This window comes from Kitasatospora sp. MAP5-34 (genome assembly GCF_029894335.1).
In the GTDB taxonomy this organism is placed as follows: Bacteria; Actinomycetota; Actinomycetes; order Streptomycetales; family Streptomycetaceae; genus Kitasatospora.
This window is the reverse complement of the sequence record NZ_JARXZC010000048.1, coordinates 1-44,495: the sequence shown is the minus strand read 5'-3', so window position 1 is coordinate 44,495 and position 44,495 is coordinate 1. Positions and strand designations below refer to the sequence as shown.

Below are 44,495 nucleotides of genomic sequence, written 5' to 3'. Positions count from 1 at the left end.
CCTGCACGCCCTCACCCTGCTCCCCGGCGCACTGCGCCACCGCAACCACGACGGCGCCCGCCAACTCGCCAAACACGCCTTCACCCAGTCCTGACCTGGTAGGTGTGGCACTCGATCAGCCACAGACAGGGGTGCGAGGTTCTGTTGATCGACTGCGTGCGCGAAATCGGAAGGTACGGCGCCGTCACTTCCGGTCTCGCGCAGTTCTGCTCCTAGGCCGTCCGGGTGGATCCCCGCATCCTCCCCGCGGCCCGGTCGTTGCGCAGGCCGCAGTGCCCGTAGGACTGCCCGGCGCCGCCCCGGCGGGTCCCGGTTCCCCTCCGACGGAAGCCGACCAGCATGCCGGATGCGGACACCGCAGCCCCCGCAGACCCCGATCTCCGCCCCGGCCGCCCATCCGGCGGCCGCCGCTGGTGGGCCCCGGCGCTGGCCGTCGTCCTGCTCGGCGCGCCGCCGCTGTTCCACGCGGTCGGCGCGGACTTGGTCACCCTCGCCCTGCTCTGGGGTGCCACCGCGCTCCAGTTCCGCTCCCGGCTCACCGTGCTGGACCGGCTGGTGCTCGCCGCCGGGCTGCTCACCGGCTGGTGCTGCCTGCTCGGCGTACTCGCCTCGTACTGGCCGTGGGGCCTGCGACCGGTCGCCCTCGGTGAGGCGACGGCACTGCCGCTCGCACTTCTGCTGCTGACGGTCAACCGGCAGCTGGCCGTCCGGCCCGACCTCCGGCGCCGGCTCCGACTGCCGCTCGGCGACTGCCTGTTGCTGCTGGTGCTGGCCGCCGCCGGGTGGTTCTACCTCCGCCCGCTGCTCACCGTGGGCGTCACGGGCCGGCTCGCCGCGCTCTACCACGGTGAGGACCTGGCCCGGCACTTCGCCCTGTACGACAGCGTGCTGCGGTTCGGCGGCTACCTCACCGTCCACCGCGCGCAGGCTGCCGTCACCCTGCAGGACGGCTTCCAGAGCTACCCGCAGGGCAGCCATCTGACCCTCGCGGTACTGACCGAGTTCGCCGACTCCGGTGCGGTGCCGCCGGATTCGCTGACCGCGCTCGGGACGTTCACCGTGTTGGCGGCCGGGGTGCTCACCGCCTTCGTCGGCGCGGTGCTCTGGGCCGTCCGCCGGGCCGCCGGGCCCGCCCTCGGCGAGTGGGCCGTGCTGCCGCTCTGCGTGGCGGTCGGCGGGTACCTCGTCCTGGTCGAGGCCACCCCGCTGCTGCTGGTCGGGTTCGAGAGCGAGCTGTTCGGGCTGGCGCTGTTCGTCCTGCTTGTCGCCCTGGTCTGCCGCCCGGTCGGCCGGGCGGGTGAACAGCTGCTGTTGCTCGGCTCGTTGACGGTCGGGATCGCCTTCTCGTACTACCTGCTGCTCGCCGCCGCCGGGCCGCTGCTGCTGGTCTGGGCGCTGGTGCACCGGCGCCGCTGGCGGCGGCTGTGGCCCGCTGCGGCGGTGACCGTCGTGCTGACGGGCGCCGCCGCAGCGCTGCCCGTGCTGGCGAACTGGAAGCAGGCCGGCTCGGCGGCGGTGCTGGTGCAGCCGGGCGGCGTCCTGCCGGTCAGCAGGCACCTGCTGTTGCCGCTGATCGCGCTGGCCGTCCTCGGCCTGCTCACCGGAGCGGCCCGGCGCAATGCCGTCCGGCGGGCCGCGCTCGGCGGGGTGGCGGTGGTCGGCGCCGTAGCGGTGGCGCTGATGCGGTACCAGGTGGCAGCCGCCGGGCGGACCTCGTACTACTACGAGAAGCTGCTGCACCCGCTCTTCGTGGTCACGCTGGTCGCGCTCGGCGCGGCCGCCGTGCCGCTGTGCGGAGCGCTCGGCCGCCGCCGGCTCCGGTGGCCGGGCCGGGCGGCATGGGCCGTCGCAGTCTCGGCCGCGCTCTTCCTCTCGCTGGCACTCAACGCCAAGCCGGACCACGGCGGGCCGACCAGCGCCGACGTCTACCGGCACGGCAAGCGCGCCGCCCCCGCCAGCGCGACCCTGGTCACCGCCGTGTACGCGACCCGCCCGGTGCCCGACCCCCGGATCGGCGTCCTGCTGGTCGATCCGCACGGCGGGGAGGACCCGCGCTTCGCCGAGGGCAACCTCTGGCTGGGTGTGCTGGCCCGCGACAACGGGCTCTCCTGGCGGGCCTGGATCTGGGGCCGCTGGCGCCGCTCGGCGCAGGAGATCGTCGACTTCGCGGACGCCTCGCCGGTGCCGCTGCGGGTCTACCTCGACGACCCCGCGCTGGCGGCCCAGACCGTCGGCCTGGCCGGGCCCGGGCGCCTGGGCAGGCTCGACGTGGCGCTGATCCGGTACGACGCGCAGGACCGTCCGGTCGTCGTTGACCCGTTCGAGGGAACTCCGTCCCAGCAGGAGTGACCCGTCCGGCGGGCCGTCGTTACGCCGGATGCAGTGCCGGAGGACTGCCCGGCGCAGCCCCGGCGCGTACGGGAGGACGTCCGGTTCACCTCCCGACGGAAGCGGACACCATGCCGGACGTGGCCATCGAGGCCCCCGACGAACCCCAGGCCCTCCCCGCCGATGCCCATGTCGATGCCGATCCGGACCCGGCCACCGGTTCGCCCCCGGCGCGCCGCCACCCCCGCACGCTGCTCGCGCCCCTCGGCGAGGCGGTCGTCGCGCTCGCCGTCGGGGTCGGGTTCATGGTCTGGGCCCGGAACATCAGCGTCGACCCGCTGATCCGGATCGGGCAGGTCAGCGGCCTCGCCAAACTCCAGTTCCGGGCCGCCCTGGTGGCCCTCCCGGTGCTCGCCGTCGTCCTGTACGCCGCGCACCGGGCCGACCGGCGGCACTATCGCCTGCTGCTCCGCCTGGGCTGCGCGGCCGTCGCCGGTCTGGGTACCGGCATCGTGGCGGGCGGCATCGCCGTCGCGCTGCGCGGCACCCCGTGGGGCCTCGGCGGGCAGGACGGCGACCCGGGCACCCTCCAGTCCTACGCCGAGTCGTTCCTGCGCGGCGAGGGGCTGCCCGACATCTACCCGCCCGGGTTCATCGTGCTGCTCGCGGAGTGGGCCAGGTACCTGCGGCACGGCCAGGTCGGCTTCGCCCTCAAGGACGTCCAACTCCTGCTCAGCGCCGTCTTCGGCCCGATCAGCTACCTGGCCTGGCGCAGCCTGCTCCGCCCGGCCTGGGCGCTCGCGGTGGCCCTGCCCGCGTCGATCCTCTTCCTCGACCCGATCCGCCCCTACAGCCACCTGGTGATGGTCGCGCTGGTGCCGGTGCTCGGCAGGCTGCTCACCGAGCTGACCCGGGTGCGCGGCCGGTCGGTCCGCTCCGCGCTGCTGCGCGGCGCGGCGATCGGGGTGGTGCTGGGGGTGCTCTTCCTCACCTACTCGGGCTGGTTCGTCTGGTCCGTGCCCGGCGTGCTGGTGGTGACGCTCGCGCTCGTCCCCTGGCGGCACGGCCGCGCCGCGCTGGTCCGGGCCGCCGCGCTGCTCGGGGCGGCCGGTGTCACCGCCGGGTTGGTCGGCGCGTCGCTGCTGCTGCGGATGGTCGCGAACGGCGCGAACGCCGTCGACCGGTACGCGTACTTCGACGTCTACGTCGACCCGGGGTACGTGATGGGCTGGCGCTCCGACCGCTCCGGCTGGCCCGCCTCCTGGGCCTGGCCGCCGCCCGGCGGGCTGGCCGGCCAGGACGCCGTCACGCTGCTCGTCCTGGCCGGGCTGGCGCTGGCGCTGGCGCTCGGGCTGCGCCGCCCGCCGGTGATCGCCGCGCTCGGCTGCCTGGCCAGTGCCTGGGTGCTGCGCTTCTGGTTCGCCGGGCACATGCAGCGGGACCAGGCGGTGATGCTCTATCCGCGCACCACCTGGTTGATCCTCTACTGCCTGCTCACCCTCACCGTGCTCGCCGCGATGCTGGTGGCCGGTGGCGTCGGCGGGGCCTGGCGCCGACTGACGGTCCGTCAGCAGGTGCGCCTGCCACGCTTCCTCGGCCGGCGGCTGGCGGCCGGTTCGCTCTGCGGTCTCGCGCTGTTCGGCGCGATGGCCGCCTCCTGGTCCGCCAACCGCTACATGCCGACCGACCCCGAGCAGCACACTATGGGCCTGGATGCCTGGCGCTCCCACACCCTGGAGCGCGCCGACGGCAGCTGCCCGCTCTACGCCCCCGGCCACACCTGCGCGCCCCCGCACGCGCTCGGGCGCCCGCAGGACAGCAAGGACACCCGGCTCTGGTGCGGCGGGGTCTCCTTCCAGAACTGGACGGCCTACTGCGGCGGCCGGCCCCCGAGCGGGTGACCCCGGTCAATCCCGCATCGCCGCCTTAGCCCGGCGGCGTCGCTACCTGGCGGGACCCGGCTCGTTCAGCACGGCGGACCGTCCCCTCACGGTCCGCCGTTTCAGTGAAGGAGCAGCTCGCATGACCGGAACCGGTCTGACCGCCGAAGCCCCCAAGCCCGTCGAACCGGCCGTGCTGGGCGATGTCCCTGGCTGGTTCTGGGACCTCGACCGGCACGCCTTCGACTGGTTCCTCGACCGTCAGGAGATCACCGGCCTGACCGGTGACCTGCTGGAGCTGGGCGCCTACCTCGGCCGCAGCGCCATCGTGCTGGGCCGTCACCTGCGGGACGGCGAGAAGTTCACGGTCTGCGACCTCTTCGACTCGGACGCGCCCGACGAGGAGAACGCCGCCGAGATGGTGATGTCCTACCGGCGGACCCTCACCCGGGAGGCGTTCGAGACCAACTACCTGGCCTTCCACGACGAACTCCCGACCCTGATCCAGGCCCCGACCTCGGTGCTCGCCGACGGGCGGATCAAGGCGGGCAGCTGCCGCTTCGTCCACGTCGACGCCTCGCACCTGTACGAGCACGTGGCGGGCGACATCCAGGTGGCCCGCGCCGCGCTCAAGCCCCAGGGGGTGCTGGTGCTGGACGACTACCGCTCCGCGCACACCCCCGGGGTCGCCGCCGCGACCTGGGAGGCGGTGTTCAACCACGGGCTGCGGCCGATCTGCCTCACCGAGTGCAAGTTCTACGGCACCTGGGGCGACCCGGAGCCGCTCCAGCGCGAACTGCTCCGGTCCTCCGGCGGCGCCGACGGCTGCCACGTCAGCACGGACACCATCGCCGGGCAGCGGGTGCTCCGGCTCGGTGGCGGGCCGAACCGCAGCCCCGACTTCCCGGTCTCCCGGCACCACGACCGGATCGCCGAGCAAGCCGAGCTGCTCGCGGCCGAGGACGCGGCCGAGCGGGCCGCCCAGGATCTCGCCGACCGCCGGGCCGCCGCTGCCGCCGCCCGCAGGCCCGCCACGGTGGCCAGGAAGGCCGCGCTGGATCTCCTCCCGCCGGTGTTCGTCGGCGCCCTCCGCCGGGCGCGCCGTCAGGACTGAGGCCGCTTTCCGTGGGATATACAGGTGGAATTGTCTCGTTCGTCGCCTACGGCTCGGTCGCCTACGGGCGCTTCGGCAGGGCAGGAGCGCCCGTGGAATTCCTGACCCGGCTGCCGCTGATCGGCCCCCTCGCCGCCAGGCTGCTCCGCAGCCGGCCCTATCTGGCGTACGCCCACTTCACCGACGCCAAGGGCAACCGGCTCGCCGGAGCGGTCACCTTCTTCGGCTTCCTCGCGCTCTTCCCGCTGCTCACCGTCGCCCTGGCGGTCGCCGTGGCCGTCCTGAACGACTCCCAGATCCACCAGCTGCAGAACAAGATCTCCGAGCAGGTCCCCGGCCTCTCCAGCTCCCTCGACCTGCCGGGCCTGGTCGCCAACGCCGGGACGATCGGGCTGGTCAGCGGCGTGCTGCTGCTGCTCTCCGGGCTCGGCTGGGTGAATACCATGCGCGGCAGCATCCGCGACATCTGGCAGCTGCCTGAGGAGCCGGGCAACATGCTGCTGCACAAGATCTGGGACTGCCTGGTGCTGCTCGGCCTCGGCCTGGTCACGGCGGTCTCGCTGGGCGCCTCCGCCGTCGCGGTCACGCTGGCCAGGCGCAGCGCGGGCTGGCTCGGACTGGGCGGCGCCGCCGGTCAGTACCTGCTCGGCGGCGCCGGCTTCCTGATCGCGGTCGGCGCCGGCACGGTGCTGTTCGCCTACCTGCTCGCGCCCTTCCCGAGGATCCCCGGCCAGCAGCGCCGGGACGTGCTCCAGGCGGCACTGATCGGTGCGGTGGGGTTCGAGCTGCTCAAGCAGCTGCTCTCCTCCTACCTGGGCGGGGTGGCGGGCAGGAGCGTGTACGGCGCGTTCGGCGTCCCGGTGGCGCTGCTGCTGTGGATCAACTTCGTCAGCCGGCTGCTGATGTACTGCGTCTCCTGGACGGCCACGGCCGATCCGGCAGGCGCCCGCCGACGGGCCAGGGAGCACGCCCGGGCCGCGCTCGTCGTGGCGGCGGAACCGGACGACGCACCCCCTGTTTAAGACCCGTCGATGTGACTAGGATCACGCGCAATCCGGCCCCGACCCCCGGGTCGAGCACCACTCAGCGGCACACCCCCGAATGCCGCCGTTCATGGAGACACCTGTGACCGCTCCCACCCCCGCACCGCGCACCCCGGACGACGTCCCCGGCTGGTTCTGGAAGGTCGACCAGGAGGCCTTCGGCTGGCTGCTCGACCAGCAGACCGCAGCCGGCACGACCGGGGACATCCTGGAACTCGGCACCTATCTGGGCCGGAGTGCCGTGCTGCTCGGCAGCCATCTGCAACCCGGTGAGAAGTTCACCGTCTGCGACCTCTTCGACTCCACCGCCCCGGACGAGGAGAACGCCGCCGAGATGGTGATGTCCTACCGGAAGACCCTCACCCGGCAGGCGTTCGAGACCAACTACCTGGCCTTCCACGAGCGGCTGCCGGAGGTGATCCAGGCCCCGACCTCGGTGCTCGCCGACGGGCGGATCAAGGCGGGCAGCTGCCGCTTCGTCCACGTCGACGCCTCGCACCTGTACGAGCACGTGGCGGGCGACATCCAGGTGGCCCGCGCCGCGCTGGCCGAGGACGGCCTGGTGGTGCTGGACGACTACCGCTCCCCGCACACCCCGGGCGTCGCGGCGGCGGTCTGGGAGGCGGTGGCGGTGCACGGGCTGCGGCCGGTCTGCCTGACCCCCGAGAAGTTCTACGGCACCTGGGGTGACGCGGAGGCGGCCAAGAAGGCGCTGCTCGCCCGGGACTGGCGCGGCGAGGGCTTCCGCCAGGACGAGGACGTCATCGCCGGCACCACGGTCCACCGGCTCGCCTGGGACACCGTCACCGTCGCCGCCCCGCCCAATCGGCCGCAGCGGTCCGTGGTCCGGCGGCTCGCGCTCGACGTGCTGCCCCCGGCGGCGACCCGGGTCGCCCGCCGCGCCCTCCAGGCCACCCGCCGGGCCTCCTGACCTGGGCCTCCTGACTTGGACTCCTGGAGGGCGTCCGCCGTCACCTCCGCTGGAGCGCGGTCGCGCCCACCGGCTCCGGCACCGTGACCGGGCCGGCCAGCAGCAGCGTCCGGGTCCGGTACCGCCGCCGGCGTTGCTGGGCCTTCATCCGGAGCAGCGCGGCCGCAGCAGCGGCGACGCACACCCCGGCCGCCAGCCAGCCGACGGTGCCGACCCTGGCGGCGGTGGGCACGGTCGCGGCGGCGGGGGCGTGCACCCGGGCGGCCACTGCCGCCGCTGTCGCCGCCGTGGTCGCTGCGAGTGCCTTGGCCGACGACTGCGCCTGCACCGGCGCCTGCGCCTGCGCGGGGGTGGCCGGCTCGTCCACCAGCCGGCCCACCGGGGTGACCTTGCCCGCCGCCGCGAAGCCCCAGTCGAGCAGGGCGGCCGTCTCCTCGTACACCTTCATGTACGAGGACGGGTGCATCACGGTGACCAGCAGCGTCCGCCCGCCGCGCTCGGCGGCGCCGGCGAAGGTGGAGCCGGCGTTGGTGGTGTAGCCGTTCTTCACCCCGAGCAGCCCCGGGTACTTGCCCAGCAGACGGTCGGTGTTGGCGATGCCGAAGCTCGCGCGCTGCCCGGTGGTCCGGTCCACCCCGCCGGGGAACTGTGCGGTCTGGGTCGCGCAGTACGCCCGGAAGTCCGCGTTGCGCAGCCCGGCGCGGGCGAACAGCGTCAGGTCGTACGCTGAGGAGACCTGGCCGTCGTTGTCGTAGCCGTCGGGGGAGATCACGTGGGTGTCGTGGGCCTGCATGGCGTCCGCGCGGGCCTGCATCTGCGTGACGGTCTGCTCGACGCCGCCGTTCATGTTGGCGAGCACGTGCACCGCGTCGTTGCCGGAGGCCAGGAAGACCCCGCGCCAGAGGTCCTCCACCCGGTAGTCGAGGTCCTCCTTGACCCCCACCAGGCTGCTGCCCTCACCGAGCCCGGCGAGTTCGGTCAGGGAGACCCGGTGCACGGTGCTCCGGTCGAACTTGGGCAGAACGGTGTCCGCGAAGAGCATCTTCAGCGTGCTCGCGGGGGGCAGCCGCAGATGGGCGTTGTTCGACGCCAGGACCTCGCCCGTACCGGCGTCCGCCACCAGCCAGGACTGGCCGGTCAGATCGTCGGGAAGGGCGGGCGCCCCGGACTTGGGGGCCAGCTGCACGCCGGACAGTCCGAGCTGTTCGCCGCCGATCGTCGACCGGGCGGGGGGCGGGGCGTCCAGGGGGGCTCCGGCGGCTGCACAGAGCGAGACGGCTGCGGCGACTGCGGCGCAGCGGAGCGGCAACGGGGAGTGACGTACTTTCTGCACGGGGTGACCGTACCCAGGCGCCCCGCCGCAGGCCCGCCGCGCCGCCACAGTCCTTCGGACGAGTGTCGGTCGCAGGGCCGTCCGGCCCACTCCTCATACTGGGAGGCGACCACGCCCGGACCCGCCCAAGGACCCCTCATGAAGCTCAGCCGCCGTACCTCCTGGTTCCTCGCCGCCTTCGGCGTCTGGTCCATGATCATCTGGACCACCTTCGTCAAGAACCTCTGGCAGGACTCCGCGCACCAGGCTTTCACCAACGGCGACCACTCCCACCCCACCGCGTTCTTCTGGATCCACCTGACCCTCGCCGTCACGTCCTTCGTCCTCGGCGTCGCAGTGGGCGTGGTCGGCCTCCGTGGCGTGCGGGCGGGTCGCGCGGCCGAGTAGGCCACAACGCCGAGGGCCCGTCCGGTCGAAACCGGACGGGCCCTCAGTCGTTCAAGAACCTAGAAGCGACGGGTGACGAGCGCCCGCTTCACTTCCTGGATCGCCTTGGTGACCTCGATGCCACGGGGGCAGGCCTCCGAGCAGTTGAAGGTGGTCCGGCAGCGCCAGACGCCCTCGCGGTCGTTGAGGATCTCGAGGCGCTGCTCGGCGCCCTCGTCACGCGAGTCGAAGATGAAGCGGTGCGCGTTGACGATGGCCGCCGGGCCGAAGTACTGGCCGTCGTTCCAGAAGACCGGGCAGGACGACGTGCACGCGGCGCACAGGATGCACTTGGTGGTGTCGTCGAACCGCTCGCGGTCCTCGGCCGTCTGCAGGCGCTCGCGGGTCGGCTCGTTCCCCTTGGTGATGAGGAACGGCATGACGTCCTTGTACGCCTGGAAGAACGGGTCCATGTCCACGATCAGGTCCTTGAGGACCGTCAGGCCCTTGATGGCCTCGATCGTGATCGGCTTCTCCGGGTTGACGTCCTTGAGGAGCGTCTTGCAGGCGAGCCGGTTGCGGCCGTTGATCCGCATCGCGTCCGAGCCGCAGATGCCGTGCGCGCAGGAACGGCGGTAGGTGAGGGTGCCGTCCTGCTCCCACTTGATCTTGTTGAGCGCGTCCAGGACGCGCTCCTTCGGGTCCATCTCCAGCTGGTAGTCGACCCACACCGGGTCCGGGTGCTCCTCCGGGTTGAACCGGCGGATCCGGACCGTGACGGTGATCAGCTTGACGCCGCCCAGCTCAGCCGCGTCCAGAGCGGCCGAGTGCTTCTCCACAGTCGGAGTGCTCATCAGTACTTACGCTCCATCGGCTGGTAGCGGGTCGTGACGACCGGCTTGTAGTCGAGGCGGATGGAGGTGGTGCCGTCAGCGGCCACCTCCTGGTACGCCATGGTGTGCTGCATGAACTTCTTGTCGTCGCGGGTCGGGAAGTCCTCGCGGTAGTGACCGCCGCGCGACTCCTCACGGGCCAGCGCGGAGACCGCCAGCACCTCGGCCAGGTCGAGCAGGTTGCCCAGCTCCACGGCCTCCAGGAGGTCCGTGTTGTAACGCTGGCCCTTGTCCTGGATCGCGACGTTCTTGTACCGCTCGCGCAGCGCGGCGATGTCCGCGACGGCCGCCTTCAGGGTGTCGCCGGTGCGGTAGACCATGGCGTTGGTGTCCATGGACTCCTGCAGCTCCTTGCGGATCTGCGCGACCGACTCCGTCCCGGTGGACTCGCGCAGGCCGTCGACCAGCGCCTGCACCTTCTCGGCCGGGTTCTCGGGCAGCTCGGTGTAGTCCACCGTCTCGGCGTAGTTCGCGGCGGCGATGCCGGCCCGCTTGCCGAAGACGTTGATGTCCAGCAGCGAGTTGGTGCCCAGGCGGTTGGCGCCGTGCACCGAGACGCAGGCGACCTCGCCGGCCGCGTACAGGCCGGGCACCACGTCGGTGTTGTTGCGCAGCACCTCGCCCTCGACATTGGTCGGGATGCCGCCCATGGCGTAGTGCGCGGTGGGCTGGATCGGGATCGGGTCCGTGTAGGGCTCGATGCCGAGGTACGTGCGCGCGAACTCCGTGATGTCCGGGAGCTTGGCGTCCAGCTGCTCCGGCGGAAGGTGCGTCAGGTCCAGGTAGACGTGGTCGCCGTCCGGGCCGCAGCCGCGACCCTCGCGGATCTCGGTGTAGATGGCACGCGAGCAGACGTCACGGGACGCGAGGTCCTTCATGACGGGGGCGTAGCGCTCCATGAAGCGCTCGCCGTCCTTGTTGCGCAGGATGCCACCCTCGCCACGCGCACCCTCGGTGAGCAGGATGCCCATCCGCCAGATGCCCGTCGGGTGGAACTGGAAGAACTCCATGTCCTCCAGCGGCAGGCCGCGGCGGTAGACCAGGGCCTGGCCGTCACCGGTGAGGGTGTGGGCGTTGGAGGTCACCTTGAAGAACTTGCCGGTGCCGCCGGAGGCGAAGACCACGGACTTCGCCTGGAAGACGTGGATCTCACCGGTCGCCAGCTCGTACGCCACAACGCCGGCGGTCTTGCCGTCGTTGATCAGCAGGTCGAGGACGTAGAACTCGTTGAAGAACTCGACGCCGTGCTTGACGCAGTTCTGGAACAGCGTCTGCAGGATCATGTGGCCGGTGCGGTCCGCCGCGTAGCAGGAGCGGCGCACGGGCGCCTCACCGTGGTTGCGGGAGTGACCGCCGAAGCGGCGCTGGTCGATCCGGCCCTGCTCGGTGCGGGAGAAGGGGAGACCCATCTTCTCCAGGTCGAGGACGGCGTCGATGGCTTCCTTGCACATGATCTCGGCAGCGTCCTGGTCGACCAGGTAGTCACCACCCTTGACCGTGTCGAAGGTGTGCCACTCCCAGTTGTCCTCCTCGACGTTGGCGAGGGCGGCGCACATGCCGCCCTGAGCCGCGCCGGTGTGCGAACGCGTGGGGTACAGCTTGGTCAGCACGGCGGTGCGGCTGCGCTGGGTCGACTCGATGGCCGCGCGCATGCCGGCGCCGCCGGCGCCGACGATGACGGTGTCGTACTTGTGAATCTGCATGGGTTTGTCTGCTCGCCTCTGGGTTCTACGCCGATTAGATGTTCGGGTCGAAGGTGAAGATCACCAGGGTGCCGAGCAGAACCGTGAAGACGGTCGCAGCACCCATCAGGGTCTTCAGCCAGAGACGCGTGGAGTCCTTCTCGGCGTAGTCGTTGATGACCGTGCGCATGCCGTTGGAGCCGTGCAGCATGGCCAGCCAGAGCATCAGGAGGTCCCAGCCCTGCCAGAACGGCGAGGCCCAGCGGCCCGCCACGAAGGCGAAGCCGATCTTGGAGACACCGCCGTCGAGCACCAGCATGATCAGCAGGTGGCCGAGGATCAGCACCACCAGCACGACACCCGACAGGCGCATGAAGAGCCAGGCGAGCATCTCGAAGTTGGTCCGGGTGCGGCGCGGAGTCTTCTTGGTACGAGTCCGGGGGGGCTCGACCACGAAGGCGTCGGCCGGGTTGCCGGTGCCGAGGCCCTGGCCGGTGTGGGCCTGGGCGGAGGCGACGACGACGTCGTCGGTGTACGTGTAGTCCGTCTGCATGTCCGTCACTTCCCGAACCAGCTAGTCAGGGTGTGCTGGAGGATCGGGTAGAAGGCGCCGGCCATCAGGACGACCCAGACACCCACCACGGACCACAGCATCTGCTTCTGGTACTTCGGGCCCTTGGACCAGAAGTCCACCGCCACGACCCGGAGGCCGTTCAGCGCGTGGAACAGGATGGCGGCGGTGAGGCCGTACTCCATCAGGTTCACGAGCGGCGTCTTGTACGTCTGAATGACGGAGTCGTAAGCCTGGGGAGACACTCGCACGAGTGCGGTGTCGAGGACATGGGCGAACAGGAAGAAGAAAATGAGGACGCCGGTGACTCGATGAGCCACCCAACTCCACATGCCTTCCCGGCCGCGGTACAGCGTTCCAGCCGGCACGGAAAACCCTCCGGAAGCGGATTGGGGGCTCGGCCGGCTTCGGTGTCGGTCAGCCCGGCCGGGTACGGTCCTCCGGCCGCGAGCATCCTATCGACGCCGTGCGGCCCACCGCCTCCGGGGGTGTCAGGTGTGATCAAACAGGCACTCTCGGCCTAATAAATAGGGACTATGTCACGCTGGGTGCCCGTCTGCCTGCGCTACGGTGACCGCCTGCCCGCCGCCGGACCACTCGACGAGGACTTCCGTGTCGCACCGACTCACCCCGTTCGCCGCTCTCTGCTTAGTTCTCACCGCCGGCTGCACCACCGTGGGGGGCTCGGCCGACCAGGCCGCCGCCTCGCGCGAGCTCACCGCCGCGCAGCTGCGCGCCGCCGTGCTCTCGGACGCCGACCTCGGCGCCGGTTACACCGTCACGGTGATGACGCCCTCGCCCGGTGCCGCCGCGGCGGACACCGGCCGGGAGACGGCGGACGTACCCGCCTGCCAGCCCGTCCTGGACGCCGTCGCCCAGACCAACCCGGCCGCCGGGCCGCTGGCCGAGACCGACCTGAGTGTCACCTCGGCGGCGGCTCCCGAGGCCGGCGTGTACGCGGGCCTGCTCGCCTTCCAGGCCGGGCGCGCCGCGACGATCCAGACGGACCTGGACAAGGTGCTGGCCCAGTGCACGGCCTTCACCTCCACCGGCAGCGGCGGCAAGGGCGTGTCGGCCGCGCACCAGGGCGTCCGCACCAGACACCGGCTGACCCGGCTCGACACGCCCACCCCTGAGGGAGCGGACGGCGCCACCGCGTTCACCCTGACGAATGAATCCGGGACCGGGACACTGCTCCAGCGAGCCCTGCTCGCGCGCACCGGCACGGCGCTGGCGGTCTTCAGCACGGTGGGGTCGGGCAAGGAGCAGGCCGCCGCGCCGGACGACAAGGTCGTCCGTACCCAGCTGGCCAAGCTCCGCACCGCGCAGCGGTAGGGACCGCCGACCGCCGACAGCCAGGGGCGCGAGGCAGAGCCCCGCGCCCCTGCTGGTGGCCCAAGTGCCTATCTGGTGACGCTCGCCCCCGAGTAGTGCGTGGCGACCAGGTGTTCCAGCCTGGTCAGCGCTATCCGGCGGAGTTCCTCGGCCGCGACGAGCCGTTCCTCGTCCGGTTCGTTGGCCAGCCTGGCGCGGAGCGAGCTGAGCACCGTGTCGAGCATCTCCTCGGGGGCGATGCCCTCCAGGCAGACCACGAAGACGTGGCCGAACCGGGCCTCGTACGCCGCGTGTGCCGCCCGCAGCGCGGTGTGCGCGGCCTGGCTGCCGGGCGCGCGCATCCCCAGCAGGGGCTGCGGCATCCAGCTCTCGTCCGCCAGCGCCTCGGCCAGATCGGCCGCTCGCAGGTCGTAGGAGGCTTCGCTCGCGGCGGCGAGGAGTGACTCTATGTCGGGATACGGGCGGTGGGCGGTGAGCCGGATGGCCCAACGGTGGCTGCCGCAGCAGGCCAGCAGGGCCTCCTCGGCTGCGCCGGGGTCGGCCTCGTTGAAACGGTGAAGCCCGAGCAGGGACGGCACCAGCAGCGTGTCCGGGGTCGGATCGGGACGCTGCGGCGGGATGTCGCTGGCCAGCGGGTCCTCCTCGTGAGGGCGGGAAGGGGCGTCAGGTCCTCCACAGGCATGGAGCACCGGCCGGGATGGGTCCTGCAGTCGTGACGGCAGTGACGAACGTAGGTGCTGTGCGGTAGCGCGACGTGCCATGGAGAGGAGGGCCGGGACAGACCGAACACGCTCCGGCCGGGCAGCGGCACCACGGTAGTTGAGGGCTAATCAGTTGGGGAGGGAGCGCGCCGAATTCACCCGATCGAGCTATCAAGTTGTGACGTTGACACTTGCAGGTCAGCCCCCGATGAGCTGTCCCCGGTGGGCGCGCTCCCTCCTCGGAGTTCCGCCTGGCGGCTACCCCCGGTGCACCTTGTGGTTGGCGGCCTGGGCGCGGGGGCGGACCACCAGGAGGTCGATGTTGACGTGCGGGGGCCTGGTGACGGCCCAGGAGACGGTGTCCGCGACGTCCTCGGAGGTGAGCGGCTCGGCGACCCCCGCGTACACCGCTGCGGCCTTCGCCTCGTCACCCCGGAAGCGGGTGACCGCGAAGCCCTCGGACTTCACCATGCCCGGCGCGATCTCGATGACCCGGACGGGCTCGCCGCACAGCTCAAGCCGGAGCGTCCCGGCGATGCTGTGCGCTGCGGCCTTCGCCGCGATGTACCCGCCGCCGCCCTCGTACGAGGCCAGCGCCGCCGTCGAGGAGAGGATCAGGACCGTGCCGTCGCCGGTCGCCCGCAGGGCGGGCAGCAGGGCCTGGGTCATGTGCAGCACCCCGAGCACGTTCACCTCGTACATCGCCCGCCAGTCGGCCGGGTCGCCCTGCTCGACCGACTCGGCGCCGAACGCCCCGCCGGCGTTGTTGATCAGTACGTCCACCCGCCCGATCCCGGCCGCGAACGCGTCCACCGCCGCCCGGTCGGTCACGTCCAGCGTCCAGGCCCGTCCGCCGATCTCCTTGGCCAGTGCCTCGATCCGCTCGGTACGGCGGGCCGTCAGCACCACGTCGAATCCGTCGGCCGCGAGCCGCCGCGCCGTCGCCGCGCCGATCCCGCTGCTCGCACCGGTGACCACGGCCACCTTCTGCTCGGTCATTGCCACTCCCTTGGAACGCTCACTTCGGTCACCTGATCATCTCAACGGCCCGCACGCGCCCGCTCATGGGCCGGTCCCGCAGCCGCCGGAAAACGCCGCAAGGCCCGGAGCCGAAGCTCCGGGCCTTGCGGTTGATCAGTCGATCAGTGATCAGTGGTGCAGCTGGAACGACTTCAGGAAGTCGTTGCCGGGGGAGCCGACACCGGTCGCGGTGTCGTAGCCCTTGCCCGCGGCCAGACCGAAGTCGCCCGCGATCTTGTACAGGCGGACCTTGAGGGTGCCGCCGACCATGCCGAGGTCGACTACGTTGCCGAACTTGTTGTGCACGGCCGAGTCGTTCACGTCGTGGAACGCCTTGGTGCCGGCCCGGTCGTAGATCGACGGGTTGGCGAAGCCGATCGCACGGCCGCCGCGCTCCTGGATGGCGTTGGCCTGCATGGCCGCGAACTCCGGAGCGGCCACCGAGGTGCCGCCGTAGCCGCCCTCGCTGTACTGGTGGGTGGTGGCGTCGGTGTAGCCGACCAGGGTGGCGGCGACCAGGTCACCGCTCATCGCGACGTCCGGGGTGGCACGCAGCGGGGTCTTGGACTTGACGCCGTTGACGGCCGTCTTCGAGATGGCGTCCGGGACGACACCCTTCTGGTACCACGGCTGCTGGAAGTCGGCCGAAACGCCGCCGCCACCACCGAAGTAGAAGAAGCCGGGCATCGGAGCCCAGGACTTCTGGTCGGCCGAGAGCAGCGAGCGACGGTCACCCATCGACACCTCGTTGCCGTACTTGCCCGACTTGTCGGCCAGCTCGAGCGCGGTGCCACCGACCGAGGTGATCCACGGCGAGGCGGACGGCCAGTCGGCCTGCGCCTGGTTGGTGTCGGCCTGGCAGTTCACACCGGTCTTCGCGGCGGCCGGCGAGCTGTCGCCGCAGTCACCGCTGGAGAAGGTGAAGCCGATGCCCTCGACGGCGCCGAGCTCGAAGACCTGGCTGTCGGCCTTGACGACGGCGGGGTCGATGTCGCCGCTCTTGCCGTGCATGATCTCGCCCCACGAGTTGGAGACGATGTCGGCCAGGTGGTTGTCGACGACCGTCGCCATCGCGGCGTTGAGGTCACCGTCGTTGCACGAGTTGGCACCGACGTAGGTGATCTGGGCGTCGGGCGCGAGCCCGTGCACCATCTCGACGTCGAGCGCCTGCTCGCCGGACCAGTCGCCGCAGTCCTTCTGACCCGTCCACTTGGCCGGGGTGACGACCTGCTGGTACTGCCCCTTCGCGAACGGCTTGTCACCGTGCAGCTGGGAGAAGTGGTTGGCGTCCTGCTCCATGGTGGAGAGGCCGTAGGCGTCGATGATGGCGACCCGGGCACCCTTGCCGGTGACCTTCGCGTCCGTCACGCCGTACGCCTTGCGCAGCTGCGCGGGGGTGTACGAGCAGGGAGCGAACGGCTCGTTCTTCTCGTAGCCCGCCGGAGCGCCGGTGGCGACCTTGCTGCCGTAGCCGTTGTCCGAGCAGGTCGGCGTGGTCGGCAGGCCGGCGGCCGGCTTCTTGCTGTCGGCCATCACGTTCGGGGCCACGGCGGCGGACGAGGCGTTCAGCTTCGCCTCCGCCTCGTTCACCGAGACGGCGTTGGAGATGACGTTGTGGTTGGCGCTGGTGAGGCCACCGACGGCCATCACGGCGTCGGCCACGGCGGCGGGCACCACGGCGTCGCTGGCCGGGGCGGTCTCGATGCCGGCGGCCGTGCGGTACGAGTGGAACGAGGTGCCGAACGCCTTGGCGAGGGCGGCGGTGTTGCCCGCGACCTCGAGGTAGTGCGGAGTGGTCTCGGTGACGGTGAGACCGGCGCCGTGCACCCAGTTGGTGACGGCCTTGACCTGCGCGGCGGTGGCGCCGAAGCGGGCCTTGGCGTCGGCGGCGGAGAGGAACTTCCCGTAGGAGTCCGAGCTCACGTCCGAGACGGCCTTGGCGAGGGCGGCCAGACCGGCCTGGTCCTGGCCGGCCAGGTAGATCCGCGCGGTGGCGGGGGCCGAGTCGGCGACTGCGCCCGCGTCCGCCTGCGGGGTGGCGAAGGCGGGGTGGCTGCCCTGGAGCTGCTTGGCGGTCTCGTTCACCGGGGTGGCGGCGACGGAGGGACTGGCGACCGCGAGCGTTCCCAGGATCAGCGCGGTGGCGGCGGGTGCCGCGACGGCTATCCGGGAGAGCCGGCTGCGTGCTGCTGGCACGTGGGTTCCCCACTTCTCGGTATGGACGGACCGTCATGCGCCTTCGTGAGGGCATGACGGAGCGGGCCACGGCCAGTGAGCAGCCATGACACCGAAGTTGACTGTGCGCCTGATGTTTATTCGGACAGACGTGCGTAGCTCAAGGCTTTGAACCAAAGCTTTGCCAGCACATGACCTAAGGGCCGGACAAATGGGTCTTTGACGCGCGTAGCGCGGCCTCGTCGCATCCCGTCCGGGCGGCGTCCATCTCCCGGTCACCTCCTGTGCGTGTCCTGTGAGCCCGTCGGTCGTTGCACAGAAAGGTGATCACCCGGAAGGCGGCCGAAACGTGAAGTCATACCCAGCTACGGAGCCGGTAAGCGTCCATTCGGGGAGCGATCTCGGTGAAGTCAAGCCAAAACCCGTTCACCGGCCTAATCTTGTTGAGGTGAACCAGCCTCAGCACGCCGATCAGGCGCCCCGCACCCCTGCCCGCCCCGGTTCCGACCTGCGCGCACGGGTACGCGCCTACGAGGCCGAGCTGATCGCCTTCCGCCGTGACCTCCACCGGCACCCCGAGTTGGGCCGTCAGGAATTCCGCACCACTCGGCTACTCCGTGAGCGCATGTCGGCGGCCGGACTCTCACCCAGGCTGCTCCCGGGCGGCACCGGGATGACCGTCGACATCGTGCCCCCCGGCCTCGAGTCCGGCGCGCCGCTGCTGGCCTTCCGGGCCGACATCGACGCCCTGCCGATCGATGACGCCAAGTCAGATGTCCCGTACCGCTCGACACTTCCGGGCCGGGCGCACGCCTGCGGGCACGACGTGCACACCTCGATCGTGCTGGGCACCGCGCTGGTGCTGGCGCAGGCGGCCCGGACGGGGGAGCTGACGCAGCCGGTGCGGCTGATCTTCCAGCCCGCCGAGGAGGTGATGCCGGGCGGTGCGCTCGACGTCATCAAGGCGGGCGGGATGGAGGGCGTCGGCCGGATCTTCGCGGTGCACTGCGACCCCAAGGTCACCGTCGGCCGGCTCGGGCTGAAGACCGGGGCGATCACCTCGGCCTGCGACCTGCTGACACTGAAGCTGGACGGCCCCGGCGGGCACACCGCCCGGCCGTACCTCACCACCGACCTGGTCACCGCGATCGCCCGGATGGCGGCCGACCTGCCCCCGGCGCTCGCCCGCCGGCTGGACCCGCGCTGGGGCGTCAGCCTGGTCTGGGGCCGGATCGCCTCCGGCTCCGCGCCGAACGTCATCCCGCAGCACGCCGAGCTGGAGGGCACCGTCCGCTGCCTGGAGCTGGCGGGCTGGCGCGAGGCGCCCGAGGTGCTGCACGAGCTGATCGCCAAGATCGCCGAGACCCACCGGGCGAAGTGGACGCTCGACTACCACCGGGGGGTGCCGCCGGTGGTGAACGAGGCCGGCACCATCGCCCAGTTCGAGACGGCGATGACGGCCCGCTTCGAGGCGTCCGGCGACCCCTTGTTCAGTGGGCCGGTCGTGGAGGACACCGAGCAGAGCCTCGGCGGCGAGGACTTCTCCTGGTATCTGGAGCACGCTCCCGGCGCCCTCGCCCGGCTGGGCGTCCGGGCACCGCACGAGACGGTCGACCGTGACCTGCACCAAGGCCGTTTCGACGTGGACGAACGGGCGATCGGGGTGGGCGTCGAGCTGTTCGCTTCGCTGGCCCTGGAGCACGGGCGAGCCTGACTGGGGGTTGAGAGGCGGCCGCGTAGGGTGTTCACTCACTACCACTCGGTAGTGACATCGGGGCTGATCAGGTGTCGTGGTTTGTCCGATTCGTCCGGACTTAGCACCACATTTTGATAACAACCCGGATGCCCTCGCAGGCCGTGACCCAACCGTGTTCTACGCGCGTTACGGTGGCGCTCGACCACGCCAAACGGGTGTGTGAGAAGGAGATACTCCCTTGCGCCGTTCAATGAAGCTCGCCGCGGTTGTGCTCTCGGGTTCCCTGGGCATTGCCTCGCTCGCCGCTTGCGGCGCAAAGAGCACCGACACCTCGACCGCATCCGGCTCCGGCTCCGGCTCCCTCAAGGTCGGTATGGCGTACGACATCGGTGGCCGTGGCGACCAGTCGTTCAACGACTCCGCCGCCCGTGGCCTCGACAACGCCAAGGCCCAGCTGGGCGTCACCGTCAGCGAGGCCGAGGCCAAGACCGGCGAGGCCGAGGCCGACAAGGAGACCCGCCTCTCCAGCCTGGTGACCGCCGGCTTCAACCCGATCATCGCCGTCGGCTTCGTCTACCAGCCGGCCGTCGAGAAGGTCGCCAAGGCGAACCCGAACGTCAAGTTCGCGATCATCGACTCCTCGTCGACCACCCAGCCGAGCAACGTCACCTCGCTGACGTTCTCGGAGCAGGAGGGTTCGTACCTGGCCGGTGTCGCCGCCGCCAACAAGACCAAGACCAAGCACGTCGGCTTCATCGGCGGTGTGCAGTCCGAGCTGATCAAGAAGTTCGAGGCCGGTTACAAGGCGGGCGTCAAGTCGGTCGACCCGAGCATCGCGGTCGAGACCACCTACCTCACCACCCCCCCGGACTTCACCGGCTTCAACGATCCGGGCAAGGGCAAGGAAGCCGCCCAGGGCCAGCTCGACAAGGGCGCCGACGTCATCTTCTCGGCGGCCGGCTCCTCGGGCTCCGGTGCGATCGAGGCCGTCGCGATGGCGGGCAAGTGGGCCATCGGCGTCGACTCCGACCAGGCCAACCAGCCGGCCCTGGCGAAGTACAAGGACCACATCCTCACCTCGATGGTGAAGAACGTGGACACCGCCGTCTTCACCTACATCAAGGCTGCCAAGGACGGTAACCCGCTCACCGGCATCAAGAACTTCGACCTGAAGGCGAACGGTGTCTCGCTGGCCACCACCGGCGGCTTCATCGACGACATCAAGGCGAAGCTGGACGCGGCCACCCAGCAGATCACCTCGGGTGCCACCAAGGTCCCGACCGCCCCGTAATTCCGGAGCCGGTCGACGCAGTGCCCGGTCGACGCCGTACTTGGTCGACGCAGTGCTTGGTCACTGCGTGCCGGTAGGCACCGCGTCACCTGATCACCGCTGTACCTGAAGTACCGCTGTACCTGAAGTACCAGGGAGGGGCCCGGCGGGGTGCGCGCGACGCGCACCCACCGGGCCCCGCCCTTTCCGCCCACTGATCCTTCCCCGATCTTGGCCCTCCAGCGCAACGACGCGCCTCCCGAACAACAGGAGATCGCCATCACCGCTTCCGATCCCGCCCAGAGCTTGGGCGGCACCCCCAGCGCGGGGACGGCGACACCGGCCGTCGAACTGCGCGGTATCACCAAGCGCTTCCCCGGAGTCGTGGCCAACCACGACATCGACATCACCGTCGCCCGTGGCACCGTGCACGCCCTGATGGGCGAGAACGGCGCCGGCAAGTCGACCCTGATGAAGATCCTCTACGGGATGCAGCGCCCCGACGAGGGCACCATCGCCATCGACGGCGAGCTGGTCGAGTTCCACACTCCCGGCGACGCCATCGCGCGCGGCATCGGCATGGTGCACCAGCACTTCATGCTGGCCGACAACCTGACGGTCTGGGAGAACGTCGTTCTGGGCGGCGAGAAGCTGCACGGGATGGGGGCCAAGGCCAAGGCGAAGATCAAGGAGATCTCCGACCAGTACGGCCTGGGCGTCCGCCCGGACGTTCTGGTCGAGGACCTCGGTGTGGCCGAGCGGCAGCGGGTCGAGATCCTCAAGGTTCTCTACCGGGGCGCCAGGATCCTGATCCTGGACGAGCCCACCGCCGTCCTCGTCCCGCACGAGGTCGAGGCGCTGTTCGCCAACCTCCGCGACCTCAAGTCCGAGGGCGTCACCGTCATCTTCATCTCGCACAAGCTGCACGAGGTGCTCTCGGTGGCCGACGCGATCAGCGTCATCCGCCGTGGCACCACGGTCGGCGACGCGGACCCGGCGAACGTGACGGCCCGTCAGCTCGCCGAGATGATGGTCGGCGCCGAGCTGCCCTCCCCGGTGAGCCGCGAGTCGACCGTCACCGAGGTCGAGATGCTCAAGGTCGACGGCCTGCGGATCGCCAAGGCTGACATCGAGGGCATCGAGCGTGTCGTCCTCGACGACATCTCGCTCACCATCCACAAGGGCGAGATCCTCGGCATCGCCGGGGTCGAGGGCAACGGCCAGGCCGAGCTGGTCGAGGCCATCATGGGCATGCTCCCGCCGGACGCCGGTACCGTCACGCTGGACGGCACCGACCTCTCGGGCACGCTGACCCGGGCCCGCCGCGAGGCCGGCATCGGCTACATCCCGGAGGACCGGCACAAGCACGGACTGCTGCTGGAGGCTCCGCTCTGGGAGAACCGGATGCTCGGTCACGTCACCGAGTCCCCCAACTCCAAGGGCTTCCTGCTCGACCCGGCCGGTGCCCGCAAGGACACCCTGCGGATCGTCGCCGAGTACGACGTCCGCACCCCCGGCATCGAGGTCACCGCGGCCTCTCTCTCCGGCGGCAACCAGCAGAAGCTGATCATCGGCCGCGAGATGAGCCACCAGCCCAAGCTGCTGATCGCGGCCCACCCGACCCGTGGTGTGGACGTCGGCGCGCAGGCGCAGATCTGGGACCAGATCCGCAGCGCGCAGCGCGAGGGCCTGGCGGTGCTGCTGATCTCCGCCGACCTGGACGAGCTGATCGGGCTCTCCGACACCATCCGGGTGATCTACCGGGGCCGACTGGTCGCGGATGCCGACCCGGCCACCGTCACGGCCGAGGACCTGGGCACCGCGATGACCGGTGCGGCCGCCGGCCACATCGAGTCGGAGCCGGAGGCCGTGGCCGAAGCAGCCGAGATCGCCGCCGAGGGCACCGAGGCGGAGGCCGGCGCCGACGCGCCCGCCGATGCTGCGCCCACCGACACCGCCGTAGACGACCCGCAGGCGGGGGAGTAACCCACATGACCAGTCCCAACCCTGCCAAGCGCACGCTTGCCCAGCGGTTCGACACCGAGCGCATCGCACTCGGTCTCGCCGCTCCGCTGCTGGCCGTGCTGCTCTCCGTGGTGATCTGTTCGATCCTGCTGCTGACCTCGGGCCGTGACCCGTTCAAGGCGTTCAACGTGATGTTCACGTACGGGACGGCCTCCGACGGTCAGGTGCTGATCCTCAACCGCGCCACCACGTACTACCTGGCCGCCGTGGCCGCCGCCTTCGGCTTCCGGATGAACCTGTTCAACATCGGCGTCGAGGGCCAGTACCGGATCGCCGCGCTGTTCGCGGCCTACGTCGGTGCCCAGCTCAACCTGCCGTCGTTCATCCAGATCCCGCTGCTGCTGATCACCGCCATGCTGGCCGGTGGCATCTGGGCCTCGATCGCCGGTGTGCTGAAGGTGTACCGGGGCGTCAGCGAGGTCATCTCGACCATCATGCTGAACGCGATCTCGCTCGCCGTGGTCGGTCTGCTGCTGGTGCCCGGCATCTTCGCGCCGAAGGTGAGCAGCACCAGCAACAGCGTCCAGACCGACCCGATCTCGGCCTCCAGCCACTTCTTCTCGATCAACACGGCGGGTGGCGTGCTCTGGGGCTTCATCGTGGTCGCGGTGATCGTCGGGGTGGGCTTCCAGCTGACCCTGAGCCGCACCCGGTTCGGCTTCGACCTGCGGGCCACCGGCCGCTCGGAGTCCGCCGCCGCCGCGTCCGGCGTCAACGTCAAGAAGATGGTCCTGACCAGCATGGCCGTCTCCGGCGCGCTGGCCGGTCTGATCGGCATGCCGGACCTGCTGCAGAACTCGTACAACTACGGCACCAGCTTCCAGCAGGGCCTGGGCTTCACCGGCATCGCGATCGCCCTGCTCGGTCGCAACAGCCCGATCGGCATCGTCTTCTCGGCGCTGCTCTTCGCCTTCATGGACGTCACCGCCGTGCAGCTGCCGTTGCAGGGTGACTTCCCGCAGGAGATCGTCCAGGTCATGCAGGGCACCATCGTCATCTGCGTCGTCGTCGCCTACGAGCTGGTGCGTCGCTACGGCCTCAAGCGCCAGCAGCAGAAGGTCGGCGCCGAACTCGCCGCGCAGGCCGCTGCGGCCGCCAAGAAGGAGGTGACCGCATGAGCACCGCAACCACTGCGCGCCCGAAGGTCCCCGGCAAGACGCCGGCCAAGAAGGGCAAGCTCTCCGCACCGGTGGTGCTGCTGCTGATCGCGGCCGCCCTGATGCTGTTCTCCGCCGTCGGGATAGTGACCGGCAACCACGGTCTGACCTCCTCCGGCCAGATCTCCGCCGCCATCGGCTCCGCGGTGCCGATCGCCCTCGCGGGTCTCGGTGGTCTCTGGTCCGAGCGGGCCGGCGTGGTCAACATCGGCCTCGAAGGCATGATGGTCGCCGGCACCTTCGCCGGCGCCTGGGGCGGCTACCTGGTCAACCCCTGGTTCGGCCTGGTCGCGGGCATGATCGGCGGCGCGCTCGGCGGTCTGCTGCACGCGGTCGTCACGGTCACCTTCGGGGTCGACCACATCGTCTCCGGTGTCGGTATCAACCTGCTGATCCCCGGCATCTGCGCCTACGTCAACAAGATCTACTACAAGGACTACGTCGCCTTCGGCGCGGGCGCCAACCAGTCCCCGCCGGCCAACGCGCTCCCGTACATCAAGATCCCGGGTCTCTCGTCCTGGCTGGACAGCATCGAGGGCCACCACTGGTTCCTGGTCTCCGACGTCGCCGGTGTGGTGGGCGGTGTGGTCACCAACCTGTCGGTGGTCGTGGTCCTCGCCGCCGTGCTGATCGTGGCCAGCTACTTCCTGCTCTGGCGTACGGTCTTCGGCCTGCGGCTGCGCTCCTGCGGCGAGAACCCGACGGCGGCCGAGTCGCTCGGCGTCAACGTCTACAAGTACAAGTACCTCGCCGTCATCGCCTCGGGCGCCTTCGCCGGTCTGGCGGGGTCGTACCTCTCGCTGGTGGCCTCGCACTTCTACAAGGACGGCCAGACGGCCGGCCGAGGCTACATCGGTCTCGCCGCGATGATCTTCGGTAACTGGATGCCGGGCGGCCTGTCCGTCGGTGCCGGTCTGTTCGGATTCACCGACAGTCTCCAGCTGCGCGACGCCGACTCGGTGCACGTGCTGCTGATCGTGATCGCCATCGCGATGGCGCTGCTGGCCCTCTGGCAGGTGTACCGCCGCAAGTTCACCAGCGCGGTCATCAGCTTCGTGGCGGCCGGCGCCCTGGCGACCTGGTACGCGACCACGGACTCCGTGCCGCGCCCGCTGATCGTCGCCACGCCGTACGTGATCACCCTGGTGGTGCTCTCGCTCGCCTCGCAGCGACTCCGTCCGCCGAAGGCCGACGGGCAGATCTACCGCAAGGGCCAGGGCAAGTGACGGATCGTCAGGCTGGTTCTCGGGTGATCGACTGGGAGGCGCTGCGCGCCGCCGCCCGTGACGCCATGTCACGTGCGTACGCGCCGTACAGCAAGTTCCCGGTCGGCGCCGCCGCCCTGGTGGACGACGGCCGTACCGTGACCGGCTGCAACGTCGAGAACGCTTCGTACGGGCTGGCGCTGTGCGCCGAGTGCGGGTTGGTCTCGGCGCTGCACGCCGGTGGCGGCGGCCGGCTGGTGGCGTTCACCTGTGTGGACGGCGCCGGGGAGCTGCTGATGCCGTGCGGGCGCTGCCGTCAGCTGCTCTACGAGCACGGCGGGCCCGAGCTGCTGGTCGAGCTGCCCTCGGGCGTGAAGACCATGGCCGAGGTGCTGCCGGACGCGTTCGGGCCGGAGCGGCTGTAGTTCGCTGCCGGTTTTGGTTCGTTGTCGGATTCGTAGAGATTCAGCCGGAGCTGCTCTGGCAGATCCATTTGTTACGCGCGTAGAGTGTCGCGAGGCGGCGGGAGTCATTCCGCCCTTTCGCGACACTCTTCGCTTTTGACCCACATTCTTGGAGAGCCCATGGACGCCCCCTCCGTCATCAGGACCAAGCGCGATCGCGGAGAGCTGACCGACGCTCAGATCGACTGGGTGATCGACGCCTACACCAAGGGCGACGTCGCGGACGAGCAGATGTCCGCCCTGGCCATGGCCATCCTGCTGAACGGGATGAACCTCCGCGAGATCAGCCGCTGGACGGAGGCGATGATCCGCTCCGGCGTCCGGATGGACTTCTCCGCGCTCGGCGTGCCGACCTCCGACAAGCACTCCACCGGCGGCGTCGGCGACAAGATTACCCTGCCGCTCGCCCCGCTGGTCGCCGCCTGTGGCGCGGCCGTCCCGCAGCTCTCCGGCCGGGGCCTCGGCCACACCGGCGGTACGCTCGACAAGCTGGAGTCCATCCCCGGCTGGCGGGCGCTGCTCTCCAACGACGAGATGATGTCCGTCCTGCACTCCGCCGGCGCGGTGATCTGCGCGGCCGGTGACGGTCTCGCCCCCGCCGACAAGAAGCTCTACGCGCTGCGCGACGTGACGGGCACGGTCGAGGCGATCCCGCTGATCGCCTCGTCCATCATGTCCAAGAAGATCGCCGAGGGCACGGGCGCGCTGGTGCTGGACGTGAAGGTCGGCTCCGGCGCCTTCATGAAGAACCTCGCCGACGCCCAGGAGCTGGCCCGCACCATGGTCGGCCTGGGCAAGGCGGCCGGGGTCAACACCGTCGCGCTGCTCACCGACATGTCGACCCCGCTCGGCCTCACGGCCGGCAACGCGCTGGAGGTCCGCGAGTCGGTCGAGGTGCTGGCCGGTGGCGGCCCGGCCGACGTGGTCGAGCTGACCCTCGCACTGGCCCGCGAGATGCTCGCGGCGGCGGGCGTGCACGGCAAGGACCCGGCGGACGCGCTGCGCGACGGTTCCGCGATGGACCACTGGCGCCGCATGATCAGCGCCCAGGGCGGCGACGTGGACGCCCCCCTCCCCGTCGCCCGAGAGCAGCACGTCATCACGGCGCCCGCCTCCGGCGTCCTCACCGGCCTCGACGCGTACGGCGTCGGCGTCTGCGCCTGGCGCCTCGGCGCGGGCCGCGCCCGCAAGGAGGACCCGGTCCAGGCCGGCGCGGGCGTCGAGATGCACGCCAAGCCCGGCGACACCGTGGTGGCGGGCCAGCCCCTGCTGACCCTGCACACCGACACCCCCGAGCGCTACGACTACGCCATCGAGGCCCTCGACGGCGCCGTCACCGTCTCCCCGGCGGGCACCGCGTTCACCCCGAACCCGATCGTGCTGGACCGCATCGCGTGACGCGCTAGCGACCGGACGACAGCGGTGGTGGGACGGCCTCTTGGCCTTCCTGCCACCGCTGTCGGCGTACTACGGCCGGTGGAAGATCTCGTGCATGCCGATGCGGCGTGGTGTGGGCGTTGCCCCCGGGTGCATTCCTGTCCGCCGGTCAGGCGTACGTGCGCAGGACGCTGGTGTCGATGGACCAGGGGCCGACGGTGATGGGATGGTGTCGCCGAAGGCGAACTTCTCGCGCGATGCGGACCACGGCCAGCTCGTGGCGGTTCACCGGGGAAGTCGCCACGAGGATCTGGCCGTTCGCGATCTCCACCTTGCCCATGCCCGGGATGTACGGGAGTTGGTCGGCGATCTCGCGCAGCCGCGCGTACGCGGCCGGATCGATGCTCACGTTCGCAGCGTACCGGCGGCCGCTGCCCGGCGGGCCGCGACGGCCTGGTGGGTGGCGTAGAGGGTGACGGCGGCGGCGAGGGTCATGGCGGTGAGGCCGACGGTGGCTGCGCCGTCCCAGCCGATCCGGTGGTAGGCGTCGGCGCCGATGGTGCCGCCGATGCTGTTGCCCAGGTAGTAGGCGATCAGGTAGAGCGCGGAGGCCTGCGCGCGCCCCTTGGTCGCGGTGCGCCCCACCGAGGAGGAGGCGGTGGCGTGGCCGGCGAAGAAACCCGCCGTGATCAGGACCAGGCCGAGCAGCGCGCAGAGCAGGGAGTCGGCGAGCGAGAGCAGCAGGCCGGCCGTGCAGACGGCGATCGCGACGTACAGGGTGCCCCGGCGGCCGAGGCGGGCGGTGAGGCGGCCCGCGCTCGCGGAGGAGGCGGTGCCGACCAGGTAGACCACGAAGATCGAGGCCGCCACCGACTCCGGCAGGTTGAAGGGCGCGGAGATCAGCCGGTAGCCGACGGTGTTGTAGACCGCGCCGAAGACCGCCATGAAGAGCGCGCCCAGCGCGTAGAGCCTCAGCAGCAGCGGATTGCGCAGGTGGTCGGCGACCGTACGCGCGAGGGCGCCCGCGTTCACCGGCGCCGGGCGGAAGTGGCGGGCGGCCGGGATCAGCAGTCGGAAGGCCAGGGTGGCGAGCAGCGCCATCAGCGCCGAGGCCGCCAGGCCCCAGCGCCAGCCCCAGGCCGCCGCAGTCCAGCCGGAGACCAGTCGGCCGCCCATGCCGCCGATGCTGTTGCCCGCCACGTACAGACCCATCGCGGAGGCCAGCGCGCTCGGGTGGATCTCCTCCGCCAGGTACGCCATCGCCGTCGCGGGCAGCCCGGCGAGTGCCGCGCCCTGCAACCCCCGGAGGACGACCAGCGTGCGCAGGTCGGGCGCGAGGGGGAGCAGCAGCGCGAGGCCGGACGCGGTCAGCATCGAGGCGGTCATCACCGCCGTCCGCCCGTACCGGTCGGACAGCGCGCTGGCCGGGAGCAGTGCGAGGGCGAGCCCGAGGGTGGCCGCCGAGGTGGTCCAGCTGGCCTGGCCGGGTGTCAGGTCGAGGCCGGCGGAGAGGATCGGCAGCAGGCCCTGGGTGGAGTAGAGCAGGACGAAGGTGGCGATCCCGGCGGCGAACAGCGCGACGTTCGAACGCCGGAAGGCGCGGTCGCCGGGGCGGTGCCTGAGGTCCGTGAGGTCCCTGGGGCTTTCGGGGGCTGCGGGGGAGGACGGGTGGGCGGCATCCGGCAGTGCGACTGCGGATGCCCCGGTATCGGCGGGCGGCATGCCTTGACGGTAGGACCGGCGGGTTTGATGCGTCCAATACATGAATCACCGATAATTCATGCTGTGACGTATGAGAGCAGCTCGCCGCCACTGTCCCGCGCCGAGCTGGGCCCGGACAGTGCGGCCTCCCGGCTCGCCCCGCAGCTGGCGCAGTTCGCGGCGGTGGCCCGGTTGGAGCACGTGACGCAGGCGGCGCAGCTGCTCGGCATGCCGCAGCCCACGCTCTCCCGGGCGGTCGCGCGGCTGGAGGGGGAGCTGGGCGTGCAACTGCTCGCCCGGCAGGGCCGCACGGTCCGGCTGACCAGGGCGGGCCGGCTGCTGCTCGGCAGCGTGGAGCGGGCGCTCGCCGAGTTGGAGCGCGGGGCGGAGGCGGCCAGGGCGGAGGCCGATCCGGCGGCCGGGCGGGTCGCCTTCGGGTTCCTGCACACGATGGGGACGGACGCGGTGCCCGCGCTGCTGCGGGACTTCCGGGCGGAGCACCCGAAGGTGCGGTTCCAGCTGGTGCAGGACTACGTCACGGCGATGCTGGAGCGGCTGCGCGCGGGGGAGTTGGACCTCTGTCTGGTCTCACCGCTGCCGGACGCACCGGATCTGACGGCTCGTCCGCTGGACGAGCAGCGGCTCTACCTGACCGTACCGGTGGACCACCGGCTGGCCGGGCGGCGGCGGATCCGGCTGGTGGAGGTCGCTGACGAGCCGTTCGTCGCGGTCGAGGAGGGGTACGGGCTGCGCGCGATCACGGACGGGTTCTGCGCGGAGGCCGGGTTCGTCCCCCGGATCGCCTTCGAGGGCGAGGAGGCCGAGACCCTGCGCGGGCTGGTCGCGGCCGGGCTGGGGGTGGCGCTGCTGCCGCCGTCGCTGGTACCGCGCCCGGGCGTGGTGGAGCTGGAGGTGACCGCGCCCCGGACCCGGCGGGCGATCGGGCTCGCCTGGGTGACGGGCCGGCCGCTGACGCCGCCGGTGGCGGCGTTCCGCGACTTCGTGCTGTCCCGGCGCGGGCGGCTGCTGGACCACGACTGACGGCCGGGCGTGTCCCCGGGTGCGGGTTGGTCCGTCCGGGGGACCGGTGCAAGTGATCCGCGACCGGCCGGTGATCGACGTGGTAAATCTACGCGCGTAGGGGCTACACTCCCGCAATGGAGAAGCAGACCACCGCCACTGCGGGCACCACAGGCCCCCGCATCCCCACCGCAGACCAGATCGCCCGTGCCCCGAAGGTGCTCCTGCACGACCACCTCGACGGCGGGCTGCGTCCCGAGACCATCGTCGAACTGGCCGCCGCCTGCGGCTACGAGGGTCTCCCCACCACCGACCCCGCCAAGCTCGGCGTCTGGTTCCGCGAGGCCGCCGACTCCGGCTCGCTCGTGCGCTACCTGGAGACCTTCGCCCACACCTGCGCCGTGATGCAGACCCGTGACGCGCTGGTGAAGGTCGCCGCCGACTGCGCCGAGGACCTGGCCGCCGACGGCGTCGTCTACGCCGAGGTGCGCTACGCCCCCGAGCAGCACCTCGAGGCCGGCCTGACCCTGGAGCAGGTCGTCGAGGCCGTCAACGACGGCTTCCGCCTCGGCGAGGCGAACGCCCGCGCCAACGGCCACCGGATCCGCGTCGGCACGCTGCTCACCGCGATGCGGCACGCCGCCCGCTCGCAGGAGATCGCCGAGCTGGCCAACGCCTACCGCGACCAGGGCGTCGTCGGCTTCGACATCGCGGGCGCCGAGGCCGGCCACCCGCCCACCCGCCACCAGGGCGCCTTCGACTACCTCAAGGGCGAGAACAACCACTTCACCATCCACGCCGGCGAGGCGTTCGGCCTGCCCTCGATCTGGGAGGCCCTGCAGTGCTGCGGCGCCGACCGGCTCGGCCACGGCGTCCGCATCATCGACGACATCACCGTGAACGAGGACGGCAGCGTCGAGCTGGGCCGCCTGGCCGCGTACGTGCGCGACAAGCGCATCCCGCTGGAGATGTGCCCGACCTCCAACCTGCAGACGGCGGCCGCGACTTCGTACGCCGAGCACCCGATCGGGCTGCTCAGCCGGCTGAAGTTCCGGGTGACGGTCAACACCGACAACCGGCTGATGAGCGGCACCAGCATGAGCCAGGAGTTCGGCCACCTGGTGGACGCCTTCGGCTACACCCTGGGTGACCTGGAGTGGTTCACCACGAACGCGATGAAGTCGGCCTTCCTGCCCTTCGACGAGCGGCTCGCGATGATCACCGACGTGATCAAGCCGGGTTACGCCGAGCTCAAGGCGGAGTGGCTGTTCAGCGCGGGTCTCTGAGCCGCCGTCGTAGTGACGGTGTGTCGGGTGGGTACGGGTCCATCGCCGGGGCCCGTGCCCATCTGCCGTTCCGGGGCCGCTGGTTGGCGGCGTCCTGGAGCGTCCGCCGGTAGGGGGCCGGCGCCGCGACGCCCGGACTCTCTCCCCCAGCCTTCGGCCGGGGGGACCCCCACGGACGGCTTCTCCTCAGTCGCCGATGCTCCGCATGGACTCCATCGTCGGCACCGCCCGGACTCGGCCCGACCGCCGCTCCTGCATCCAGCCCCCTACCGGCGGACGCTCTTGAACGATGGTCGGACTACTAATCCGAACGAGTTACTCCTCTTTGATCCGTGAGTGTCCTTGTCACTACGGTGTGCCAGTCAATGCTGACACGGTGTAGCGGTGGGCGTCCCCAGGCTCGTCCGCACGCTGGCCACCGACGAGGACTTGAGGACCAACTCATGAACAAGGCCACTCTGAAGGCTGCCGGGACTGCTGCGCTCGGTGTCGCGATCGCGGCCGTGGCCGTCGGCTCCGCCGCCGCCGCGCCGATCGCCCCCGGCGGGCTCGGGCTCCCGACCGGTGCGCTGGCCCACTCCGACGTCCTGACCGGTGCCGCGACCGGTGCGGTCTCGAAGGTGCCGGCCGCCGCGCCCGTCACCGAGGCGGTCGGCAACCTCAACCCGGGTGTCGGCAACGCCCTGAACCCGGCCCCCGCCGCTGAGCCCGCCGCCCCGGCTGCCGCACCCGCCGCTGCCCCGGCTCCGGCGATGGCGCCCGCGCACGCCCCGGCCGCCGCCCACGTCGCTCCGGCCACCCACGCCGCTCCCGCCGCCCCGGCCCAGGTCGACCCCGCGATGGCCGACGCCCCGATGCCCGCCGCCGCCAACCGCGCCATGCCGCCGATCCCGGGCGCCGAGGGCCTGAGCAAGGTCCCGGGCGTCGGCCTGCTCACCAGCGGCGCGGTGCCGCTCCCCGTGGGCGCCGGCGGCCTGGGCGGCTGACGGCAGCACGACGGCCTGGTACGCCCGAGGGGCTGCCCCGCACCGATCGGTGCCCGGCAGCCCCTCGGGCGTACCAGGCCGTCGGGTCACGGCTCCTGCGGTAGCAGCAGCCAGAGCGCCAGGTAGATCAGGAACTGCGGGCCGGGCAGCAGGCAGGACAGCAGGAACGCGATCCGGACGGCCCACGGGGCCAGCCCGAAGCGGTCGGCGATCCCGGCGCAGACCCCGGCGAGGACGCGGTTGTGGCGAGGGCGGGCGAGCGTGCTCATGGTCTGCTCCGAGGGTCTCGGCCCGGTGCCGGGCTCTCCGGTGGGCTTGACCCAATCCTCGGCGTCCGGCCTGCTCCGCACGTCAGCCCCGGTGTTGATCCCGGCCCCCGGGTTCTCACCGGGGTGGCGTACGGCGATCTCGGGGATGTTCTCAGGGGCGTCCCTGACCGAGACCCTCCGGCAGGTGGGGTCGGGGCCAGGAGCGGGGTCGGGGCACTGGCAGCGCCGGGCGGCTCCCGGGGTGCTGGTCGTGGTGCCGGTCGCGGAGCTCGTGGCGGCGGTCGTGGCGGCGCTCGTGGCGCTGATCGTGGCGGCGCTCGTGGTCGCGGAGCAGCAGGGTCCGCGCGAGCGGGGCCAGTGCGAGGTGGCAGAGGGCCACGCCCACGGTGCCGAGCAGGATGTCGTCGACGTTCAGTACGTGCCCGGGCGCCCATCCCCGGAGGATCTCCAGCGCGGTGGCGAGGAGCGCCGAGCCGCCCACCGTGCGCAGGAAGGACGGTAGCCAGGCCGTCCGCAGCCGTCCGCCGGCCAGCGGCAGCAGGACGCCCAGCGGCGCCAGCGGCAGCAGCCCGCCCAGGAGCTGGCGCAGGCCCGCCAGGGCGCCCAGCGTCATGGCCTGCCCGATGGAGGCGAACGGTGTCAGGTTCGCGGGGGAGGTCCAGTCGGCGGCCGACGGCCGGAGGGCCAGCCAGCCCAGCAGTAGCAGGTAGCCGGCGAGCAGGAGCAGGCCGAGCGTCCGCACCCGGTGCTGGACCTGCTGTGTGGTCGCCGGTGGGGCGGCCGGGGTGTCCCCGGTCGGTTCGTCGGTGTTGCACTCAGGGCGGGCCATGGTGCCGTCTCGCTGCACGCTGTGGAGGACGCGGGCAGGGCCGCGAACGGTTCCGTGCCTCCGTGCGCCGGTCGCGCGGTGTTTGCGGCGCGGTGTTTGCGGCGTGGGGTTTACGGACAGTGCGTCACTGCTGACGACGGGCTGGGCGAGGGTGTCGCACTGAAGACGCCGTCCGGCATCTTCGAGGGCGCGGCCGTCACCGTAGGGCCGCCCCCGGCGGGTGACGGGGTGGCGGCGGGGGTGGGTGCGGGTGGCGTGTCCGCGGCCTCCGGCACCCGGACGGGGCTCGGGCAGGCCGTACGGCTCGCGGGCGGGCCCGCGTCCACCGGTACGGCGGTCGGCCGGATCCCGCAGCCGCTCAGTGCGGCCAGTGCTCCGACCAGGGCGAGTGCTCCCAGCGTGGCTCTTCGTACGACGTTCACTTGCGGTGCTCCTGGCCGATGGACGGGGTCGCATCGGTGGCTTCGGCCGGTACGGGCTGGGTGAGCGGCAGGGTCAGGGTGAAGACCGCGCCGGTCTCGCCGTTGGCGGCGGTGATGGTGCCGCCGTGGATCTGGGCGTTCGCCATCGCGATCGACAGCCCGAGCCCGCTGCCCTCGGACCTGGCCCGGCCCTTGTCCGCCTTGTAGAAGCGGTCGAAGACATGCGGCAGCACGTCCTCCGGGATGCCCGGGCCGCTGTCCGAGACCTCCACCACCACGGTGTCCGCCGTCTCCCGGACCGTCACCCGCACCGGCGAGCCGCCGTGCTTGAGGGCGTTGCCGATCAGGTTGGCGAAGACCACGTCCAGCCGGCGCGGATCGACCCGCGCGAGCACTCCGCGCGGGGCGTCCAGCTCGACCGCGTCGTACCAGGCCCGGCCGTCGATGCAGGACATGATCAGGTCGGCGATGTCGACCTCGTCGGCGACCAGCTTGGCGGTGCCCGCGTCGAAGCGGGTCACCTCCATCAGGTTCTCCACCAGGTCGGAGAGGCGCCGGGTCTCGCTGACCACCAGCCGGACGGCCGGCGCGATCATCGGGTCCAGGGTGTCGGCCTCGTCCTCCAGGATGTCCGTCACGGCGGTCATCGCGGTCAGTGGCGTCCGCAGCTCGTGCGACATGTCGGCGACGAACCGGCGGCTCTGCGCCTCGCGTGCGCTGAGCTCCTGCACCTGCTCGGCGAGCGACTCCGCCGTCCGGTTGAACGTCCTTGCCAGATCAGCGAGTTCGTCTGCGCCCTCGACGTCCAGGCGGGTGTCCAGATGCCCCTCGCCGAGCCGCCGGGCGGCGTCCCCGAGGCGCCGGACCGGGCGCAGCACGGTCGCCGAGGCGGCCTGTGCGAGCAGGGCCGAGCCGATCAGCGCGAGCAGTGTGGCGATCGCCAACGACAAGCTCAGCGTGGTGAGATCGGCCCGCTCGGTGTCGAGCGACTTGAACATGTAGGCCGTCGGCCCGGTCGGCACCACCTTCGTGCCGCCGACCACGTACGGGTGGCCGTTCAGGTTCACCCGCTGCCAGTACAGGTGGTAGGCGTACGGGGTGTGCGAGGTGGTCTGGCGCGGCTTGTTGACCGTGGTCCGCAGCGCGGCCGGTACCTGGGCGAGGGTGAAGTGCCCGGGGTCGGAGGAGGCGGCGCAGTCGGGCTGGGCGTCGTCGACCACCACCACCTGGTAGTTGAGCCCGGAGGTGGCCACCTGCCCGGCCAGACCCGCCAGTTCCGGGCAGCTGGCGTGGAGCGGCAGGTCGGTGACGTTCCGGGTGAGCGACTGCCGGAAGTCGTTGAGCGCGGCGTCCTGGGCGTGTTGGAGCACCGCGTCCCGGTTCAGCCAGTAGGCGATCCCGGACGCCGACACGGCGGTGGTCAGCGCGACGGCGGCGAACACCGTGATCAGCCGCACCCGCAGCGAGCGCAGGTGCCGCCATCGCACCGGGCGCGGGCTACGAAGGGTCTGAGGGTCGGTCAACGGGGTTCACCAAAGGGGTAGGAGCGGACAGGGGCGGCAGGTTCAGGGCTGGTTCGGCGGGTCGAGCCGGTAGCCCACCCCGCGTACCGTCCGGATCAGCGTCGGCGCCGAAGGTACATCCTCCACCTTGGCCCGCAGCCGCTGCACACAGGCGTCCACCAGCCGCGAATCGCCCAGGTAGTCGTGCTCCCAGACCAGCCGGAGCAGCTGCTGCCGGGACAGCGCCTGGCCGGGTCTGCGGCTCAGCTCGAGCAGCAGCCGCAGCTCGGTCGGCGTGAGCTGGAGGTCCTCGCCGTCCTTGGTCACAGTCATCGCGGAACGGTCGATGACCACGCTGCCGTAGACGGAGGAGTCCGAACTCTCCCGCTCACCGCGCCGCAGCACCGCCCGGATCCGGGCGTCCAGCACGCGCGGCTGCACCGGCTTGACCACGTAGTCGTCCGCGCCTGACTCGAGGCCGACCACTACGTCGATGTCGTCCGAGCGCGCGGTCAGCAGAATGATCGGCAGCTGGTCGGTGCGCCGGATCCGGCGGCACACCTCGAAGCCGTCGATTCCGGGCAGCATCACGTCGAGCACGATGAGGTCCGGCCGCTGCTCCTTGAAGAGCTTCAGACCGTCCTCGCCCGAGGCGGCGGCGGCCACACGGTGGCCCTGGCGGGTGAGAGCGAGTTCGAGGCCGGTCCGGATGGCGTCGTCGTCCTCGATCAGAAGGAGGAAAGGCACGGGCTCATTCTGGCCCACGCGGCGCGGCTATTCACCCACCCGGGTGCGGACCGCCCTCCGGCGCAACCGGAACCCGTGCCTTCGGCGTCCCCGACTGTGCCGGTCGTGCGGACCGAAGTCCCGTCGGCTGTGACACCGCTGTGACAGTCGGCGGACACCCCCATGACGACCGCCGGGCAAGATTTTCCATGTCGCCGAAGAACGGGCCGGGCCAACCGGCCCGGGCAACGGCGGTGAGACACGGAACCGCTCGTACCGATCATGGGGGTGCACGATGAACGCCACGCTCAAGTCCCGCAGCACTGCGGGCATTCGCAACGCGCGTTCTTCGACCAGCACCCACTTCGAGGTGCGGACGGACGCGACTTCCGGTGCTGTGACCGTACGGGGGTGCGCACACAGCACCGGAGCCCGCAGCCTCGGCGGCGGGAGCAGGACCGGGGAGCTGCACGGGATCGGCCGCAAGGGGAATGCGGCCGACTCCGGCTCCACCCTGACGCTGCGGGGCATCCTCCCCGTCCGCGTCCCGGGTCACGGTGTCCAGCAGGGGGTCCCGACCCCGGCCCGCGAGGCTGCGGGCGGCACGCTGCTGCGCCTGACGCCCGCCCCGGAGACGGCCGTCGCCGACGTCGAGGAGGACCACACCGCGGAGTTCACGGCGTACGTCCGTGAGCGCCGGGCCTCCCTCTACGCCACCGCGTACCACCTCACCGGCGACCGTTACGAGGCCGAGGACCTGCTGCAGAGCGCGCTCTTCAGCACCTACCGCGCCTGGGGCCGGATCACCGACAAGGCGGCGGTCGGGGGCTACCTCCGCCGCACCATGACCAACCTGCACATCTCCGCCTGGCGCCGCCGCAAGGTCGCCGAGTACCCGACCGAGGAGCTGCCGGAGACGGTCGGCGACACCGACGCGATGGGCGGCACCGAGCTGCGCGCCGTGCTCTGGCAGGCGCTCGCCAAGCTCCCGGAGAACCAGCGCACCATGCTGGTCCTGCGGTACTACGAGGGCCGGACCGACCCGGAGATCGCCGACGTGCTCGGCATCAGCGTCGGCACGGTGAAGAGCAGCATCTGGCGCGCGCTGCGCCGCCTGCGCGACGACGAGCAGCTCAACCGCACCGGCGACCTGGCGTTCGCGTTCGGCGAGCTGGTCGCGTAACGGAATTCAGAGACTCCCGTCGGGGGACGGGTACGGCTGTGGGATCGCGGGTACCGGCTCGGGGGAGCGGTAACCGACGGGGGAGTCCCACAGCCACAGGGGGTGGTGGGCCCGGTGCCGGGGAGAGGCACCGGGCCCACTGCCGTGTCCGTCTGCACGGGAATTCGCGCCCCTGCCTGTGGTTGCTCGTGTGCCTCAGACGCTCACGGCCGCAGGACGCTGTACGGCCACCGCCCGCACCCGGCGTTCGGCCTCGGGGCCCGCGCAGGCGTACGCGCCCAGCTCGACCTGGCGGCCCACGATGCCGCGCTCGGCCCGCATCAGCCGCCAGCCGCGCCGCAGCAGGTACGGCACGGACTTGCGGCCCTCGCGGACGTCCCGGCGGAAGCGCCGCCAAGCGGTGGTCAGCGGGCGGTTGCGCAGGCAGATGGCGTCGCCGAGCAGGTCTTCGGCCGCGCACTGGGCGGCGATCTCGGCGGCGAAGATGCCCTCGGCGATGAACGCGGGGGAACCCGTGAGGTCGAGGACGCGGGTGCCGGCCCGGCCGTTGGCGGGGATCGAGTAGACCGGCACCTCGGCCCGGCCGGCCGTCGTCAGGGCCCGGATCGCGGCGATTGCCTGGTCGCGGTGCCAGGCCAGTGGCGAGTCCCAGTCGGTGCTGCCGTCGGGAAAGAGCGGCAGGGTCGGGTCGTCGCCGTCCTTGTAGAAGTCGTCGAGCTGGAGCACCGGCAGTCCGGTCCGCTCCGCGAGCGAGGACTTGCCCGACCCGGAGGGCCCGGAGAGCAGAACGACCCGGGCAGCGGCTATTGGGGCGGGGTTCGCGGGGGAGTCACTCACGAGACACCAGTCTGACGCATCGGGCACCGATGCCGAAACCGGCGGGTAGCGAGATCTTTACGCACTCGGCCAGCCACAGTCGGGGGCGCGAGGCTCTGCTTGATCAACTGCGTGCGCGAAACCGGAAGGCAACGGTCCGCACTCTTCCGACCGCGCTCAGCTCCCCGCGCCCCCGGCTGACTGCCGGAGCCAGAAGGCGACGGACCCGCGCCAGGGGGGAGAGGCGCGGGTCCGTCATAGGCACGTCCGGGCCCCCGGGGGGGGTAGGGGCACTGGGGACGGCCAGTCTGTGGAGTTGTCAACCGTGGGCCGGTCAGATGCCCATCGGGTGCCAGACCGTCTTGGTCTCCAGGAAGGAGAGTAGCCGGTCAGTGGTGGGCGCAACGGTCCAGTCCAGCGCGGACGGGTCCACGGCCGGGCGAAGCACTCGCCTCAATGTATCCGCAGCCGACGCCTCCAGTGCGGCAGCCGCGCCGGGGCCGTCGGCGGCAATCGCGCCGGTGAGGTCGAGCCCGTTCACGTCCTGGTGCGAGGCGAGCGTCGGGGCGATGTCCGCCGTGCGGCCGGAGATGAGGTTGACCACCCCGCCCGGCAGGTCGGAGGTCGCCAGTACCTCGCCCAGCGAGAGGGCGGGCAGCGGGGCGTCGGCGGCGAGTGCCACCACGACCGTGTTGCCGGTGGCGATGACCGGGGCGATCACCGAGATCAGGCCGAGCAGGGAGTACCCGTACCCGGTCTGCGGCGCCACGATGCCGATCACGCCGCTCGGCTCCGGCACGGACAGGTTGAAGAACGGACCGGCGACGGGGTTGGCCCCGCCGGCGATCTGCGCGACCTTGTCCGTCCACCCGGCGTACCAGACCCAGCGGTCGATGGCCTGGTCGACCAGCGCGAGCGCCTTCTTGCCACCGATGTTCTCGGCGGTCGCCACCTCGGCGGCGAACTGCTCGCGGCGGCCCTGCAGCATCTCGGCGACCCGGTACAGCACCTGGCCACGGTTGTAGGCCGTCGTACCCGACCAGCCCTTCACCGCCGCGCGGGCGGCGAGAACGGCGTCCCGGGTGTCCTTACGGGTGCCGAGCGGGGCGTTGGCCAGCCACTGGCCCTTGCTGTCGGTCACCTCGTACACCCGTCCGCTCTCGGAACGCGGGAACTTCCCGCCGACGAACAGCTTGTAGGTCTTCATCACGTCAAGACGCGCTGTGAGCTCAGACATCGAGGTACGCCTCCAGGCCGTGGCGGCCGCCCTCGCGGCCGTACCCCGACTCCTTGTATCCGCCGAACGGCGAGGTCGGGTCGAACTTGTTGAAGGTGTTGGCCCACACCACACCGGCCTTGAGCTGGTTCGCCATCCAGAGGATGCGCGAGCCCTTCTCGGTCCAGACACCGGCCGACAGGCCGAACGGCGTGTTGTTGGCCTTCTCGACCGCCTCGGTGGGCGTGCGGAAGGTCAGCACCGAGAGCACCGGGCCGAAGACCTCGTCGCGGGCGATCCGGTGGGCCTGGCTGACGCCGGTGAACAGCGTCGGGCGGAACCAGTAACCGGCGCCCGGGAGTTCGCACTCCGGGGCCCAGCGCTCGGCGCCCTCGGCCTCGCCGATCGCGGTCAGCTCGGTGATCCGCGCCAGCTGCGCGGCCGAGTTGATCGCGCCGATGTCGGTGTTCTTGTCCAGCGGGTCGCCGAGCCGCAGGGTGCCCATCCGGCGCTTCAGCGCGTCGAGCAGCTCGTCCTGGATCGACTCCTGGACCAGCAGGCGCGAGCCCGCGCAGCAGACGTGGCCCTGGTTGAAGAAGATGCCGTTCACGATGCCCTCGACCGCCTGGTCGATCGGCGCGTCGTCGAAGACGATGTTCGCGGCCTTGCCGCCCAGCTCCAGCGACAGCTTCTTGCGGGTGCCCGCGATCTGCTTGGCGATGGACCGGCCGACCGGGGTCGAGCCGGTGAAGGCGACCTTGTTGACGTCCGGGTGCGCGGTGAGCGCGGCGCCGGTCCGGCCGTCACCGGTGACGATGTTGACGACGCCCTTCGGCAGACCGGCCTGGCGGCAGATCTCGGCGAAGCGCAGCGCGGTCAGCGGGGTGGTCTCGGCCGGCTTGAGCACCACGGTGTTGCCGGTGGCGAGCGCGGGCGCGATCTTCCACGCCAGCATCATCAACGGGAAGTTCCACGGGATGACCTGCCCGGCCACACCCAGCGGGCGCGGGTTGGCGCCGTACCCGGCGTAGTCGAGCTTGTCGGCCCAGCCCGCGTAGTAGAAGAAGTACGAGATCGCGGTCGGGACGTCGAAGTCCCGGCTCTCGCGGATCGGCTTGCCGTTGTCGATCGACTCCAGCACGGCCAGCTCGCGCGAGCGCTCCTGCATGATCCGGGCGATCCGGAACAGGTACTTGGCGCGCTCGCTGCCCGGCAGCGCCGACCAGTCGGTGAACGCCTTGCGGGCGGCCGCGACCGCGCGGTCGACGTCCTGCTCGGTGCCCTGCGCGAACTCGGCGAGCACCTGCTCGGTGGCCGGGTTGACGGTCTTCAGGGCCTCGCTGCCGCTGCTGTCGACGAACTCGCCGCCGATGAAGTGGCCGTACGAGGTCGCGATGTCGCCCGCTGCGGCAGGGGACTCGGGGGCGGGGGCGTACTCGAAGAGGCCGGTCTTACGCACGGGCTGGACGGGCTGCACGGGCTGCTCTTCCGCCTTCTTGTTGGTCTTCGCCATCGTTCTCAGTCCACCGTCACGTAGTCGGGACCGGAGTACCGGCCGGTGGTCAGCTTCTGACGCTGCATCAGCAGGTCGTTGAGCAGGCTGGAGGCGCCGAAGCGGAACCACTCCGGGGACAGCCAGTCGTCGCCGAGGGTCTCGTTGACCATGACGAGGTACTTCATGGCGTCCTTGGTGGTCTTGATGCCACCGGCGGGCTTCACGCCGATCTGGATACCGGTCTGCGCCTTGAAGTCGCGGACGGCCTCCAGCATCAGCAGCGTCACCGGCGGCGTGGCGTTGACCGCGACCTTGCCGGTGGACGTCTTGATGAAGTCTGCGCCCGCGAGCATCGCCAGCCAGGAGGCGCGGCGCACGTTGTCGTACGTCTGCAGCTCACCGGTCTCGAAGATCACCTTGAGGTGGGCGTACGTCCCGTCGGGGCGCCGGCACGCCTCCTTGACGGCGGTGATCTCCTCGAAGACCGACAGGTAGCGGCCGGAGAGGAAGGCCCCCCGGTCGATCACCATGTCGATCTCGTCGGCACCGGCCGCGACCGCGTCGGCGACGTCGGCGAGCTTCACCGGGAGCGCGGCGCGCCCGGCGGGGAAGGCGGTGGCGACGGAGGCGACCTGGATGGCGGTGCCTTCGAGGGCGGCCTTCGCGGTGGCGACCATGTCCGGGTAGACACAGATCGCGGCGACCCGGGGGGCACTCGGGTCACTGGGGTCGGGGTTCCGGGCCTTGGTGCACAGGGCGCGCACCTTGCCGACCGTGTCCGCGCCTTCCAGCGTGGTCAGGTCGATCATCGAGATCGCCAGGTCGATGGCGTACGCCTTCGCCGTGGTCTTGATCGATCGAGTACCGAGGGAGGCGGCGCGGGCTTCCAGGCCGACGGCGTCGACGCCGGGCAGGCCGTGCAGGAAACGGCGGAGCGAGGCCTCGGACGCCGCAACGTCCTGAAGGCCGCCGCCCGCAGCGCCGGGGGCATTGGCTGCAACAGTGGACATAGTCACCAGGGCAGCATATCTACGCGCGTAGCGATGCGCTAGGGCGCCCCACTATCGATGCCGGACCGAGATCTGCGGCGGGTCGGATGGTGGCGGGGTGTGACCTACTGGCTGGTAGCAATTTGGGCCACAGCCTGTGGCCCAATTGTTACTGGCCAGTAGGGCGGTTCCAATGCCGAGAATGAACGGGTGACCACCGCAGATCAGACCCCCGCTCCCCGTAAGAAGACCGGCCGTCGGCCCGGCCCGGCCGACACCCGCCGGACGGTGCTGGAGGCGGCCCGGGTGGAGTTCGCGGCACGGGGGTACGAGAATTCCCTGGCGGGAGGCCCGGCCCCCGCGATCCGCATCGCCGGTCTGACGGTGACCCGCGGCGGGCGTCCCGTCCTGCACGACCTCGACCTCGGCGTCGCGACCGGCTCGATCACCGGGCTGCTCGGGCCCAGCGGCTGCGGTAAGACGACGCTGCTGCGCTCGATCGTCGGCGTGCAGAAGGTCGCCGCCGGACGGGTCGAGGTGCTCGGTGAGCCCGCCGGCGGCGCGGCGCTGCGGCACCGGGTGGGTTACGTCACCCAGGCGCCATCCGTCTACGGCGACCTCCTCGGCGCGGCGACCCTGCGCCGACGCACCGCCTAAGTCCGAGGCCGGTCGCCTCCGGGTCGCCTCCGGCCAGGACCCGGAGGGACTCCGCAGAATCACGGCTCCGCAGATCACAGCCCCGCAGCCGTAGGGAACGTGGTGCACATGCGGCAGAATCGTCTCCATGACCGAATCCGACGGCACGCCCGACCCCGGCACCGCCGCCCCCACACCGAAGTACGCCGACCGCGTCTACCGGTCGGTTCCCGGTGTGATCTCCGGTGTGCTGCTGCTGGCCGTCGCGGCGTGGCTGATCATCGACGCCATCCTGAGCGGGACCGGCCGCACCCCGTGGATCGCGCTCGCCGCCGCCCCGGTTTTCGTCTTCCCCGTCATCGCGTACACGCTGCGCCCGGCCGTTCTCTCCAACGACGACCGGCTGCTGCTCCGCAACCCGATGCGCACGGTCGACGTGCCGTGGGCCTCGGTCGAGGGCTTCAAGGCGGGCTACTCGGTGGAGCTCTTCGCCGGAGGCGAGCGGTACCAGGTGTGGGCCGTCCCGGTGTCGCTCCGGGAGCGCAAGAAGGCCACCGCGCGGGCCACCCGGGCGGCGGCGAGCGGTGACCCCCAGGTCTCCCGGACGCCCGGCGTCCTGCGGCCGTCCCGATCGGCCCGGCCGGGCCAGGCAGACCCGACCCGCGCCTGGTCCGACCAGGTGGTCGACTCCCTGCGGGAGACCGCCGAGCGCAACGCCGGACTCCCCGGCGCAACCGGTACGGTCTCCGTCACCTGGTGCTGGTGGGTCATCGCCCCCACGCTGGCCGGAGTCGTCGCCCTGGTCGCCCTGCTCGCCACCGGCTGACCGGAGCCGATCCCACCGATCCACCCCTTCGTACGTACGACGCCGGGCCCGGCGCTCCCCTCACCTCATGGGTGGGGGAGCGCCGGGCCCGGCGTCGTGGGGGGCGGGCTCAGATACCCGCCGCCGCCGAGAGGTCGCGCTTGATCGAATCCAGTACGGCGGCGGCCTGCGCCCGTGCGCCGACCAGGTCGGCGGCGGTGGCGACCGGGAGGACGACCTCCAGGTAGCACTTGAGCTTCGGCTCGGTGCCGGACGGGCGGACCACGATCCGGGCCGAACGGACGCCCTCGCCGGTGAGGTGGTAGCGCAGGCCGTCGGTCGGCGGGAGGTCGGCGGAACCAGCGGTCAGGTCGTCGGCCTTCGTCACCCGTAGGCCCGCCAGCACGGTCGGCGGCTGCTCGCGCAGGCGCTGCATCGCGTCGGCGATCAGCTTGAGGTCCTCCACCCGGACGGAGAGCTGGTCGGTGGCGTGCAGACCGTGCTCCAGCGCCAGGTCGTCCAGCAGGTCGGTCAGTGTGCGGCCGGACTGCTTGAGTGTCGCGGCCAGCTCGGCGACCAGCAGGGCGGCGGTGATGCCGTCCTTGTCGCGGACGCCCTCGGGGTCCACGCAGTAGCCGAGCGCCTCCTCGTAGCCGTAGCGCAGGCCGTCCGCGCGGGCGATCCACTTGAAGCCGGTCAGCGTCTCCGCGTAGCCGGTACCGGCGGCGGCGGCGATCCGGCCGAGCAGGGTGGAGGAGACGATCGTGGTGGCGAAGGTGCCGGTGGCCCGCTTGGCGACCAGCGCCGAACCGAGCAGTGCGCCCACGTCGTCGCCGCGCAGCATCCGCCAGCCGTGGGCGGCCGCGTGGTCCGGCACGGCCACCGCGCAGCGGTCGGCGTCCGGGTCGTTGGCGATGATGATGTCCGGGCCGACCGTGGCGGCGGTGCGGAACGCGAGGTCCATCGCGCCCGGCTCCTCCGGGTTGGGGAAGGCCACGGTGGGGAAGTCCGGGTCCGGCTCGGCCTGCTCGGCGACGACCGTCGGAGCGGGGAAGCCGGCCTGCTTGAAGGCCGTGACCAGGGTGTCCCGGCCGACGCCGTGCAGCGGGGTGTAGACGACCTCGAGATCACGCGGGGTCGACGGGTCGACGGTGGTGACGGCGCGGTTCAGGTACGCCTCGACGACGTCTTCGCCCAGCACCTCCCAGCCGCTCTCGGCCAGCGGGATCTCGGCGAGCGAGGTGATGGCGTCGATCTCGGCGGCGATGCCGGTGTCGGCGGGCGGGACGATCTGCGAGCCGTCGCCCAGGTAGACCTTGTAGCCGTTGTCCTGGGGCGGGTTGTGGCTGGCCGTGACCGTGACACCGGCGGCGGCGCCGAGGTGGCGGATCGCGAACGCCAGCACGGGGGTGGGCAGCGGGCGCGGCAGCAGCGCGGCGCGCAGGCCGGCGCCGACCATCACGGCGGCGGTGTCGCGGGCGAAGTCGTACGACTTGTGGCGGGCGTCGTAGCCGATGACGACCAGGTCGCCGAGGCCCGAGGCGCAAGCCGCCGATGTCGCTTCCTTGCGCACGTACGCGGCGAGGCCGGCGGCGGCGCGGATGACCACGGCGCGGTTCATCCGCATCGGGCCCGCGCCCAGCTCGCCGCGCAGGCCGGCGGTGCCGAACTGGAGGCGGTCGGCGAAGCGCTCGGCCAGCCGGGACCAGGCGCGCCGGTCCTCGGTCCTGCCCTCCGGGCCCTCGGCGGCGGCCAGCAGCGAGGCCAGCTCCTCGCGGGTCTGCGGGTCGGGGTCCTCGGCGAGCCAGGCCCGGGCCCGGGCGAGGAGATCGGTGGTGGGTGCCTGCGCCATGGGGCCAGCTCCATCTGAGGGTGGGTGAAATTTCGGATGGGGAGGTCTGGAGGGCGTCGGGAGGGGGCTGCCAAAGCGGGGTCGGGGGGGGGGGGGGGGGGTGGGACCAAATAAAAAATATTGATAGAAGGACGAGCCGCGCCCCCCCCCCCCCCCCCCAACCAAAAAAAAAAAAAAAAAAAAATGAGAAGAAGAC

General features: G+C 71.4%; 39 protein-coding genes and 1 pseudogene. 20 read left to right on the top strand and 20 right to left on the bottom strand.

Annotated features, from left to right (window positions below; translation table 11 throughout):
* The first annotated feature begins 339 nt into the window (after positions 1 to 339).
* From P3T29_RS29015 to P3T29_RS28995, 5 genes are all read left to right on the top strand, one after another.
* Positions 340 to 2,349, top strand: coding sequence for a hypothetical protein (locus tag P3T29_RS29015; RefSeq protein WP_280719641.1), 2,010 nt, complete (start codon positions 340 to 342; stop codon positions 2,347 to 2,349).
* Between the two features lie 110 nt (positions 2,350 to 2,459).
* Positions 2,460 to 4,229 carry a hypothetical protein gene (locus P3T29_RS29010; protein ID WP_280719640.1) on the top strand — a complete coding sequence of 590 codons (1,770 nt, stop codon included), beginning with the start codon at positions 2,460 to 2,462 and terminating at the stop codon, positions 4,227 to 4,229.
* Between the two features lie 121 nt (positions 4,230 to 4,350).
* A complete protein-coding gene (locus tag P3T29_RS29005) occupies positions 4,351 to 5,322 on the top strand; it encodes a class I SAM-dependent methyltransferase (protein ID WP_280719639.1) in 972 nt (323 codons plus the stop codon).
* Between the two features lie 92 nt (positions 5,323 to 5,414).
* A complete protein-coding gene (locus tag P3T29_RS29000) occupies positions 5,415 to 6,344 on the top strand; it encodes a YihY/virulence factor BrkB family protein (protein WP_280719638.1) in 930 nt (309 codons plus the stop codon).
* A 103-nt stretch (positions 6,345 to 6,447) separates the two neighbouring features.
* The gene (locus P3T29_RS28995; protein ID WP_280719637.1) at positions 6,448 to 7,296 is read left to right on the top strand and encodes a class I SAM-dependent methyltransferase; all 849 of its coding nucleotides are present in this window, start codon (positions 6,448 to 6,450) and stop codon (positions 7,294 to 7,296) included.
* A gap of 40 nt (positions 7,297 to 7,336) precedes the next feature.
* Here the strand turns inward: P3T29_RS28995 and P3T29_RS28990 are convergent, their stop codons facing one another.
* Complete coding sequence (locus tag P3T29_RS28990; RefSeq protein WP_280719647.1) at positions 7,337 to 8,542, bottom strand: D-alanyl-D-alanine carboxypeptidase; 1,206 nt, start codon at positions 8,540 to 8,542, stop codon at positions 7,337 to 7,339.
* Between the two features lie 225 nt (positions 8,543 to 8,767).
* On the opposite strand from P3T29_RS28990, the gene P3T29_RS28985 reads away from it, so the two are divergent.
* Positions 8,768 to 9,016, top strand: coding sequence for a hypothetical protein (locus P3T29_RS28985; RefSeq protein ID WP_280719636.1), 249 nt, complete (start codon positions 8,768 to 8,770; stop codon positions 9,014 to 9,016).
* 59 nt (positions 9,017 to 9,075) lie between these two features.
* Here the strand turns inward: P3T29_RS28985 and P3T29_RS28980 are convergent, their stop codons facing one another.
* Genes P3T29_RS28980 through sdhC form a run of 4 tightly spaced genes read right to left on the bottom strand, consistent with a single transcriptional unit; the run spans position 9,076 to position 12,509 of the window.
* On the bottom strand, positions 9,076 to 9,849 hold the full coding sequence (locus tag P3T29_RS28980) for a succinate dehydrogenase iron-sulfur subunit (RefSeq protein ID WP_280719635.1): 774 nt from the start codon (positions 9,847 to 9,849) through the stop codon (positions 9,076 to 9,078).
* Positions 9,849 to 11,591 (bottom strand): succinate dehydrogenase flavoprotein subunit, encoded by a 1,743-nt coding sequence (gene sdhA / locus P3T29_RS28975; protein ID WP_280719634.1) that lies wholly within the window; start codon positions 11,589 to 11,591, stop codon positions 9,849 to 9,851. The genes P3T29_RS28980 and sdhA overlap by 1 nt, the downstream gene beginning before the upstream one ends.
* Before the next feature lie 34 nt (positions 11,592 to 11,625).
* Positions 11,626 to 12,123: a succinate dehydrogenase, hydrophobic membrane anchor protein gene (sdhD, locus tag P3T29_RS28970; RefSeq protein WP_280719646.1), complete on the bottom strand. Its 498-nt coding sequence runs from the start codon at positions 12,121 to 12,123 to the stop codon at positions 11,626 to 11,628.
* Positions 12,124 to 12,128: 5 nt separating this feature from the next.
* Positions 12,129 to 12,509, bottom strand: coding sequence for a succinate dehydrogenase, cytochrome b556 subunit (gene sdhC, locus P3T29_RS28965; RefSeq protein WP_280719633.1), 381 nt, complete (start codon positions 12,507 to 12,509; stop codon positions 12,129 to 12,131).
* Between the two features lie 244 nt (positions 12,510 to 12,753).
* Between sdhC and P3T29_RS28960 the strand changes: the two genes are divergently transcribed.
* Positions 12,754 to 13,476 (top strand): hypothetical protein, encoded by a 723-nt coding sequence (locus tag P3T29_RS28960; protein WP_280719632.1) that lies wholly within the window; start codon positions 12,754 to 12,756, stop codon positions 13,474 to 13,476.
* A 68-nt stretch (positions 13,477 to 13,544) separates the two neighbouring features.
* On the opposite strand, the gene P3T29_RS28955 is transcribed toward P3T29_RS28960, so the two are convergent.
* The 3 genes from P3T29_RS28955 to P3T29_RS28945 all read right to left on the bottom strand — a co-directional run bounded on the left by P3T29_RS28955 (position 13,545) and on the right by P3T29_RS28945 (position 17,393).
* Positions 13,545 to 14,045: a 2-oxo-4-hydroxy-4-carboxy-5-ureidoimidazoline decarboxylase gene (locus P3T29_RS28955; protein WP_280719645.1), complete on the bottom strand. Its 501-nt coding sequence runs from the start codon at positions 14,043 to 14,045 to the stop codon at positions 13,545 to 13,547.
* Between the two features lie 390 nt (positions 14,046 to 14,435).
* Positions 14,436 to 15,176 carry an SDR family oxidoreductase gene (locus P3T29_RS28950; protein WP_280719631.1) on the bottom strand — a complete coding sequence of 247 codons (741 nt, stop codon included), beginning with the start codon at positions 15,174 to 15,176 and terminating at the stop codon, positions 14,436 to 14,438.
* 150 nt (positions 15,177 to 15,326) lie between these two features.
* A complete protein-coding gene (locus P3T29_RS28945) occupies positions 15,327 to 17,393 on the bottom strand; it encodes a S53 family peptidase (protein ID WP_280719630.1) in 2,067 nt (688 codons plus the stop codon).
* Between the two features lie 487 nt (positions 17,394 to 17,880).
* On the opposite strand from P3T29_RS28945, the gene P3T29_RS28940 reads away from it, so the two are divergent.
* The 7 genes from P3T29_RS28940 to P3T29_RS28910 all read left to right on the top strand — a co-directional run bounded on the left by P3T29_RS28940 (position 17,881) and on the right by P3T29_RS28910 (position 26,587).
* On the top strand, positions 17,881 to 19,086 hold the full coding sequence (locus P3T29_RS28940; protein WP_280719644.1) for an amidohydrolase: 1,206 nt from the start codon (positions 17,881 to 17,883) through the stop codon (positions 19,084 to 19,086).
* Between the two features lie 220 nt (positions 19,087 to 19,306).
* Complete coding sequence (locus tag P3T29_RS28935; protein ID WP_280719629.1) at positions 19,307 to 20,359, top strand: BMP family ABC transporter substrate-binding protein; 1,053 nt, start codon at positions 19,307 to 19,309, stop codon at positions 20,357 to 20,359.
* 285 nt (positions 20,360 to 20,644) lie between these two features.
* Positions 20,645 to 22,324, top strand: coding sequence for an ABC transporter ATP-binding protein (locus P3T29_RS28930; RefSeq protein WP_280719643.1), 1,680 nt, complete (start codon positions 20,645 to 20,647; stop codon positions 22,322 to 22,324).
* Positions 22,325 to 22,329: 5 nt separating this feature from the next.
* Positions 22,330 to 23,481, top strand: coding sequence for an ABC transporter permease (locus P3T29_RS28925; RefSeq protein ID WP_280719628.1), 1,152 nt, complete (start codon positions 22,330 to 22,332; stop codon positions 23,479 to 23,481).
* Entirely contained in the window at positions 23,478 to 24,746 is a 1,269-nt protein-coding gene (locus P3T29_RS28920; protein WP_280719627.1) for an ABC transporter permease, read from the top strand. Before P3T29_RS28925 ends, P3T29_RS28920 begins: the two co-directional genes overlap by 4 nt.
* A 23-nt stretch (positions 24,747 to 24,769) precedes the next feature.
* Positions 24,770 to 25,150: a cytidine deaminase gene (locus tag P3T29_RS28915; RefSeq protein WP_280719626.1), complete on the top strand. Its 381-nt coding sequence runs from the start codon at positions 24,770 to 24,772 to the stop codon at positions 25,148 to 25,150.
* A gap of 159 nt (positions 25,151 to 25,309) precedes the next feature.
* Positions 25,310 to 26,587, top strand: a complete 1,278-nt coding sequence (locus P3T29_RS28910) for a thymidine phosphorylase (RefSeq protein WP_280719625.1) — start codon at positions 25,310 to 25,312, stop codon at positions 26,585 to 26,587.
* A 148-nt stretch (positions 26,588 to 26,735) separates the two neighbouring features.
* Here the strand turns inward: P3T29_RS28910 and P3T29_RS28905 are convergent, their stop codons facing one another.
* A complete protein-coding gene (locus P3T29_RS28905) occupies positions 26,736 to 26,975 on the bottom strand; it encodes a hypothetical protein (RefSeq protein WP_280719624.1) in 240 nt (79 codons plus the stop codon).
* Complete coding sequence (locus P3T29_RS28900) at positions 26,972 to 28,288, bottom strand: MFS transporter (RefSeq protein WP_280719623.1); 1,317 nt, start codon at positions 28,286 to 28,288, stop codon at positions 26,972 to 26,974. Before P3T29_RS28900 ends, P3T29_RS28905 begins: the two co-directional genes overlap by 4 nt.
* A 63-nt stretch (positions 28,289 to 28,351) precedes the next feature.
* On the opposite strand from P3T29_RS28900, the gene P3T29_RS28895 reads away from it, so the two are divergent.
* From P3T29_RS28895 to P3T29_RS28885, 3 genes are all read left to right on the top strand, one after another.
* Positions 28,352 to 29,308: a LysR family transcriptional regulator gene (locus P3T29_RS28895; RefSeq protein WP_280719622.1), complete on the top strand. Its 957-nt coding sequence runs from the start codon at positions 28,352 to 28,354 to the stop codon at positions 29,306 to 29,308.
* Between the two features lie 116 nt (positions 29,309 to 29,424).
* On the top strand, positions 29,425 to 30,573 hold the full coding sequence (locus P3T29_RS28890; protein WP_280719621.1) for an adenosine deaminase: 1,149 nt from the start codon (positions 29,425 to 29,427) through the stop codon (positions 30,571 to 30,573).
* Positions 30,574 to 31,016: 443 nt separating this feature from the next.
* Entirely contained in the window at positions 31,017 to 31,559 is a 543-nt protein-coding gene (locus tag P3T29_RS28885; RefSeq protein WP_280719620.1) for a hypothetical protein, read from the top strand.
* 86 nt (positions 31,560 to 31,645) lie between these two features.
* Here P3T29_RS28885 and P3T29_RS28880 read toward each other — a convergent pair whose 3' ends face one another.
* From P3T29_RS28880 to P3T29_RS28860, 5 genes are all read right to left on the bottom strand, one after another.
* On the bottom strand, positions 31,646 to 31,828 hold the full coding sequence (locus tag P3T29_RS28880) for a PspC domain-containing protein (protein WP_280719619.1): 183 nt from the start codon (positions 31,826 to 31,828) through the stop codon (positions 31,646 to 31,648).
* Between the two features lie 151 nt (positions 31,829 to 31,979).
* Entirely contained in the window at positions 31,980 to 32,657 is a 678-nt protein-coding gene (locus P3T29_RS28875; RefSeq protein ID WP_280719618.1) for a VanZ family protein, read from the bottom strand.
* A 110-nt stretch (positions 32,658 to 32,767) separates the two neighbouring features.
* Positions 32,768 to 33,079 (bottom strand): hypothetical protein, encoded by a 312-nt coding sequence (locus P3T29_RS28870; protein ID WP_280719617.1) that lies wholly within the window; start codon positions 33,077 to 33,079, stop codon positions 32,768 to 32,770.
* Entirely contained in the window at positions 33,076 to 34,566 is a 1,491-nt protein-coding gene (locus P3T29_RS28865) for a HAMP domain-containing sensor histidine kinase (RefSeq protein WP_280719616.1), read from the bottom strand. Before P3T29_RS28865 ends, P3T29_RS28870 begins: the two co-directional genes overlap by 4 nt.
* Before the next feature lie 78 nt (positions 34,567 to 34,644).
* Positions 34,645 to 35,328 carry a response regulator transcription factor gene (locus P3T29_RS28860; protein WP_280719615.1) on the bottom strand — a complete coding sequence of 228 codons (684 nt, stop codon included), beginning with the start codon at positions 35,326 to 35,328 and terminating at the stop codon, positions 34,645 to 34,647.
* Positions 35,329 to 35,602: 274 nt separating this feature from the next.
* Here P3T29_RS28860 and P3T29_RS28855 point away from each other — a divergent pair, with 274 nt between their 5' ends.
* Positions 35,603 to 36,490, top strand: coding sequence for a SigE family RNA polymerase sigma factor (locus tag P3T29_RS28855; RefSeq protein ID WP_280719614.1), 888 nt, complete (start codon positions 35,603 to 35,605; stop codon positions 36,488 to 36,490).
* 195 nt (positions 36,491 to 36,685) lie between these two features.
* On the opposite strand, the gene P3T29_RS28850 is transcribed toward P3T29_RS28855, so the two are convergent.
* From P3T29_RS28850 to deoC, 4 genes are all read right to left on the bottom strand, one after another.
* Positions 36,686 to 37,327: an ATP-binding protein gene (locus tag P3T29_RS28850; RefSeq protein ID WP_280719613.1), complete on the bottom strand. Its 642-nt coding sequence runs from the start codon at positions 37,325 to 37,327 to the stop codon at positions 36,686 to 36,688.
* Between the two features lie 313 nt (positions 37,328 to 37,640).
* On the bottom strand, positions 37,641 to 38,543 hold the full coding sequence (locus P3T29_RS28845) for an aldehyde dehydrogenase family protein (protein ID WP_280719612.1): 903 nt from the start codon (positions 38,541 to 38,543) through the stop codon (positions 37,641 to 37,643).
* Positions 38,536 to 40,035, bottom strand: a complete 1,500-nt coding sequence (locus tag P3T29_RS28840) for an aldehyde dehydrogenase family protein (RefSeq protein WP_280719611.1) — start codon at positions 40,033 to 40,035, stop codon at positions 38,536 to 38,538. The genes P3T29_RS28845 and P3T29_RS28840 overlap by 8 nt, the downstream gene beginning before the upstream one ends.
* Before the next feature lie 5 nt (positions 40,036 to 40,040).
* A complete protein-coding gene (gene deoC, locus P3T29_RS28835; RefSeq protein WP_280719642.1) occupies positions 40,041 to 41,027 on the bottom strand; it encodes a deoxyribose-phosphate aldolase in 987 nt (328 codons plus the stop codon).
* 318 nt (positions 41,028 to 41,345) lie between these two features.
* Between deoC and P3T29_RS28830 the strand changes: the two are divergent.
* A pseudogene (locus tag P3T29_RS28830) lies at positions 41,346 to 41,627 on the top strand (ATP-binding cassette domain-containing protein); the annotation flags it as partial.
* Between the two features lie 163 nt (positions 41,628 to 41,790).
* Positions 41,791 to 42,468: a PH domain-containing protein gene (locus P3T29_RS28825; RefSeq protein WP_280719610.1), complete on the top strand. Its 678-nt coding sequence runs from the start codon at positions 41,791 to 41,793 to the stop codon at positions 42,466 to 42,468.
* 109 nt (positions 42,469 to 42,577) lie between these two features.
* On the opposite strand, the gene P3T29_RS28820 is transcribed toward P3T29_RS28825, so the two are convergent.
* On the bottom strand, positions 42,578 to 44,299 hold the full coding sequence (locus P3T29_RS28820; protein WP_280719609.1) for a phospho-sugar mutase: 1,722 nt from the start codon (positions 44,297 to 44,299) through the stop codon (positions 42,578 to 42,580).
* Between the last annotated feature and the right edge of the window lie 196 nt (positions 44,300 to 44,495).

Excerpts from the sequence above, each read along its gene's own strand:
- P3T29_RS29015 (WP_280719641.1), top strand. The coding sequence starts at position 340 with ATGCCGGATGCGGACACCGCAGCCCCCGCAGACCCCGATCTCCGCCCC.
- P3T29_RS29010 (WP_280719640.1), top strand. The coding sequence starts at position 2,460 with ATGCCGGACGTGGCCATCGAGGCCCCCGACGAACCCCAGGCCCTCCCC.
- P3T29_RS29005 (WP_280719639.1), top strand. The coding sequence starts at position 4,351 with ATGACCGGAACCGGTCTGACCGCCGAAGCCCCCAAGCCCGTCGAACCG.
- P3T29_RS28985 (WP_280719636.1), top strand. The coding sequence starts at position 8,768 with ATGAAGCTCAGCCGCCGTACCTCCTGGTTCCTCGCCGCCTTCGGCGTC.
- P3T29_RS28980 (WP_280719635.1), bottom strand. The coding sequence starts at position 9,849 with ATGAGCACTCCGACTGTGGAGAAGCACTCGGCCGCTCTGGACGCGGCT.
- sdhA (WP_280719634.1), bottom strand. The coding sequence starts at position 11,591 with ATGCAGATTCACAAGTACGACACCGTCATCGTCGGCGCCGGCGGCGCC.
- sdhD (WP_280719646.1), bottom strand. The coding sequence starts at position 12,123 with ATGCAGACGGACTACACGTACACCGACGACGTCGTCGTCGCCTCCGCC.
- P3T29_RS28950 (WP_280719631.1), bottom strand. The coding sequence starts at position 15,176 with ATGACCGAGCAGAAGGTGGCCGTGGTCACCGGTGCGAGCAGCGGGATC.
- P3T29_RS28925 (WP_280719628.1), top strand. The coding sequence starts at position 22,330 with ATGACCAGTCCCAACCCTGCCAAGCGCACGCTTGCCCAGCGGTTCGAC.
- P3T29_RS28920 (WP_280719627.1), top strand. The coding sequence starts at position 23,478 with ATGAGCACCGCAACCACTGCGCGCCCGAAGGTCCCCGGCAAGACGCCG.
- P3T29_RS28910 (WP_280719625.1), top strand. The coding sequence starts at position 25,310 with ATGGACGCCCCCTCCGTCATCAGGACCAAGCGCGATCGCGGAGAGCTG.
- P3T29_RS28900 (WP_280719623.1), bottom strand. The coding sequence starts at position 28,288 with ATGCCGCCCGCCGATACCGGGGCATCCGCAGTCGCACTGCCGGATGCC.
- P3T29_RS28890 (WP_280719621.1), top strand. The coding sequence starts at position 29,425 with ATGGAGAAGCAGACCACCGCCACTGCGGGCACCACAGGCCCCCGCATC.
- P3T29_RS28885 (WP_280719620.1), top strand. The coding sequence starts at position 31,017 with ATGAACAAGGCCACTCTGAAGGCTGCCGGGACTGCTGCGCTCGGTGTC.
- P3T29_RS28880 (WP_280719619.1), bottom strand. The coding sequence starts at position 31,828 with ATGAGCACGCTCGCCCGCCCTCGCCACAACCGCGTCCTCGCCGGGGTC.
- P3T29_RS28875 (WP_280719618.1), bottom strand. The coding sequence starts at position 32,657 with ATGGCCCGCCCTGAGTGCAACACCGACGAACCGACCGGGGACACCCCG.
- P3T29_RS28855 (WP_280719614.1), top strand. The coding sequence starts at position 35,603 with ATGAACGCCACGCTCAAGTCCCGCAGCACTGCGGGCATTCGCAACGCG.
- P3T29_RS28845 (WP_280719612.1), bottom strand. The coding sequence starts at position 38,543 with ATGTCTGAGCTCACAGCGCGTCTTGACGTGATGAAGACCTACAAGCTG.
- P3T29_RS28840 (WP_280719611.1), bottom strand. The coding sequence starts at position 40,035 with ATGGCGAAGACCAACAAGAAGGCGGAAGAGCAGCCCGTGCAGCCCGTC.
- deoC (WP_280719642.1), bottom strand. The coding sequence starts at position 41,027 with ATGTCCACTGTTGCAGCCAATGCCCCCGGCGCTGCGGGCGGCGGCCTT.
- P3T29_RS28825 (WP_280719610.1), top strand. The coding sequence starts at position 41,791 with ATGACCGAATCCGACGGCACGCCCGACCCCGGCACCGCCGCCCCCACA.
- P3T29_RS28820 (WP_280719609.1), bottom strand. The coding sequence starts at position 44,299 with ATGGCGCAGGCACCCACCACCGATCTCCTCGCCCGGGCCCGGGCCTGG.